This window comes from Proteus sp. FZP2095 (genome assembly GCF_023701425.1).
Classification (GTDB): Bacteria; Pseudomonadota; Gammaproteobacteria; order Enterobacterales; family Enterobacteriaceae; genus Proteus; species Proteus cibarius.
In genome coordinates, this window is record NZ_JAMQBJ010000005.1 from 57,672 (window position 1) to 115,342 (window position 57,671).

Here is a 57,671-nt window from a genome sequence, read left to right on the forward strand (position 1 = left end):
TCGTGATTATATGACACAAGTAAATACCCTCTCTGTTGATGAAAATCCCCACTCCCCTTTAATTGGCAACTCACAAAATATGCTTCAATTAAAAAGCATGTTAAGTAAAGTCGCCGTTAGCCACGCCAGCGTACTTATCACCGGAGAAAGCGGTTCAGGTAAAGAAGTGGTTGCTTACACTATTCACCAACAAAGCCTACGCACAAAACAACCTTTTATTACCATTAACTGTGCAGCTATCCCAGAACAACTACTGGAAAGTGAGCTCTTTGGTTATGTACGTGGTGCATTTAGTGGCGCTGATCCTAAAGGGCGTATTGGTAAATTTGAATTAGCGCATGGTGGAAGCCTATTCCTAGATGAAATTGGGGATATGCCTTTGCATTTACAAGCCAAGCTTTTACGCGTACTTCAAGAAAAAAGTATTACTCGTGTTGGCTCTAATAATATGATCAATATTGATGTGAGGATCATTGCCGCCACCAATAAAGATCTGCGTGAAATGGTAAATAAAGGACAATTTCGTGAAGATCTGTTTTATCGTCTGAATGTTGTTCCGATCCACACTCCCGCATTACGTGATCATCGGGAAGACATTGCAGAGCTTGCACAATTTTTTGCTGACAATTTAGCATTAACCTATCAGCGACCTGCAGCGAAGATCCCCAATTCTATTATTAACTACTTATATTCCTATGATTGGCCCGGCAATATCAGAGAGCTACGCAATGTGATTGAGTATATGTATGTTATGCAAGGCGATACCGTTGATTTAAACCTCAGTCACCTTCCTCCTTATTTGCTAGAACCTCCTCATTCTGATCCTTTAGAAAAAGAAAAAGCCAGTGGTATCTATACAGAAGCTAAAACAGACAATAAAACTCAACCATTAAACACACAAGAGCTTCTCAAAACTCAAAGTCTGACATCAGAATATCAAACTATTATGAACGTGTTAGATAAAACAGGAATAACATTAGAAGGAAAGAAAAAAGCTGCTGAAATTTTAGGAATAAGCATTGCGACTTTATATAGAAAAATGAAAGCTCAATAAAATTGCATTTAATATGGGGGTTTTCATATTTAAGACACCCAATATGAAAGTTAAATAAAAAAACAGACAAAGAAAGTTATAATAATAATTATTCCTACTAATACTGTTTACATTATTATTAGGAACTCTTCTTTTAATGACTACTTTTTATAAAGAATTGTCATCCTGATAATTTAATATTAATGCTATTTGTAACTAAATATATTTTCCATAAAGTAAATTTAAACTATCCCCTCTGATCCTCATTCTCTCTCAAAAACATAATCCAATGAAAAATAACATAAAAAAAATTATATTTTATTATCTTGTTAATGATTTTCATCTATTACATAAGAGAATTTTGTAACACTGTGCATGAGACAGAACTAAATAAACTACATAGAATCCGCTTATACAAAAATTGAAGCGAATTTCTATATCCAAATTTAATGTTAATTATAAAAATTAAAACAATGAAAGTTGATTACGATTTTTATGATTAATAGTAAAAGCTATTTTATTTAAGATTATATTTTTTATTGGATTTATCTGTTTAAAGTGCTGATATCTCCTGGTGCCTTTAGTTGATCTATGAGCAGTAATAATAAACTAATCTTAGAATAAATAGCACTTGATATGCTTCATTAAATACTATTTATATCAATCACTAGGGGTTAACATGCCTATTTTAACAAAAAAATTACTTCCAATGGTTTTCGTTATTTCCGCAATAACGGCAAGTGCTACAGTTTCTGCTGAAGAGCAAACTGGTCAGATTTCTTTTACTGGTTTAATTTATTCATCAACGTGTACTATTGATATTAATGGCACAGGTTCTGATGGTAACGTTAATATGGGACGTTACGCGACCAGTGAATTTAATGACGCAGGTAGCGAAGTAGGTGGAACAGCGGGTAATGGTAAATTAGATATCTCTTTAATTAATTGTCCACCACAAGGTAAAGTTAAATTAAAATTATCAGGTAAAACTGATGATAGTTCTGATAGAATTTTAGCATTAGATAATCCTAATGATCCTAATACCGCAAAAAATGTCGGCATCCATATTTATGATGATTATGATCTAGTTAATCCTTACCATATCAATTTTACTGAAGAGTATGATATTAAAGATACTGGCGATCTTAAATCTAAAACACTCTCTTTTATTGCCAAATATGTCAGCACTGATGATGACGTAGAAGCAGGACGTGCTGATGCAACATTAAATTATACTCTGACTTATCAATAATAAATAGAAGCAGGTTAATTATTATATTAACCTGCTTCTATTCAAGAGGTATTTACCAATGATATTAAAAAACACACTCTTAGGATTAGGCTTAATATTTAGTTCAATCACATCTTGTTTTGCTGGATTTGGATTAGAAACAACACGTGTTGTTTATAATGAAACAAATAACAATGAAGGTTTTGTTGCCTTTAATGACGATAAAAATACTAATTATTTATTACAGTCTTGGGTCGAAGATCTTAATGGTAAACTCACTCAAGATTTTGTTATTACTCCACCATTAATTAAGTTAATGGCACAGCAAAAAAATACATTACAAGTGACTAAAAATACTATTTTGTCTAATGATGTTGAATCTATGTATTGGATCAATGTTAAATTTGTCGCACCAAGTAATGAAAATTTAGAGAATGTCCTTCGCTATTCTCTAACCAATAGGATCAAGCTAATTTACAGACCTCAATCTCTTAAAAATGTTAATATTGAAAAGGAAATCAAAGAGTTAAATTGGAATGTAAAAAATAATAGCCTTGTGGTATCAAACAATTCACCTTATTTTGTCAATATTGGAAAACTTATTGTTGATGGAAAAGAAATTGAAAAAACACCTAGTTTTCTATCACCAAAATCAGAAACAGCCATTAATGTAAATAAAACACTTTCTGGTAAAGAAAAAATAAAATTATTTTATATCGATGATTTTGGAAAAAGTCTGCCAATGGAATTCTCATTATAATAAGAGATATTATTCAATATGAAAAAGACAATGGCTAATTATTTTAATAAGTCGTCACTTCATTTATTTGTTGTGGGTGCTTTATTTGCTTCTTTTAATATATCAGCAAACGATTATTATCCTGCTAATCTATTAAATATTGAAGGAAGCACTCAACAAGTCACTAATGAAGACCTCAATGTATTTAGAGAGAATAGTATCGCTCCAGGACTCTATACAGTAACACTTTTTGTAAATAACAATCGTATATCAACCCGTGAATTTGATTTTATTCTAATGGAAGATGAAGGTAATAATAAAATATTAGCCCCTCGTCTTTCAGCTGAAGAATGGTATAACGCGGGTATTGATCTCCCTCATGATGTAATTAATAAAAATAATGGTTTTATTAATCTCAACGATATCAACAATGCAAGTGGTTATTTAGATTTAAATAGAAAACAATATGTTTTAACACTGCCACAGTTATATGTTAACGAAGATAGATTAAAAGAGAATGAAATAAAAAATTGGAATTCAGGTATTCCTGCATTATTAGTGAATTATGCATTATCTTCATTTAATAGCCGTAGTCATGGCAATACGACAGATAGTTATTATGGCAATATTCAAACCCAAGTTAATTTAGGTCCTTGGCGTTTTAATAATTATTCAACATGGACAAAGAATGAAAATGGCGATAAAAAATGGAATACATTAAGTAATGTTCTTTCTAGAGCAATTACCAGCATTAATAGTGAGTTAATGATTGGTGATCTCTATTCCTCTTCACAGCTATTTGATTCAGTAAAATTTAGAGGTATTAAACTCGTCACTGATAGATTAATGACACCAACACAAAACAGAACCTATGCGCCTAGTGTTTCTGGCATTGCCAATACAGAATCTGTTGTCACTATCACCCAAAACGGCCAAGTGATTTATAAGCGTAGCGTACCTGCTGGGCCTTTTAATATCACCGATTATTATCCAATGAACAGTGGAGGTGATTTATATGTCAGCGTGACTGAAGCCGATGGATCTGAAAAGAATTTTATTGTGCCTTTTTCTTCTATTGCCAATCTTGAAAGAAAAGGTGAAATAAAATATAGCTTTTCAACCGGTAAATATGACGGCAATAACAGCGGCGATGGTGCTTATGTTGTTCAAACCGAAGCTTTCTATGGTTTAACTGATTACGTCACTCTTTATGGTGGTGTACTGCTCGGTGAAAAATATCAATCTGTTGGTGTTGGTACAGGGGTAAATTTAGGGAGCTATGGTGCGATCACTACCGATTTGCTATACGCCAAGTCTTCCACTAACAATGGCAATGATCCATTACATGGAAATGCATTTAGAGTAAATTATTCTAAAAATATATCAGTAACAGATACAACGCTTTCGTTAGTCGGTTATCGCCATTTTGATGCCAACTTTCTTAACTTTACGCAAGCGATGGAGCACAAGGATACAAAATACAATCCACGCGATGGATTGAAAAATGAGTATACACTATCCATTAATCAGCCTTTATTTTCTAATAATGCTTCAATTAATTTAAATTCTGTCATTTATAAATATGTGAGTGGTAAAACTGTTCATTCTTATAATGCCGGCTTTAACAGCGCGATTAATAAAATTAACTATAGCGTTTATTACACTTATTACGATGGCAGTCGTTATAACGACAATAATAAAAGTAGCCATGATTTAAGTATGAATATCAGCATTCCTTTTTCATTGCATGATAACTACATTTGGGCAAATTATGGTATATCGACCAATAATGATAACCAAGTATTACAAACTGCACGTTTAAGCGGAACCTATGGTGATAAAAACCAAGCAAATTGGGATGTTTATCAAGGATATGGCAATAAAGGTGTTAATTATAGTGGCGGTTTAAATGGCTCTTATAAAGCCCAAAGCGCTGTTGTTAATGCTGGTTATTCATATACGCAAGATAAGCAAAATATCAACTATGGTATTAGTGGTGCATTAGTTGCAACACAATATGGCACAGTGTTTGCTCCGTCATTACAACAAACGAATGCATTAATTTTAATCAAAGATACTTCAGGTGTTGAAGTGATCAATGGTCAATCCATTAAAACCAATAATAGTGGATTAGCCGTTGTTTCTGGTATGTCTCCTTACCAAAAAAATAGCATTAGCGTTAATACTAATTCAATCCCAAGTAACACTGAAATCTCGAACAATATTATTAGTAATATTATTCCGACCAAAGGGGCATTAGTGTTAGCGGATTTTGATGCTAAAAAAGGATTTAAATTCCTACTAACATTACAGACACCGGATAAGAGTACTATCCCAATGGGGGCTAAAGCCGAAATTGATAACGATAATACGCAATTAGTCGCAAGCTTCCATCAACTCTATTTTGTTGCCAATAAACCGCAAGGCAATATTCAAGTTTCATGGACAATTAATGGCGAGCAAAAAAGCTGCCATGCAACCTATGATATTGATAATAAAACTCCTGTTAATGGCTTATATATTTTAGATACTGAGTGTAAATAAGGAAATAAAATGACTAACTTAAAAAATAAGATGAATAAATTATTATTTCTAATTTTTACTCTTAGTTTATCCTCTCTCTCATTTTACAGCCATGCCGCTCCTGATTGTGTCAATAACGGGGGGATTAAACATGGCACGATGGATGCTAGAGGTGGCACTATTGAACTAAAAGGGATGATTAAAAAGAATCAAGAAGTAGCTCGTTTTACATTTAAGCGTGATGGCTCTGATGTTGCAGTCGCAAATTGCCCAGATGGTGCTGAATTCTATGCTTATGCAACATATAGCGAAGCTAGTGGGGTTATACCAAGTTACTATATGGATATTGACGGCAGACCTGCATATTATGTTGTACGCAAACCTAATACCGGTTTAGATGATTATGCTTATGTTCTTATTGAGAATGAATCTGGTCTTTCATTTAGAAGCCAACCAGGACAAGAAGTCCCTGTTAATGCGCCCAAACTTAATACCAGAGACGCTACAGTCATTGTTTACGCGACTAAAGATAATCCTAAATCACAGCGTTTTACGACTCAATATATTGGCTCGATATTAATTAATCGCTTTAATTCTGGTGGTGGAACAACGGCGGTTGGTTTTAGTTATCGTTTATCTGTAAATATTATTAGTGCGCCAACATCTTGCAGTGCTGAAAATACAGATCTTGAGATGAACTTACCTAAGATGCCTATTACTGCATTTTCTGATATCGGATTTCCACGCGATAATCAATATGCTGAAGATCATCTCAGAATAAATTGCACAGGTGATGCCTCCGCTAAAATAAAATTAATGGCTCACAACACCACAAGTTATGAGGGGCAAAAGACAATTATCAAACCCGATAATGAAGGTAATAGTGATAATGCCAAAGGTGTCGGTTTTGTGGTTTCATCTCCTTCCAGTGGCGATACCGTTTTAATTAATAATCAGTTTGTAAAACTTGCTGATTTAACCAGTGGTATTAATAACGTTCCATTAAAAGCTGAATATTATCGTTATGGCGATGAGGTAAAACCCGGCAAGCTCAGTGCTTCCGCAAACTTTGTGTTGGAGTTTGATTAATAAAATACACAATAGGCAAACCAAGTTAAAAATTAAACTCACAGATTAATAACGCCATTAAATTAGATTTAATGGCGTTTTTTATTAGTAGCACAGTAAATAAGTTATTAATTAGATATAATTATTTAAACTGCCCTTATATTTATAAAAACAAAATCAATCAAAAAATAATTTTATGATTTAAAAGGAAATTTACTGATATGAAAAAATTTATTCTATTTTTTAGTCTTTTTTTCTCTGGATATTTAAGCGCCTCTTCTGCCGATAATAGCTCTATAATAAATTTTGTAGAAAAAACCCAAAAATCAGTTAGTGCTAATTTTCATAATTCAGCAAACTATAAAGGTAAAGAGTGCATGATTAAGGTGACACTATCTGATGATGGAGAATTAATTTCAGCTGTTGTAGATGATAGAAACGAAAAAAATGATAAAGCGCTTTGTGATACTGGTATTGAAATTATTAAAGAAACAACATTTACTGCACCTTCAGAAGGTAAGAGGATCAGCAATAAAAATACATTTTATATAGATTTTAGGCCGTAACTTATGAGTAAAAATGATTGACGCAGTGACGATAATATTACAGCCTATAAAAAGGTGTTATTACGATCTCTGTATTTCACTCATCCTTAGAGACTATGTATTTAGGTAAAAAATCGACAATGTTTATAAAGTCACGATAAACCAATCAATAATTTACTCATTTTTCTTTATTACTATGATTATTAAACGATTATTTTTTATATTAATTTTTCCTTTTCTGACTTCATGCAGTTTCTCAGGCAATAAAATAACTTATCTTCCTGATAACGAGATATTAAATGACGCCATGGTTGGAGTACCTTATTTTCAAAAGATTACTATATTAGGAGGACCTGTTATTGGTGGTGTGTACAGAAAAATTGGTTTTATCTCCCCCAATAATTCAGGCCTATTCCTTCGTAATTGTGAACGCCCGAGATCTTCTACCGCAGATAATACTGACACTATAACTCATGATTATAATTGCGTGGAAATATATGGAGCCCCGACAAATATTGGGACGATAAAAATAACTATTGGTGGTGCTACATATCCAAGTATGATTGTTGCCTCAAAAGAATTTAGTAGGGATTATATTGTTAATGTGGGTTTAGTTGAGACACACTAACATAGAGTTTTCTAACTATTTACCATAGGCCTCCGATGGGGGCTGATTTAAACTTTTGTGAGTTCAATTTTGGTTATAACCTTGTAGCCCAAACCACGCTAATTCTCGAACTTGGCTTTACGATCCAAATAAATACCACATTAAAAATCCACGACGAAGCAAACCATTAAAACGCTCAACAACCTCATTTTGTTGCGGTTTTCCCGGTTGAATACGACACGGTGAAATTTGGTTATTTTCACAATAATTCAATAAGTTAAATGAAATGAGTTCAGGGCCATTATCGACTCAGATCTGTTTCGGCAACCCTCTTTCGCTTCTTTGCGTTTTTCGCTTGGATCAAATCCATTAGCAATTAACTTTCTGGCTGTATCTCTTTTCTCTCTGGCTTCTGCGAATGAGATTTCAGGATAGATACCCAGAGCTAACATTTTTTGCTTACCGCCAAAGCGATACTGCAAACGCCAATATTTTGAGCCGTTGGTACAAACTATTATCAAATCGAGAGATACCAAAACGCTTATAGCAACAACAGATACTTAATGTAATGTGAATTGAGTTGAGTTGAGTTGAGTTGAGTTGAGTTGAGTTGAGTTGAGTTGATTTTAGTATAGCGAGGAAGACTAAGTGGAAGGAAAACACCCCACAAACCCTAAATTTCAGGCATAAAAAAAGACGCTCTTAGCGTCTGATTTTTGGTGCGAAGGCCGGACTCGATTTTTGTATACAATACATTGTTTTTGTTTTATATAAGTTTAAAGATAAATTTTTGTATACTTAAATGTATACTCATCGAATTAAACTTTGATAAGTGGCTTTATCTCGCGTGGTTGATATATTCGTATCGATACCAGATATATTTAAATTACAATGCTTTTAGGGTTATTGAAATATTTACTAATTTATAGTAATTAATATTTAAATAATACCTCACTTTAACATTAAATAGGAAACATAGTGTCTATACCTAAAGCCTTTATTTCTTACTCTCATGATTCCCAAGAACACAAAAAATGGGTGTTAGATTTAGCTACTCGTTTACGAAATAACGGTGTTGATGCAATACTCGATCAGTGGGACCTACAGGCAGGAGATGATCTGCCTAGTTTTATGGAAAAAGGCTTAACCTCTTCAGATCGAGTTCTCATGATTTGTACAGATAAATATGTTCAAAAAGCCAACTCAGGGGCTGGTGGTGTGGGATATGAAAAAATGATCGTGACTGCTGACCTATTAAAAACAATCGATTCTAATAAAGTTATACCAATAATTCATCAAAATGGGAGTCATGATGTACCAAACTTTCTTCGTACTAAGATGTACCTAGATTTTTCGCGCCAAGATCAATATGAATTTTCATTTGATGAACTAATTAGGACTTTACACAACTCTCCTCTCTACGAGAAACCTCCTATCGCAAACAACCCGTTCGTACCAGTTTCAGAAACACCACCTAATCGTACAGGGGATGGTGTTTTAACTGTTATGAGCATCATCACAGCACTATTTGAATCTGATTATAAACGTCGAATTAGTTATAAGACATTAGTTTTACGAGCTTCTATGTCAAGAGTAATATTGGACTTATATATTGATGAAGCAATATCATTAGAACTCATCCAGCAAGATCCTCTTGGAGATATCATTCTGACAACTAAAGGAAAACATTATATAGTTAAACATAAGCTTATTAACGATTAAATGAATAGTATAAAATACTCAAATTTCAGACATGATCAAATAATTCATACAAATAAACCTCTTAAACAAGAAAGTAAACTTGTACTTATAGACAAAAACAAGTTTACTTTAATTAAATAGATTTAATTTTAATTAGTTACTATTATCCAAAACACTCATACATCTTTTCTGCCATCACCCACAGCGCCTTATTCAATTTAATATCCCCGTCAATACCATTCACTGAACGAGTACGAGCGCGTTTACCTTTGGCATTTCTGCCTGATAATCCACCTTTGATTAAATTCTCCTGCAAACGTTGGTATACCGTCCAAAGGTCATCTTTCTTATCCTCCCAGCGGTGCGGTTGTAATACTTGCTCTTCAGTAATCGGTTGGTGTTCCGCCCCAAAGCGATAGGTCAAAGCCGCTTGTGCCAAGGTCTGTTGTGCTGGTGGTGGTAACAGAAGAGATTGCATTTGTTCACGTTTTTCAGCGACCGCATCAAAGGTCTCTAGTACTTCATAAGCACCTTCAATCACTTTACCGACGACATCGCCTTTATGAGGTACACGCACCTCACCAAAGGTATCTCCGCACACTAGCCCATTTTGACACACTGCTCTAAATAAGCCTGGTAACATTTGATAACTGCTTGAGCCATCATGACTGTTAAGTAAGATGATTTCAGGCACTTGTATTCCTGTAATTTGGTCATGACGACGTAGGCGTAACATATGCTTGGTATGCTCTCGACGACTCACATCACGCACGCGAGTTTGACAAGCAAAGAACGGATAGAATCCTTCTTTTTGTAAACTGTCCAGTAAAGTAATGGTGGGGATATAGGTATAACGGTCACTTCTCGACTCATGTTTTTCTTCAGAGAAAACACTCGGTACAGTACGGAATAATTCTTCAATGGTTAACGGGCGGTCACGACGGATCACATTCGCCGCACCAAAGCGAGAGGCTAAACGAGTCATGGTTAATTTCCTTTAAAATAAATAAGATAGATATGACTAGAAGTGAGATTTAAAAAGGAAGAAAAGTTAATCGATTAAATGAAAAATAGTTGAGCTTTCAGGATGTTGAATGGCGTAGTCACGAAGTTGGTAGAAACGTTCAACTAGAATTTCGCTCTCTGTTTTAAATGACCAAAGACTAAAGACAATTAAGCAGATTGCTATTCCTACTGCTTCAGGGCTCAGGATAGCTTCATTGCCGTTATGAGGATTAAATAAGGTTACTTCTTTTTCCACCAGCGCTGGATAAATAAATGCACCTTGATTTGACAGAACACAGTACTCCCAAAATGCCCCGTAGTACTCATCACAAAAGCTATCCATCAAATGAAATATCTGGCTTTCAAGCTTAATCCACAAAGGAACTGCTCGGAAATACTGAAACCAAAAATTATCTCTTTGTTGTGAAGAAATCACATTTTTCGTAATAGGATATAATTCATCTAAAGTCATCTTCTTACTCCTAATAGTAGAAACAAAAAACGCGAGCTAAAGCTCGCGTCATTAAAGTGTTTATCAGTATTTAAAATAACCATCGCCAAAATGAAACAGCCACCGAGACAAGCCTTTCTTTAACATGATTCATAACCTGCTTAACGGGCTTTGGGACAGGTAAAATCTCAATGAGCTCTTCCACTAAGTCGCCAACGGCATGACCAAAATCGTGTTTAGCGGATGAAATCACCGTATCTGAGCAATAGTCCGTTTTCAATTGTCTTGCAATGGCACTACTTGCTTTGGTTGGTAACGCTTGTATTAAGGTTTCAGCTAGTTTATCAAGTTGATAATTTTCGTTAGCCGAAATAGCAATAACTGGATTAATGGGGTTAAATGCCTGCTGTACCTGACATATTTTTTCCAATAAATGTTTTTGCTGTTGCTTAGATGGTTGTTGCTGGTGGATATCCCATTCACGGCAAGGTTCTATTTTATCGGCTTGATTGAGTATGAATAAAAATCGTTCAGGTGCGTAATGACAATGTTCCACTAAGTATTGATAGAAGGCTTCATCAGCTGACCATGCCCTTTCATCAGCTTTTAATATCCATAAAATGAAGTCTAACTCAGGTAATAGAGATTGATAAAGCTGTTGATATTCTTTGTCATAATCACGTGATTCTCCCACACCAGGAAAATCGATAAAGGTAATATCACGTCCAGATAAGGATAGTGTTAATCGCTGGGCTGAACGAGTACAACCACTAACGGCACTGACAGGCGATACTGTTGATTGAAATAAAGCATTGCACAAACTAGATTTACCAACACCCGTTTTACCCATTAAACCAATTGTAGGTGAATAATTAATAAGCTTGGTTAATTTATGCTTTATTTGATACTTAATTGAGTGAGGTAATGGAGAAAGAACAGATTCAAATGGCGAAATCTCTTTAAATATATCTTTATTTTTCATATATAATTCCTAATATCTGAATAAATTATTTACAATTTCCACATCAGTAATATATATTTCAGATTTATTAGAAATAGAATTTTCTATTACTTTTTATTTAAATCACCTTGGTATATTATTTTTCCTTTTGTGAAGTTATTTAATCCTGGTATCTTGACATATTGCTTTGATATACATAGTAGATAATCTTTGTGATAAGCTTTATTTATCTTTATCTTCTCTATTTTTTTTATTAATTCATTAAGCCTAAAATCATTCATTCCTTTCTTACTCCTCACAATCTCTTTTCTTATTTTTTTTATTAATTCATCATGACTTAGTTCATTATCTTCGCAGAATGGTCTTATCGAATTACAGATTTTTAATGTAAATCGATATTCTTTCTTATTTCTATAAACAATGTTTTTATTCCAATCTTCATCTTCTTCGTCATTTTCATCAATACTTTCTTGGAGTGGATTATTAAAATAGACATAATCTATCCTAGCAACATCATCAATAATAGAACACCACTCACGAGTAATATTTTTTATATAGTAGTTATTAATATCAAGCTCATTTAAATAAAAATTAACATGTAAATATGGAACTAATTTTTTATCAATCAAAATAACACGATCATAAGCAATGAAACATCTATAAGCAACGCGTTTTTGTATTCTTTTTATTAAAGAATGGAAAGCATCATTTAAATATTTTATTAATTCCTTCATGTCAATATAATTAATTACTTTTTCATTATTAAGATTCTCTGATAAATCGTTATAGATAAGACTTAACCTCATTGGTAATAAAAATATATTTTTATTTTGTTTTTTAACTTCATCATAATGAAATAATAATTTATTATAAATATTTTCTTTTTCCTTTAATGCTTGTAAAAATTCTTTTTTAATACTTCCTTTAATTGGCTTTTGAAAAACATGCATATTTATATATAGTTTATTTCTTTCAAATTGATTAGTTAATCTATTAATATAATCTTTTTTTCTAGCCTCATTGGAATCATTATAGAAATGTTTTTGTCTATCACCGCCCGTTCTTTTTTTAATATACTCTTTTGATGAAACTCTAGCATCTTCTAATAAAGCATTTCTTAATAAATCTATCGGAATATAATTTTCCTCGTTTTTTTCAAATTTAATAAACTGATAACTATTATATATTTCACCATACGTTATTGGATAGCTTGTTCTATAGTCGTCAACTTTTCTCACCTTCAGTGCTCGCAGTTCTTCAAATAAATCACTCAAAATTTTCACCCCTCATATACCATAAATCAAATTTATAACACAAAAATCAATAGAGAGAAACCCAATATAAAAAGGGATCAATACTATAATTTAATAGGTTTATTGTTCATTTTTCATGGGTATAAACCAATCAAAAAAAAACAAAAAACTACTGTAATAAAGCCGGAAAACCTCATTTTTATGACATATAGCTCATTTAATTTTATACTGGGTAAGTGATAGTATAATTAAACACTCTTAAAATGATAATTTGAGTTCTTAAGAAATCATACTCATTACTTTATCTATCAATTTTAGTAAGAACATTTTTCACTCATCATTATTTGCTGAAATCTAGTACTAAAAGTTATATTACTCCACTCTAGAAAATAGAAATGAGCGATGAATAATTTATGTAAAACGTTATCCATAGGTAATAGGAAAATAAGAAATAATTAGATGAAAAACATCATCTAGTTATGTTCTGTAAATATAATTTAGGTATATAGTATTATATGTTTTAATATTTAAATAAAAAATAAAACACAATACCTATCTCATGAGAAAATTAACTTTAGAGGTAATCATGAGATCTATACATAATTCTAACTACCACACTATTCCAGCATTACAAAAGAAACTCCAATATCACCAAGCTCAATTATTTAAATATTACTCAAAACTATTAATTCTGAGAATTGATTTTTCATATAGAAAAGGAACCATTAGTTCTATTATTCAGGATAAATATCAATTAACACAAGACATGGTAGACTTAATGATCCAATGTGAGCATTACCCTGGAATTGTAGGAGAAGCATGGGTAATGGAAAAAGGAATTACTCACGGAATACATACTCATGCCATTTTTTATATTAATGGACAGAAGCATAAATCTATTTGGAATTTCTGGAATGAAATTAATTATATTTGGAAAAAAATCACTTTAAATGAAGGTTATGCTCATCATTGTAAGAATAAAGAATATTATAAAGTAAAGGGAGAAAAAGTAATTTCTTCTGATGATATTAATGGTCGGTATAATTGTGCTTATATTTTAGATTATTTAGCAAAGAAAGATCAGAAAGAAGATATGAATATTCATAAACTAAGCAAACTCCCTCTTAATAATTATAAGCGTAGAGGGCGTCCTAGAAAAAACACGCCAGTAATATTGAAAGAATACAACCAAGGGTTATTTTTAACTTATGATGATAATTAATGTTCTTCGATAAGAATATTTTACAGTCTGTAGTTATTGTTTGAAGGAGTGACTTAAAATAACAGCTTATTTCCTCCTTCTCCTTTTATTACTTACAGGAGAATAAACAATGACACAATATTCACTACTTAACGATCAATTTGTTAGTATGAAGTTTATTACTCATTTAACTGGATTAACAGATAAATGGTTTTATAAATTGATACAAGAAGGAAAATTCCCTACACCAATTAAGTTTGGTCGCAGTTCTCGCTGGTTAAAGAGTGAGGTCGAAAAATGGCTTGATTCTCGTATTATAGAATCAAGAGACTAAAAAATAGGAATTATACTTTTTATTCAATAATAGCAATTACCTTTACTTTGATTATACCCCAAAATTAAATCATGATTGTTCTATCAACCATTCGATTCCTTTACGTCTTAGCAAATGAAGTAATATAGCTTGTTCATCTGTTGATAAAGAACGAAATAATGTTAACCATTCTAACTCTTGTGATGTTAATTCTTTTTCATTTGAAAGAAACTCTCCTCTTGCAATAATTAATTTAATTTCATCAGGAAAATTATCAATATGATACTCAAAAGAACGGCCTCTGACACCAGGAATGGCAACAGGACGTTTCTTCCAATTCTTTAATCGAGCCCTCTTATTCACACCTTGTGAAGTTTTTGGAAAACCCGGTAGATGAATCAACTCTTTTGCTAAAAACCACTCTTTACCCGTTTTTATCATAAATTAATACCTTATATACAGGATTGGTTCCTTCGCCTTATGAATGATTTACTGAAGTTAAATATCATTTGATTGAAACAAAGTTTCGATCTAATCTATTCATTAACATCAATAGCTAATCTATATGGTTACACCATGGTGTAACCATATAGATTCTCATAGTTCAATAAAAAGGAAAAGCCATCGATGAAAGAAACTGATTGGCATCGTGCAGATATAGTAGCGGCATTGCATAAAAAAGGGCTTTCGTTATCTCAACTCTCTGTCGAAGCAGGACTCTCTCCTTCTACTTTACGCAATGCACTTAGAGCACCTTATCCTCGAGCAGAGCAAATTATTGCAAAAGCGATTGGTATTCCAGCTGAAGAAATTTGGCCTTCTCGATATCAAAAAGGTTAAAACACACACTAATTTTTGAGATAAATTGGATAATAAGGTGATGAATAAATGAAGAAGATAATTGTATTAACTAGTATTGTTTTACTATCTGGATGCGGTGATAGCAATGAAATTCAGCAAGTTAAAGATATGGTTACATATAGTGATAATACGATTACCATTGGTAATGCGTTTGAACATCGATCTATGTGTTTAGAAGTAAAATGGGAAAAAATAAAAGATACAAGAGAGCGTAATATTGTACGTTATACTTGCATGATTAACCCGATTGATGTTAACCAATATATCACGAAAAAAATTGATCCTATTGAAAAAAACATTATTCAATTTATTGACAACCAAGCTCTTTCTTTTAATGAAAAAAATCGAGAAAATCAAATTACTCTTTTTTATCTTTCAAATGGAGAAAAGGCTTTAAAAGCGCTATCAGAAAGCGAGTTATTAGGGAAGTATAATACGCTAAAAAAAGAGCTATCCGATTATCTTAATGCAAATTATCAAACTGAAAATATAAGACAATTTAAATTTTATGATGATTTTGGTTTAAAAAAATCAACGTTATTTGTCATTGAACCACAGAATGAAGGTGGCTATCGAGTAAGTGATTTATCCATTAATGATTTATTACAAGATCCTTACATCTCAGAAAAAATAAATCAAATTACCATTGTTCAGCAAGAGGTCATTCACTTATTTTCTGCCAATAATTCTGAAATTGATATCAATGATGATAAAGGCTTTGAGTGTGGATATCGTGATACATTCCCCTGCTTACCGAAAAAAATAATTCGCTCAGCATTTGACAATATATTGTTAAAGCAAATGCCTTATTCTTTAGCAACAGCTGAATTCAAAGAGAAAATGATTGAATATCAACAAACTCGTGTACCAATGGACAAAAGAGATAAAAATTTTGAAAATTTAAAAGGAAGCATCCATCAACGTATAGAACAAACAATACATCCATTCCAAGTACAACAAGTCAAGCAATTTGTCGATTTCTCTCTAATAAAAAATCAATCTCCTGCATTATCTGATTGTCATTTTATATTAATACACAATGATGGTAGTGAAACAGAAATAACTAATTCAAATTGTTTTGATATGGCTTACAGCTCAGAGTGGAATAACCAATATAGTAAAATGATAAATGATTTTTATAGCAAGTATATTCATCCTGAAATGAAGAAGCTAGCCAAAGATATTGATAGAGAAGAAATATCAATTAGAACATTAGATTAGTTATATTTAATATTAGGATTTAATAAAAATATTTTTATTAAATCCTAATATTTGATAATAAAAAACAAAAGTCTTAAATTTAATAACATAGAATAGATAAAAACATACTGTATCTAAAGTCAAAAAAATCTTTTTGCTTCTTTCTTAATTATATTAATCTTGTATTATTATAATTATGAGTCAATTATTTTAAATATAATTTATTATGGAAAAAGTAGAAATTTTCACAGAAAATATTTGGGTTGAAACTAGTATTGGGGATTTTTCTAGAAGGATTAAAGGTCTTTCACGAGAAAACTATCCTCCATTACGATGTCTTTTCTGTAAGCAACCTACATATGATAGTGGAATAATAACACCTAACAAAAAATTCACACCCAGATTTTCTCATTTAGTTCAACCAGAAAATAAAGAATCATGTCCTTTAAGCTCTAAATCTAAGCGTTTTAAAGGTCTCATTGGAAATGAAAAAAACGTATCCACAGAAATTGCAACACATCGTAGAAACCAATTTATTCAATTCAGTACACTTCGTGAAGCTTGGCTAATCTGTAGAGCTCTACTCGGTGGTAAAGGAAGGCTTGATCAAACATCGTTTATTCGTTGGATAAAAATTGCAGATAGTTTTGGTATTTGGAGATATAGTTATCTCCCCACTTGGGGGATCCCTCTTCTTTTAATGTTGATGGATAATCATCTTACACTTAAGGGTAACTCTTCTTTTTACTATGTTCTGAAAAGAAATAAAGCTAGCAATAATATTAAATGGCAAAATCTAGAGATAAAATTAGAAGCACATTGGGTTAACAGTAATAATCTCATAGTACAAAATAATGATAAGAAGACATCATTTCAACTCACTATTCCTTTTAATCAAGATCTTGTGAATAATATCTTAGATAATGAAAATTTCTCGTGGTGTACTGAAGATAACCTTAAAATCTTACATGCGTACAGCCTTAAAGAATTAGGTGATACCGGAAATTAATAATTAATTTTTTTATTTAAAGCTCCTCTAAAGAGTTATTTTTTACTTATATACCCAATACAAACTAATTATTATTAGCTATTAAAGTGCTCTTATTTTTTAACACATGTATAATCATAATAATTCTGTATCTTGGGGGTAGTAGAGCACAATGGCTGGTATGAATAAAACTCATCTGACTGAAACAGACATCATTACTAAATTTATTCTCCCTGCAATTAAAGATGCAGGCTGGGACCTGATGTCGCAGATCCGCCAAGAAGTCAAACTTCGAGATGGAAAAGTGGTGGTCCGTGGTAAGCTTGCTGCACGGTTAACAGTGAAATCAGCCGATATAGTACTCTATCATAAACCAGGTCTACCCCTTGCCGTCATAGAAGCTAAAGCAAATAAATACGAAATAGGAAAAGGGATGCAGCAAGGGTTAGATTACGCACGCCTGCTCGATGTTCCTTTTATCTTCGCTTCTAATGGTGATGGTTTTATCTTCCACGATAAAACCAATTCTGTGCAGATTGAATCCGAAATCACGCTCGATGATTTTCCGACACCAGAACAGCTTTGGACTAAATACTGCTCTTGGAAAGGTTTTACCGCCGAGCAGCTACCCATAATTAGTCAAGATTACTACGATGACAGTAGTGGGAAATCCCCTCGTTATTATCAACTACAAGCTATTAATAAAACCGTAGAAGCTGTTTCTGCTGGGCAAAAACGTGTATTACTCGTGATGGCTACAGGTACTGGTAAAACCTATACCGCATTTCAGATTATCTGGCGATTATGGAAAGCTAAAAATAAAAAACGCATTCTGTTTCTTGCGGATCGCAATATCCTTGTCGACCAAACTAAAAATAACGATTTCCAGCCTTTTGGTAGCGCAATGGCAAAGGTAACAGGTAGAACAATTGATCCTGCCTATGAAATTCAATTGGCACTCTACCAGGCAATTACAGGTCCAGAAGAACACCAAAAAGCCTTTAAACAGGTGGCCCCCGATTTTTTTGATCTGATTGTTATCGACGAGTGTCACCGTGGTAGTGCATCTGAAAACAGCGCATGGCGAGAGATCCTTGAGTATTTCAGCAGTGCGACCCAAATTGGCTTAACTGCTACACCAAAAGAAACTGATGATGTTTCCAGCACTGATTACTTTGGCGATCCCGTTTACACTTATTCACTTAAAGAAGGCATCGAAGACGGCTTCCTAGCACCTTATAAGGTAGTACGAGTCGATATCGATGTTGACTTACAAGGTTGGCGCCCCACAAAAGGCCAAGTTGATAAACAAGGCCAGCTAATTGATGACCGAATTTATAACCAAAAAGACTTTGACCGCACTATGGTGATTGATGAGCGTACCCAGCTCGTGGCTCAAACCATTACTGATTACCTAAGGCGCACCAATCCAATGGATAAAACCATCGTTTTTTGTAACGATGTTGACCATGCTGAGCGTATGCGTCGTGCATTAATAAACCTAAATCCAGAACAAGTGCGAAAAAATGAAAAATACGTGATGAAAATCACTGGCGATGACGATATCGGCAAGGCACAACTCGATAATTTCATCAACCCGAAGAAGCCTTACCCAGTGATTGCAACCACCTCAGAACTGATGAGTACGGGTGTGGATGCACAAACCTGCAAACTGGTCGTGCTAGACCAAAACATCCAATCCATGACCAAATTTAAGCAGATCATCGGGCGTGGAACACGGATTAACGAGAAGTTCGATAAACTCTGGTTCACCATTCTCGATTTCAAAAAAGCCACCGAACTGTTTGCAGATGAGCGCTTTGATGGTGTCCCTGAAAAAGTGATCCGCACAACACCTAAAGATATTTCTGATCCCGAGTCTGATTTCAATGATGTACTAGAAGATGAGGTTCCAGAAAACGAAGCGTTAGATAACGATGGATTTACCGGCGCAGAAGAACCGTCCGCTCACTATGGCACCACATCAGAAAGTGCCAACGGTGCTTTCGAAGAGTGCGATGAAAACAGAATTCGCAAATATCATGTCAACGGCGTCAGCGTAAAAGTACTAGCGAAGCGCGTCCAATATTATGATGCTGATGGTAAACTAGTCACCGAATCCTTTCAGGACTATACCCGTAAAACACTTTTAAAAGATAAAGACTTTGCCTCTCTTGATAACTTCATTCGAAAATGGCACTCTGCCGAACGCAAACAGGTCATCATAGATGAACTTCAGCAACTTGGTGTGCTTTGGGAAGTGTTAAAAGAAGAAGTAGGCAAAGACCTTGACCCATTCGATCTCCTTTGTCATGTGGTTTATGGTCAACCTCCACTGACACGTAAAGAACGGGCTGATAACGTGCGTAAACGCAACTATTTCACCAAATATTCAGAACCTGCTCAGCATGTACTCAATACCTTACTGGATAAATACGCGGATGAAGGCGTGCAGGAAATCGAAGATATCCAGGTACTAAAACTGAAGCCGTTCGACAGCCTAGGCCGCCCACTAGAAATCATCAAAAGTAGCTTTGGAAATAAACAAGCCTACGAGCAGGCCATCAATGAATTGGAAGATCAGATTTATCAATTACCACCTCGCCAGGCCTAATAACCCTTATTATTTTACCACCGTGAGTCATAATCTCTCGGTGGCTTCATTTTTACCAATGGAATACAAACATGTCGATCAGCTCAGTAATTAAATCCTTACAAGACATCATGCGCAAAGATGCGGGTGTAGACGGTGATGCTCAACGCCTTGGGCAACTGTCTTGGCTATTGTTTCTGAAAATATTTGATACTCAAGAAGAAGAGCTTGAACTCGAGCAAGATGACTATCAACTCCCCATTAATAAGCGTTATTTATGGCGTACTTGGGCGGCAGACAGTGAGGGAATTACAGGAGATGAACTGCTCGAATTCGTCAATGACGATTTATTCCCAGCATTAAAAAACCTGACTGCGCCTATCGATAAAAATCCTCGTGGCTTTGTGGTAAAACAAGCGTTTAGCGATGCCTATAACTACATGAAAAATGGTACGCTCTTACGTCAAGTCATCAATAAGCTGAATGAAATCGATTTCAGTAGTAGCTCCGAGCGCCACTTATTTGGTGACATCTATGAACAAATTCTACGTGATTTACAAAGTGCTGGTAATGCAGGTGAGTTCTATACTCCACGTGCCGTCACTCGCTTTATGGTCAATCGTATTGACCCCAAATTGGGTGAGTCTATTATGGACCCAGCATGCGGTACAGGTGGTTTCCTTGCCTGTGCATTCGACCATGTGAAAGAACATTATGTTAATATCACTGAAGACCATAAAACGCTACAACATCAAATCTTTGGTGTTGAAAAAAAACAGCTCCCACATTTGCTGTGCACCACTAATATGCTATTGCATGGTATTGAAGTTCCCGTACAAATTCGTCATGACAATACATTGAACAAGCCACTGTCCGCTTGGGATGAACAACTCGACGTCATTATCACCAACCCACCGTTTGGTGGCACTGAAGAAGACGGGATCGAGAAAAATTTTCCAGCGGAAATGCAAACCCGCGAAACCGCTGACTTGTTCCTGCAATTGATCATTGAAGTGCTCGCCGATAAAGGCCGTGCAGCCGTAGTCCTACCAGATGGCACATTGTTTGGTGAAGGTGTCAAAACCAAAATCAAAAAACTGCTGACTGAAGAGTGCAATCTGCACACCATCGTGCGGTTACCGAACGGCGTGTTTAACCCGTACACCAGTATCAAAACCAATATTCTTTTCTTCACCAAAGGCCAACCAACCAAAGAAATCTGGTTCTACGAACACCCCTACCCTGAGGGGATTAAAAACTACAGCAAAACCAAACCGATGAAGTTTGAAGAATTTCAGAGTGAAATTAAATGGTGGGGTAACGAATCCGATGGTTTTGCAAGCCGAAAAGAAAACCATCAAGCATGGAAAGTCAGCATTGATGAAATCATTGCCCGTAACTTTAACCTCGATATCAAAAATCCGTATCAAGGTGAAACCATCAGCCACAATCCGGATGAACTACTGGCGCAGTACCAAGCACAACAAACGGAAATTAGTAAGCTACGTCATCAGTTACGCGATATCCTCGATGCTGCATTGACTGGCAATAAGGAAACAAATTGATGACCGTTGAGAAACTAATTACTGACCATATCGATATCTGGTCTTCCGCGCTGCAAACTCGCTCCACCGCAGGACGTGGCAGCAACGGTAAAATTGATCTTTATGGTATTAAAAAACTGCGGGAGCTGATTCTAGAACTGGCTATGCGTGGTAAATTAGTACCGCAAGACCCAAACGATGAACCGGCCTCAGAGCTGTTAAAGCGTATTGCTGCGGAAAAAGCAGAACTGATGAAACAAGGTAAAATTAAAAAACAGAAACCGCTGCCAGAAATTAGTGAGGATGAGAAGCCGTTTAAATTGCCGGAAGGGTGGGAGTGGGTGAGGTTTGGTAACATTTATGAAATGGAATATGGCAACAATTTACCCCAAGAAAAAAGAACTAATACCGGTGAATATAATGTTTATGGCTCCAATGGGGTTGTTGGAACGCATGACGTAGCTTGCGTTAATTCACCATGCATCGTTATTGGAAGGAAAGGTTCTGCTGGTGCATTGAACTTATCTCTTAATATTGGATGTTGGGTAACAGATGTTGCATATAGCTCAATCCCTCCTATAGCAATGAATCTTGATTTTGTATTTATGCAGTTTCATACACTTGGTCTTGATTCATTGGGTAAAGGAATAAAGCCAGGATTGAATCGAAACGATGCATATGGATTGACAATTGCAATTCCGCCCCAAAATGAGCAAGAAAATATTGCTTTAAAAGTTAAAGAATTAATGGCCCTCTGCGATCAACTGGAACAGCAATCTCTAACCAGTCTGGACGCGCATCAACAATTAATTGAAACCCTATTAGCAACACTTACAGATAGCCAAAGCTCAAAAGAACTCTCTAAAAACTGGTCAAGAATCAGTCATAATTTCGATACGCTGTTTACCACCGAAGCAAGCATCGATGCGCTAAAGCAAACCATTTTGCAATTAGCCGTGATGGGTAAACTGGTTCCACAAGATCCTAACGACGAGCCAGCTTCTGAACTGCTAAAACGTATTAAACAAGAAAAAGCGCAATTAGTGAAAGAAGGGAAAATTAAAAAACAAAAACCATTGCCGCCGATTAGTGATGAAGAAAAACCATTTGAATTACCTATGGGATGGGAGTGTATTCGACTTGGGGATTTAACCAGCAAAATGGGTTCTGGTAGCACACCTCGGGGTGGGCAAAGTGCATATGTTACCTCAGGGATCCCATTTCTTCGCTCCCAAAACGTGTGGAATGATGGTCTTCATTTAGATGATGTAGTGTATATTGATGAAAATACACATTCAAAAATGAATGGAACAAAAGTTTTCCCTGGTGATGTGCTATTAAATATTACGGGAGCTTCTTTAGGCCGCACTCTTATATTTCCTAAAAATATCAAAGAAGCAAACGTTAACCAGCATGTAACAATTGTTCGCTTATTGCTAAAAGAATTGGCACCATTTGTCCATCTGGCTATTAGATCCCCTATTATTCAGAACTTGGTATGGGGCAGGCAAGTTGGGATGGCAATTGAAGGACTTAGTAAAAAAACATTGGAGTTATTTGAATTTCCAATTCCTCCGTTATCAGAACAACATCGCATTGTTGCCAAAGTCAATGGGCTATTTATTATCTGCGAACAGCTCAAATCTCGCCTACAATCCGCCCAACAAACTCAGCTCAACCTAGCGGATACGCTCACTGATGCAGCATTAAACTAATGAAAAGTGATACCTGAGACTAAGAAAACTAAAAGAGGCAATTCATGTATAAAGTCGATAAGCAGGAAAATACCCTACACTCTTAAGAAAAGGTGACTAAAATACGCTAACGAATGTTCACACAAGCAAGACAGAGAACCATGACGTTCTAATTTAAAGCAAATCATCAAAGTGGATAGATTGAATCAGCTATCAATGTCCTCATTAACCTTAGGTATTAGAAGTGTTTAGCTAAAGCTCCAGTGGACAGATTAAATGTATGTTTAAATACCATACATTCGGAATAGCATTGGTCCCAACCAGAATAATTATCCTAACTGGAGCAATGTATCCTCTGAACTACCGGCAAAAAACGATTACAACTATCATTGTGGAAAATCCAGTGTGTTGCATAAAGCTTTTACCAAGTTATAGATGTTTTTTTATCTTGGTAGAAAACTGTTTAGTGTAGTACTTCATAAAACTAGAAGATGCAAACATTAGCAATAATGATGATTCGCAAACTCAATTGTCAGTTGTAATGGAAGTGCAGATTGTGAATTAAATGCTCAAAATAAAAACCGTACTCAAGAAAAACTGAAAGCGAAAATTAGCCGAAGACAAATAGAAAAATTAGTAATAACTGTGGTTATATTAATAAATATTTAGTATAACCACAGTCTGAAAGAATTAATGTTTATAAATTACATCATCAATTAATCCAACTGGTAATCCATTTTCTCGATTAGCGCTGAAATGTGCGACTGTTATAGCTTTTAGCCTTTCAGAGAGCTTATCTGGTACATCATTATCAACCACAATTATTTGGCATGGTGATTTTTTTCTCTGTGCATAATGGGATATCTCAATTAATTGATTGTAAATGTTTTCATATTTTTCAGGATCTGAAATTCCTTCATCAATGTCTTCTTTTATATCTGTTTGTGCTGCATACTTGGGCTTTAGATTTTTACCAAGATACTTACCTATTGTATCAAGTAATAAAAGACGCGGATGATTAATATCAGCATCAATTGAACTTTTTAGTATCGCAGCCATATACCCTATGGTAATAATAGTTCTTAATCCACCAGATGTAATATTGAAATAATCTCTTTCTCTTACGACTGGTGAAAAATGTTTATGACTAACACTTATCCCTGTTCTATTTTTTATTTTAACTCCAGTTAAGAAAGCCATTAAATCATCTCCTAATGAGGATAGTACCCCTGCAATATCAGGAGCTTTTACTTTAAGGCCATCGAGTTTTTCAATTAAATTTTCAATATTATCGGAAATAGTTTTTTGCTTAGTTAAAAGCTCGTCTTGATGGTTTCTTACTCTTAAGCTTGAGATAAGACTTTCTCTCTTTTTGCCAGCAGACGTCATTTCCTTTAATAAGGCATCACGTTGAGTGAGAAATGGTGTAATAAATTGCTTCGCTTCAGTATCTATCATTTCACTAACTTTGTTTAAATCGCTCTCAATTTGCACCTTATCATACAAAAGACTTCTTTGTTCGTTGGTAAGAGTGATTATGAGTTCTTCAATTGATTTCTCTCTCTTGAGTAAAGAAAATAATTCTTCATCCAAAGCTTCAGGCTTGGATTTAATAAAACTACCATCATTATTTTCTATGGTTATTATATTATCGCAAATCGGGCAGTTACATTGTAAATTCTGGAACACTCCAATTTTCTTGTTAGCCAAATGTATTGCTTTTATTTTTTTTATATCATTTGAATAATCATTTTTTAGCCTAATATACTGTTCTTTCTTAGATGTAATTTCATCAATTTTTTTAATAATTACTTTTATTTTAAGACTAAACTCAGAGTGATAAGTTTTGAGTTGATTATAATTATCTGAATTTGCCATCATATTAGCATTTAGTGCAGTAAGTTCATCACTGATTGATTCATAAGCCAGTTCACATTCATCTATAGCGTCATCAATTGATGGTATACTTTCATATCCAGTTTCTCTAAGAAATTCGGAGACATGCTCGTATTTCTTTCTTAAATTATTAAGTTCAGAACGCTTATCAGATATTTGTTGCTCCATATCTAATATATCAGTATCAAGAACATTGTATATATATTTGAATACCTCTTTAGTATAAGTATATTTAGCCCAATCGGTGAGCCCCAAGAGAGACTTACTTCCCATATCATCTTGATTTACATATACATATTTAATAATATTCCTAAAACTTAATCTTTTAAATTGACTGGTTGGTTGCGTTGGAGATACCTTTAATTTAAGTTTAGGGAAATTTAATGCATCCATTAAGAAATCAGAATAAAACCCATCAGGGGCATTACTTTTTGAAAAATTCGGAGCATACTTTCTGGGGATGAAATTATCCCTTTTTTCGAAAGAACAAAGATAAACCTCAATAAAATCCTGTGGCTTATAAATATCTCTAACTACTGTGTAGGGCATGTCATTAATGATTATTTCTAAGGCTGCATAACTAATTGAAGTAATTATTTCATCTGCCAATTCAATTTTGCTCGCCCCTAGTAAGTAATTAATAAACTCAAGAATACTAGATTTCCCTGTATCCGAATCACCATGTATTATATTTAATCCTTCATCAAATCTAATTATGTAATTTTTACGAACACCTACAAGTATTAACCTTTCAATCCTAAGGTAAGATTTCATTTTGAGACCTTAAATATTTCGTTGAGTATAGAATTTAACTTGCTTGAAGATAATGATTTTATCTTCCCTAAAGATTTAGTATGGTTCTTTATTGATTGAAAGTATTCACCATCAAGTTCATTATAAATTTCCTCACCATAATCGGTAAGGCTAAAAAAAGTTGTTCCCTCAATTTTTTTTACGTTGAGACACCCCATTAAAGCTATTTTTTTTAATAATGTATTTATCTTAGAATTTTCAAATAAAATATCAACATTTAATGAAAGGCTCTTTATTGTATATGTCTCAGATATATCTATGGATATACTTCCCTTACCCATAAGAGTCATTACATCCTCAAGTCTGGATGGATTCTTAATCAAATACATAAATATTTGAGCTTTGTTTTTATTTAAAATCCAAACATTATTTTTATTCTTACTTAAATTACGCAGTAAAATAATGAATAAAGAAACATTTAAATTTAATTCTTCATCAAGTGGTATATAAGGCAATACATTCATTTCTGACCTCTTAAATCATGTAAAGAGTCCAGAGATGTTTCAGGAGACCAAATTACATCCCTATCTAATTTATTAGCTAGCTGATGCAGCATCCCTTTTTTATGTACGCTATCAAGAGAATTAAAAAGAGACAAAAGCTTTACTTTATCTTCATCCTCTATCTTTTTGTGTATCGATGCTAAAAGTTGATTTGATGTATGATGATTTGCTATAGCATCATGGTATTGAGTCTGATATATTTCTCTGATTTTTCTGTATAAACCACTTAAAACTTTTCTATCATGATCGCTAGTAAAAACATTTCTAGCTAATTCTGCATTGTAATAATACTCTTTAGCATGTTTAGCTATATCACTATGAACATCTGCTATTATCATTTTCAAAAAGAAAAATTCTTTGTCATATTGACTATCATCTTTAAATTCTGCTGGCAATGAAATAAGAGCCTGCTTCTTATTTAATTCAAGTGAAAATCTTTTAACAGTTAAATATACATTAGACTCTCTATCTTTAGGTTTGCAAATAGTTATATGGTCTTCATGAACTGCAATTGCTTCCTTTGCTGGAACTTGAATAGGAATTGCACTTTGTTTAACAACAAAATTATCATAACTACCATACAAAAATTTTAATTCTGGGAGTCTAGGCAGGTTTATCCACTTGCGGTTTAAGTAATCTGTTTCTTTACTAAATACGCTTAAGTCACTCAATTGAACATTTGAGGAAACCATACTGCCCCATGACGCTGTTTCAGAACCTGAATGAGGAACTGCAAGAGAAATGAATCCAGCAATGTTATGCGAAATGTTCCTTTCGCTCATTTTTATTATGCAAGATTTTGCAATCAATCCTCCCATACTGTGAGCAACAAAAATTATATTGTCATAATTAGAAAGATTTATTTGGCATTCTCCAACCAATAGTTCAGAAAGCTCATCAATTGGGAGGTTAACTTCTTTTTTAGTAAGCGAGGTAAATAATCTTGCAAATAAATTTTTAGCTTTACCGTAACTATTTGTAAAATTAGTGAAGTACTCAAAACAGGCTATATCAAAACAATCATCAAAGTCTCCATCTTCAGATATCAATTGGGGAAAAGATATACTTTCATCAAAAGACCATGTAGAAGAACCACCTTTTAACCCGTGAATAAATAATATTATATTTTTAGCGCTATTTCTCTTATTCCAAATTAACATGCTCATTATTGTCTCTCTCAATAAGATTATTCTACATATGTTACATTCTCTAACCAATTGTCCATCTAATCAATCAAAAAATTTATTAATGAATCAATGCATAACAATAAATTAATTAGCTTATTTCCTTGGCGATTTATATCGAAATATTTATTTTTCGGATTTTAAAACTAATAAAATCACCATATTCACGTATGTAAGCTATGCTGTATTTCAATAAATATAGATATTTTGATGAATGGATTGGACTCGTTCGGCTAGCTACACTGCCTACACTATGCACATTTTCAGTCACCTGTTTTACGGCTTCAATTTTGAATTCTTCTGGATATCACTTACAGCTCATAAACACCTCTCTTTTCACTATTTTGTCTAGCAAAAAGAAAAGGTGTCTATCAAGTTAGTAGCTGTTCACTATTTCCCAAACCCAAACGCCCCTACATGCCTTTCCCTATTTGCATCCAAATAATTCGCCCACCATTGCACCATCAGTCGCCTTTCCTCAATATGTTCAGCCTTATGAATATAAGCAGCCCTCACTGAGTTGCGCTCTTGGTGGCTCATTTGCCTTTCTACTGCATCCTTCGACCATAGGCCCGACTCAATCAACGAACTACACGCCATCGTTCTGAAACCATGACCACATACTTCTGTCTTAGTATCATAACCCATCACACGTAATGCGTTGTTTACCGTGTTTTCACTCATTGGTTTTCTAGGATTGTGATCGCCGATAAAGATCAACTCATGATTACCGCTGAATTGATAGATCTGCTTTAAGATCTCAATAGCTTGTCGGCTTAAAGGCACTAAATGAGTAGTACGCATTTTTGATCCGCGATGAGAGTGTTTAACCCCTTCTATCGCTTCTCGTTCAGCGGGGATCGTCCACATGGCATTCTCAAAATCGATTTCATCCCAACGCGCGAAACGCAGTTCACTAGAACGAATAAAGACTAATAAGGTAAGTTTGACGGCAAGTTTAGTTAAAGGTCTTCCCTTATAATCATCGATGCGTTGTAAGAACTCGGGTAGGCGTTTAAGTTCTAATGCCGCTCTATGGACTCGTTTACCAGTGGCAACTGCGCCCGCCATATCTTGTGCCGGGTTATAATCGATTAAACCGCTTTGTACGGCATAACGCATTATTGCCGTCACACGCTGTTGTAAACGCGCCGCCACCTCAAGACGTCCAGACATCTCTACGGCTTTAATCGGTTCAAGGAGATCACGAGTTTTTAATTCGGCAATATTGCGTTTACCAATAGCAGCGAAGATATTGTCCTCAAGGCTTTTGAGGACTCGATGGCTATGCCCTTCAGACCATTTCTTATTAGTTGCATGCCAATCACGAGCAACCTTCTCAAAGGTGTTAAATTCTTTTTGCTGCTCTTCCTTTAATTCTTTCTTGAGTTCACGGGGGTCGATACCTAAAGCAACTTGCTTTCTGGCAGCATCCCTTCTTTCTCTTGCATCCGCTAAGGATATTTCAGGGTATACACCAAAAGCCATTAAATGTTGTTTACCGCCAAAGCGAAAACGGAAGCGCCAATATTTAGAACCATTGGGGTGAATATAAAGAAACAAGCCATTACTATCGGCCAGTGTATAAGCTTTCTCGTCTGGTTTAGCAGCTCGAACTTTCGCATCGGTTAATGCCATATTCTTTATCCTCTCACCTTTGAGCAAGCATATACTCTAAATAATTCGGATTACATGTAGGCGGCAAGTGAAGATAGCCGAGGAGCATAGATGGCTATGTGACTCGGATAGCTGAATGAAGCCAACGACCATGTAATTCGAAGTATGACGAGTATACATTCATTATCGAAGCGACGTATATACTCAGTTATATACTCACTCAGAGGTTGATGTGGGTTGAGTTAGATTGACATGCATTGACTGAAAACGCGGGGAAAGCCTTGCAAACACTGGATTTTAGATACAAAAAAAGACGTCGGTTGACGTCCATCGATGTTCTTATGGTGCCGAAGGCCGGACTCGAACCGGCACACCCGAAGGCGGTTGATTTTGAATCAACTGCGTCTACCAATTTCGCCACTCCGGCACTGAAGTGTATCTGGAAAACCTGCCCATTATACTTGCGTGAACAACCCTCGCAACAATTATTGTTAGTTTTCAGTTTGATTGGCGAAAAAAAGTGCATTTGGGGTCTATTGTTATCATAAACCACGATTTATAGGTCACATCAAGGTATCTATCGTTAACGCTTTAATCGTGTTGTATCGATCAATCAATTATCTTGTATCTAAATTTATTTATTATCTTATTTCTATTTTTTATTGCTTATTTTTTATTGGTTCTTCTTTTTAAGATCACACCATCATTATATAAATTCATTAAAACTAATTTAACCAAACAATATATTTTAAAATATATAACGATAAATAAAAAAAGGATCAAAACTTGGGTTAGTGTTTTGATCCGACAGTACTGCTAATAGAGGGCTTAATTTTATTTTAATGACTATAAGTTATTTTTGTAGCGTCATTGCCCTTTTCTTCCCTGGTGTGAGGAAGAAGGTAGTTATGTTTTATTAATATAATGTACTTCTTTATCTATACTACATATTATTGATATAAGGATTTACTTCTTTAACAAAGCACTTCTTACTACTACATAGAAAATTACTACTTAACATAAAGATACTTATTTACTGCTTTAACGTAGGCACAACTATCTAATATAAAGGTACTTATTTACTACTTTAACGAAGGTACTGCTATCTAATATAAAGGTACTTATTTACTGCTATAACAAAGGTGCAATTATTTAATATAATGGTGTTGGAATATTACTACTAATATATAACTTATTTATTATTGAAGAGGCTATTTGATAATATGCCTTCTTATTACTTCACTCTATTATTGCTGTGTTATCTTTGCTCTGTAACTCTTATATTCTCAGTCTCTCGACTTGATGAAGCTATAATAAATTTAATTTCACAATCCCACAATCAGTAAATTATTACAAAATATGACACACTCTTATATTACCTTTATAAAATTTCAATAAAAAATCAAAAAACAATAAATACAAGAATAAAAAACCAAAAAAGCAACAAATACAAGACCATGACACCATTCGTTAACATTTTCTTGATATACATATCCTAACTTAATAATAAAGAAAAGCTAATAATAGGATTAAAAACTAAGGTAAACCAAGAGAAATTGTAACTTAACGGTAATACTTACCTCATTTTTAGAGGAGAAATCTGAGGGGAATGTCTTTTTATGATGCAATTTTTCTTCACTATCTTTTTCTTAGAGACAATTTGACACATTTAATGCCAACTTTTTGATAACTGACTCTTGCACTGATAGACATTCTTATTTCTGATAATATAATCAAAATTTGGTTTAAAACTGATTAGAAGGCGGTGTTATGGGCATTGTTGGCTGGATTATAACGGGCATATTTGTTGGTATTATCTTAGGTGCCGTATTAAAAATGATAAAGAAAAAATAGCGCGATAAGAAAGGCACCAAATTAAAACATAAATAATCTTATGTTGATCGCATTCCTTTCACCTCACTGACTTCTGTTGAAAGTAAAAATGAAAAAACATTTTCTAAAGTATCTTATGATCCCCGTCGCTTTACTGACCTTAAATGCGTGTAGCCAACGTTCGTCATTATCACCAGCGACACAACCGTCTATGTTAAATCAACAGAACAATGTGCCTGAACTGACGCAATGGCCTACAGCATTAAGCCCTAATGTACGTAATGCAAGTGCGTTGTTTGATAAATACGCTTCACAGATTTATCAAAAGAGTAATCCTCAAGGCATAGTTATTGTCATGATCAATAACTCTCAAACCTTGAACCGCTCTTTTGGGACGACAACACCTGAAAGTCGCAATGCACCATCAATGAACTCACTGATCCGTATCGCTTCTATCACAAAGCTGATGACCAGTGAAGTGATGTTAAAGTTACAAGATGATGGAAAATTATTAGTCACCGATCCACTGCAAAAATACAGCTACTACGGCGTAAATATCCCATTAGTTAACGCTCAATCCCCTATCCGTCTTTATCATTTAGCAAGCCATACTAGTGGCTTTCCACGAGAACAACCTGGCGGAAAATGGGGAAGACCTGTTTTTATATGGCCAACACATGGCGACCGCTGGAACTGGTTGAAAAAAGCAACGCTAACATCAACCGCAGGGGATCAAGCCGCTTATTCAAATCTCGCTTACGATCTATTAGCGGATGCCTTAGTGAAAGCATCTGGTAAAAGTTATCCTCAACTTTTACAACAATATGTCACTCAACCTGCGGGTATGACTAGCACCACGTTGACACCAACGCCAAAACAATGCCAACGGCTATTAGTAGGATATAAACCAAGTCCATGCTCAGACACCATTGCTGCAGCCGGAAGTGGCGGTGTGTACTCAACACCCGCCGATATGCAACGTTGGATGCAAGGCTTTTTGACTTCTCATAATGCCATGCGAAAAGCAACCGCAAGTAAAGAGCAATCTGTCTACTTTCCTCGTAATCGACTCTCTTCAATAGAAGGTATGGACGTTGCAGGTCGTGCTGATGGTGTAGGTTTAGGCTGGGTTTATATGGCTCCAACCAATGGCGTTCCAGCGATTTACCAAAAAACTGGCGGTGGCGGTGGCTTTAATACTTATATGGCAACCATTCCTGAATTAAATATCGGTGTATTTGTGGTGATCACCCGTAAACCTAGTGGCACTAAATTTAGTGAAGTCACTCAGGGGACTAATGCACTTGTTCGTGCTCTAGCAAAAGATTTTTATCAGTGATCGCATATTCAATAACGATAAAAAAAGCGCCTTACAAGGCGCTTTTTGTTTTTCTTGGCTGATATTACTTAGCGGTTACGCTTCATCAATAACCATAAACTTAATGTTAAGAAGAGTATTCCCGGTACTAATGCTGCAATCACTGCAGGTATGCCATAAACCAGACTTAATCGTCCTGAAACCTCATTGACGATATAGAATAAGAAGCCGAAAGAGATACCCGTTAAGACTCTTAATCCCATTGGTACTGTACGTAATGGGCCAAAAATAAATGACAATGCCATCAACATCATTACTGCAACAGAGACTGGAGCAAAGATTTTTTTCCAGAAATTCAGCTCATAGTTTGCTGATTCTTGCCCACTCTGTTTTAGATATTTAACGTACTGATAGAGCCCACTGATTGATAATGCATCCGGATCTAACGCCACAACACTTAATTTTTCAGGCGTTAGTCGTGTTGGCCACTCAAGTGATACCTGTTTTTTACCTGTGATTTTTTGTGGGTTCGTTAAATCTGACATGTCGACTTGCTTCAACATCCACGTTTTATTATTCACATCGTAGGTTGCACTTGATGCATAGCGTACTGTTTCTAGTTTTCTATCATTATTAAAATCATAGAGTGTGATGCCTTGCATCTCATTTTGGCTCTTTATTCGGTTGATATGAATAAATTGATTGCCATCTTTAGCCCACATACCGCGGTTAGTAGAAACTAAAGAGTTACCCATGATTTTTTCAGCGCGATAGTTACGTGCGTATTGTTCACCTTGTGGTGCGCCCCATTCACCAATAAGTACTGTTAACAGCACTAATGGAATAGCAGTTTTCATCACAGAGCCTGCAATTTGCAAACGGGTGAATCCCGATGCTTGCATCACCACCAGCTCACTACGCGTTGCTAATGCACCTAATCCTAATAACGCACCCAATAAGGCAGCCATAGGGAAGAAAATCTGCACATCTTTAAGGATATTTAAAATGGCATAAATACCCGCATCCAGCGTGGTGAAATCCCCTTGTCCTACTTTACGGAGTTGATCGACAAATTTGATAATGCCGGATAGTGAAACCAGCAAAAATAACGTCATCAAAATTGACTGTAAAATAGTACGCCCGATATATTTATCTAATACACCAAACATCAGGCAACTCCTTTCTTAAAGCGAGCACGGAATTTACGCATAGGCAAGGTATCCCAAATATTTAATAAGATAGCCAAGGCAAGATAAACGCCATTAACACTCCACATTGCAATTAGCGGATCCAGTTTTCCTTTTTCACCATTAGAGTGCAATGAACTTTGTAATAAGAAGAACACCAAATAAAGCAACATGGCAGGTAGCATACTTAATACGCGGCCTTGGCGTGGGTTTACCTCACTTAAAGGTACGACCATCACAGCCATAATGACAACAGAGAAAATTAAGGTTAAACGCCAATGGAATTCAGCGATAGACTCTGTTTCATTAGAATGCCAAAGCTCAGTCATCGTTTTTTGTTCTACACGGTTACTGCTAATAGTAGATTCACGGTGCCCAATAACAGCTTGGTAGTCATTAAAATCAGTAATACGAAAATCACGTAATACAGCCGTACCTTCATAGCGAGTTCCCTCACTCAGTACGACTATCTGATTACCGTTGGGCAATTCTTTGGTATAGCCTTTATCTGCTACCACGACAGAAGGACGCTGATCTTGCGTTGGACGTAACTGTGCAAGGAACACATCTTGGAATTGATTCCCTTTCACGCTACCAAGATAGAGCACCATATTGCGGTCACTGGACATCTTAAATTGTCCTTCCATCAGTGCAGCTAAACTTGGGTTAGCTTTAGCATCCTCAAGGACTTGCTCTTGATGCACCGAAGACCAAGGAATAAGCCAAATGACATTTCCTGCAGCTAATGCGCTTGTCAGTAATGAGAGCAATAGTGCAGCTTGCACTAATGCTTTCTTACCAATTCCGCACGCATTCATGACGGTTATCTCACTTTCAACATAAAGTTTGCTGTAAGTCATCAGAAGCCCAAGAAAAAGGCTTAATGGAAGAATAAGCTGTGCCATCTCAGGAATGCCCAGCCACAGCAGAGAAACCACAAGGTTTGTAGGTATATTACCTTCTACAGCAGCCCCTAAAATTTCAACCAGTTTTTGGCTAAAGAAGATAAGCATCAAAATAAATAAGATGGCTATCTGACTTTTAAGGGTTTCCCGAGCTAAATATCGAATTATAATCACGCTAGTTATGCCTGTGAAAACTTGTCTTTTTGCAGGAAAATCGCTAACTTCGTTGTATATCTATCATTTGTGCATCTCAGTTAGACATTCTTGCAGCCCAAATGATATCAAAACATGCTATAAACAGGTTCCCAATAAGAACAAGCTTATAAGTTAGCTAAATTAGTTGTGTTCAATTAATGCATTTAGCTTAACATAAAAAGTAAACTTTCTATGGGGTAGATTAATGCGGATCACTATTCTAAACGATACTTTCCGTTTTTGTCTTTAATATTCAGGAGAACGCATGGAGTTTAATGTAAAAAGCGGCAGCCCAGAGAAACAACGCAGCGCTTGTATTATCGTGGGGGTGTTTGAGCCTCGTCGTTTATCTCCGATCGCGGAGCAACTTGATAAAATCAGTGATGGCTATATCAGCGCCCTGTTACGCAGAGGTGAACTGGAAGGCAAAGTCGGGCAATCATTGCTGTTACATCATGTACCAAATGTTCTCTCTGAGCGCGTTTTACTGATTGGTTGCGGTAAAGAGCGTGAATTGGATGAACGCCAGTATAAACAGATCATTCAAAAAACTATTAACACTCTCAACGAAACTGGCTCTATGGAAGCCGTATGCTTTCTGACTGAGTTGCATGTTAAAGGTCGTAATAATTACTGGAAAGTGCGTCAAGCGGTTGAGACTGCAAAAGACTGCCTCTATACCTTTGATCAACTGAAAAGCAATAAGACAGAATTACGTCGTCCATTGCGTAAAATGGTCTTTAATGTACCTACTCGTCGTGAACTACCAAGTGGTGAACGCGCAATTGCACACGGTTTAGCTATCGCATCAGGTATTAAAGCATGTAAAGATTTAGCTAACATGCCACCTAATATTTGTAATGCCGCTTATTTAGCGTCTCAAGCTCGTCAATTAGCAGACTCATCTTCAAATGTTTCTACGCGTGTTATTGGCGAAGAACAAATGAAAGAGCTAAGTATGAATGCTTACCTTGCGGTAGGACAAGGCTCTCAAAATGAATCTTTAATGTCGATTATCGAATATAAAGGCAATAAAGATCCTGAAGCTCGCCCAATCGTATTAGTAGGTAAAGGACTGACATTCGACTCAGGTGGTATTTCTATCAAACCTGCTGATGGCATGGATGAGATGAAATACGACATGTGTGGTGCAGCAACGGTTTACGGTGTGATGCGTGTTGTGGCTGAACTCCAGTTACCAATCAACGTTATTGGCGTACTTGCAGGCTGTGAAAACATGCCGGGTGGAAAAGCGTATCGCCCTGGTGATATTTTAACAACCATGTCAGGTCAAACCGTTGAAGTATTAAATACTGATGCTGAAGGTCGTTTAGTACTGTGTGATACGTTAACTTATGTTGAGCGCTTCGAGCCTGAATTAGTTGTCGATATCGCAACATTAACAGGTGCTTGTATGGTGGCTTTAGGGCATCACTACAGCGGATTAATGTCTAATCATAATCCATTAGCACATGAGTTAATGAATGCATCAGAGCAAGCAGGTGATCGCGCTTGGCGTTTACCATTAGGCGATGAGTTCTATGAACAAATCGAATCTAATTTTGCTGACTTAGCAAATACAGGTGGCCGTTTAGGTGGCGCAATTACAGCCGGTTGTTTCTTAGCACGTTTTGCGACTAAATATAACTGGGCTCACTTGGATATTGCAGGTACCGCATGGCGTTCTGGCAAAGCAAAAGGCGCAACAGGCCGTCCTGTTTCTTTATTGTCTCAGTTCTTACTTAATCGCGCGGGTTTGAATAGCGACGATTAATACCGCATAATTATCAGGGTTAAGGTATTACCCTATTATTATGGTAAATAGAGCAGACTCCAAGAAGGGTATTGCAACGCAATACCCTTCTGTTATCGGGATATCATGAAAAACGCCACGTTTTATTTAATGGAACACCCATCAATACACGATGATTTACAGGCTCATGAGTGGCTTGCCTGTCAACTTACCGCTGAACATTGGCGATTAGGCAAACGTATTTTGTTGGTTTGTGAGTCTCAGGCTCAAGCTGAATTGCTTGATGAGGCATTATGGGCAAGAGAACCTCATCAGTTTGTTCCTCATAATCTTGCCGGTGAAGGCCCTCGTTATGGCTCGCCTGTTGAATTATGTTGGCCTGGAAAACGTGGTAATGCACCTCGTGATCTCTTGATTAATTTGCAATCGCAATTCGTAGACTTTGCCACAGCTTTCCATGAAGTGATAGACTTCGTACCTATTGATGAACAATTGAAACAGTTGGCGCGTGAGCGATATAAAATTTATCGTAGCGTCGGCTTTACTTTGACAATGGCTACGCCGCCAACCTATTGAATACGTAAAGAATATGGAAAATAAATCCGCACCAAAAGAGCCATCGCTCGACACAACATATAATCCAGCAGAGATTGAACAACCTCTGTATCAGCATTGGGAAAAAAACGGCTACTTTAAAGCCAATGGCGATACAACGAAAGAAAGCTTCTGTATCGTGATCCCACCACCAAACGTGACGGGTAGCTTACATATGGGTCATGCTTTCCAGCAGACCATTATGGATACCATGATCCGTTATCAGCGCATGCAAGGTAAAAACACCTTATGGCAGTCAGGTACTGACCATGCGGGCATCGCGACTCAAATGGTCGTTGAGCGTAAAATTGCTGCTGAAGAAGGTAAAAATCGTCATGACTATGGTCGTGATGCATTTATTGACAAAATTTGGGAATGGAAAGCGGAATCAGGCGGTAATATTTCTAACCAAATGCGTCGTTTAGGTAACTCGGTTGATTGGGAACGTGAACGTTTCACAATGGATGAAGGGTTATCTAAAGCGGTTAAAGAAGCTTTTGTTCGCTTACATAAAGAAGATCTCATCTACCGCGGTAAACGCCTTGTAAACTGGGACCCTAAATTACACACGGCGATTTCTGATCTTGAAGTTGAAAACCGTGAAGTTAAAGGATCTATGTGGCATTTGCGTTACCCTTTAGCGGATGGAGCAAAAACAGCTGAAGGTAAAGATTACCTGATTGTTGCAACAACACGTCCTGAAACCATGTTAGGTGATACTGGTGTTGCTGTTAACCCTGAAGATCCTCGCTATAAAGATTTAATTGGTAAAGAAATTATTCTACCAATCGTGAACCGTCGTATTCCTATTTTAGCGGACGAACACGCTGATATGGAAAAAGGGACTGGTTGCGTAAAAATCACCCCTGCTCACGACTTTAATGACTATGAAGTTGGACGCCGTCATCAATTACCAATGATTAATATCATGGATTTTGATGGCAATATCCGTGTCAGCGCAGAAGTATTAGACACCAACGGTGTTGAATCTGACGTTTACAGCACTGAAATTCCAGAAGCCTACCAAGGTATGGAACGCTTTGCTGCACGTAAAGCAATCGTCGCTGAATTTGAACGCCTAGGTTTATTAGAAGAGATCAAACCTCACGATTTAACCGTACCTTACGGCGACCGTGGTGGCGTGGTTATCGAACCTTTATTAACAGACCAATGGTATGTTCGCGCAGCACCTTTAGCGAAACCTGCCGTTGAAGCGGTTAAAAATGGTGATATCCAATTTGTACCAAAACAGTACGAAAACATGTACTTCTCATGGATGAATGATATCCAAGATTGGTGTATCTCTCGTCAACTGTGGTGGGGTCACCGTATCCCTGCTTGGTATGACAACCAAGGCAACGTTTATGTTGGTCGTGACGAAGAAGAAGTTCGTCGTGAAAACAATATCGCTGCTGATGTGGCATTACGCCAAGATGAAGACGTACTCGATACGTGGTTCTCATCCGCACTGTGGACATTCTCAACATTAGGCTGGCCTGAAAATACCGAAGCACTAAAAACATTCCATCCAACGAATGTATTAGTCAGTGGATTCGATATCATTTTCTTCTGGATCGCCCGCATGATCATGATGACCATGCACTTTATTAAAGATGAAGACGGTAAACCGCAAATTCCATTTAATACGGTTTATATGACAGGTCTTATTCGTGATGAAGAAGGCCAGAAGATGTCAAAATCCAAAGGTAACGTACTTGATCCTCTGGATATGATTGACGGTATTTCATTAGAGAACCTGTTAGAAAAACGTACTGGCAATATGATGCAGCCACAAATGGCTGAAAAAATTGCTAAACGTACTAGCAAGGAGTTCCCAGAAGGTATTGAAGCACACGGTACAGATGCTCTGCGCTTTACCCTAGCGGCATTAGCTTCAACAGGTCGCGATATTAACTGGGATATGAAACGTCTATCAGGCTACCGTAACTTCTGTAACAAGCTGTGGAATGCAAGCCGCTTTGTTCTGATGAATACAGAAGATCAAGATTGTGGCTACCAAGGTGGTGAGATGGCATTCTCACTGGCTGACCGTTGGATCTTAGCTGAATTTAATAATACCGTTAAAGCCTATCGCGAAGCATTAGATAACTATCGTTTCGATATCGCTGCCGGTATTTTATATGAGTTCACTTGGAACCAATTCTGTGACTGGTATCTTGAGCTATCAAAACCTGCGGTACACAAAGGTAATGATGCACAAAAACGCGCAGCACGTCATACACTGATTGAAGTGTTAGAAGGCTTACTGCGTCTTGCTCATCCAATTATTCCATTTATCACAGAAACCATCTGGCAACGTGTGAAGGAAGTTAAAGGCATTGAAGGCGAAACCATCATGCTACAGGCTTTCCCTGAGTTCGATGCTTCACTAGTGGATGAACAAGCACTGAACGACCTGGAGTGGATCAAAGAAGTTATCGTTGCAGTTCGTAATATCCGTGCTGAAATGAATATTGCTCCGGGTAAACCACTTGAAGTTATCCTACGTGGTGCCGATGACAATGCGAAACGTCGCGTTAGTGACAATATTGGTTTCTTAAAAGCAATGGGTCGTTTAGCTGATATCCGTCCATTAGCAGAAGGCGAAGAAGCGCCATTATCGGTTAATAAACTGGTTAACGGTGCAGAATTGCTGATCCCAATGGCGGGCTTTATCGATAAAGATGCAGAGCTTGCACGTTTAGATAAAGAGCTTGAAAAAGTAGAAAAAGATATCTCAACTTTAGACAGCAAATTATCTAACGATGGCTTTGTTAGCCGTGCGCCAGAAGCGGTTGTTGCTAAAGAGCGTGAACGCTTAGCGACATGCTTAAATGCAAAAGAGAAGCTAATCGCACAGAAAGTCTCTATCGCCTCTTTATAAGCACTATCGCGTTAAAGACACTGAGATTAATAATAAAAACCCGCGTTTACCGCGGGTTTTTACTTAGTCTCTTTCAGTCAGAAAATAAAACCTTTTTTCACTTCATTTCTTACTATTCACGGTTCTATTCTCGTTAATACGTCTTTTCGTCCTCTATTTCCACTTAAATTTAATCACTCACTAAAATATAACGCTAGAAATAAAGGAAGAAGTTAAGCAAAGAAGAGGGGTTAACGGTTTACAAACACGCTTAATCAATTAAGATAGTTTTTGTAGCCATCCGTGCTACTTTCAATGAAGAAGTTCCTTTCCGGTGCTCTCTCAATTAATAATCAAAAAATATTCTACTAATAAGTGAAACGATGAGTGCAACTATGACTGCAACCCAAGCTATAACCTCAAATATTGTTATTCGAGCGATTGAAAAAAAAGATAACGCAGGTATTGCACGCGTTATTCGTGAAGTCTCGGCAGAGCATGGTTTAACTGCCGATAAAGGCTTTGCGGTTGCCGATCCAATTTTAGATACCCTCTATGAAGTTTATCATCAGCCACGCAGTGCTTACTGGGTTGTTGAAATGGATGGAGAAGTTGTTGGTGGAGGTGGTGTCGCACCACTTGCTGGTGGCGATGGCAATACTTGTGAACTACAAAAAATGTACCTTTCATCCAAATTACGTGGCAAAGGTATTGCGAAAAAAATCGTTCTGCAATCTCTTGAGTTTGGTAAAGAGCAAGGCTTTAGCCGTTGCTATTTAGAAACCACAGATATCTTAAAAGCGGCTGTCGGTTTATATGAAAAACTAGGATTCGAATTTATTGATGAAGCATTAGGCAACACTGGACATAGTGATTGTGAGATCCGTATGGTGAAGCCACTTTAAGCGTTCTTGCTGTTCCCTATGTAATACAATAAATAAAATAAGCTCTACTTTACCCGCATTTTTTATGCGGGTTTTTATTAGCAAAAAATAGCATCTATTAACACAAATCCTGTTTATCAAAATGATATAAATAGAGCATATTTCTATGCTTATCTTCACAATTAATTTATTAATTAATTATTATCAAAATATTATTAATAAATTTCTTATCTTAAATTTTATTAAAACTTACAAGTTTAAATCGTTTTTCATTTCACTCTGTCTGATTATATTTCCCTTCTTAAATAAAATATTATTTATCTTATTTTATATTTAAAAAAAGAGATTTTTTTATATTGCTATTTATAGCTAATTTAATATCTTTATGCAGATAAAGCCATGCAATGGCTTTTATAACTCTAAAATTTAAAAGGAATTTTTTCATGAAAAACTTTGTTAAAATTGCACTTATTGCTTCTGTAATTACTGTAATGACCGGTTGTACTGGTAGCGTATACAATAAAGAAAAAGACTGTAACTACGACTACTTACTGCACCCAGCAGTTTCTATTTCTAAAATCATTGGCGGTTGTGGCGACACAAGCAAATAAGATTTAAGAAATAAATATATTAATAAACTACATTCTGACTTATTGTTGCTAAGAAAGGATGTAGTTTTTTGTTTTCAGTTTTAAAAACAGAATCAAATAAAGGCCTATTACACTAAGAGCTATTTCATCAATTATTTAAATATAGCCTCTTTATTACATTCTTTTTCTTTCTTTTTCACCATCCAAAATCATTCATTTTTTTTGAACACCATCAACAAATTCCCCCTATTTTGTTCATCACGCGAACACTTTATGATCAGTCTCATTAAGAAATCGCAATAATCTGTATTACCTCCTTCTGTGTCTTGGTTATTGCGGTTTCTTTCCTTAACTCGGAGAACAATCATGACTATCAGACAGGTTAATCATATTTATTCGGCGCCAAATTCACACTGGGTAGGTAATGGCTTTCCAGTCAGCACCTTATTTTCCTATCAGGAAAATGGTGAGAAACATAGCCCGTTTCTGCTGATGGATTATGCCGAGCCAACACTGTTTAAACCTGTTACCAATTCCCGTGGTGTAGGAGCGCATCCTCATCGTGGATTTGAAACCGTAACAATCGCCTATCAAGGCGAAGTTTCTCATCATGACTCTAAAGGTCATGCTGGAACGATTACCGCAGGTGATGTGCAATGGATGACCGCAGCTTCTGGCATTTTGCATAAAGAGTATCACTCTGAAAAAATGACCAAAGAAGGTGGTGTATTGGAAATGGTGCAACTTTGGGTGAATCTGCCAACAGCGTTCAAAATGACACAGCCTCGTTATCAGGCGCTGAAAGCAGAGGATATTCCTCATGTTGAATTACCTAATGATCAAGGCTATGTCCGAGTGATCGCTGGTAATTATACTAATACCCAAGGTATCGCAATGACCTACTCACCATTGAATGTGTGGGATCTGCGTTTAAATCGTGCAGGTGTTTCTCATTACAGTATTCCTGAAGGTCATAATGCAATGTTGTTTGTAGTAAAAGGTGCCGTTCATATCAATGACAGTGAAATTGCACGTCAACACGATATGGTGATGTTAGATAATCATGGCGATACACTGACATTAGAGTCAATGGGTGACACCATTGTTTTAATTCTAACAGGTGAGCCGATTAACGAGCCTATCGCAGGGCAAGGGCCTTTTGTGATGAACACGCAAGAAGAGCTACTACAAGCTTTTGATGATTATGACAATGGTAAGTTTGGTGTAATGGATTAATAAGATTACCTTAAAAACAATAACACCAGTCACAAAGCAACAATTTTGTGGCTGGTGCTATATTGCACTGATAAATCAGGTACAAAAGGACAACATTTAGCAAAAATTAATGTAAACGTGATGACTTATCAGACTCTTCTTCGTCGTCTTCGCCTTCACCGTCTTCATCATCATACTCAGCGTCAGGATCTTCAAAATAAGTACCCCAACCATCGTAATAGACACCCATTTTTTCAGCTAAATTCATTAGTTGCTCAACTTGAGCATCAATAAGTTCAGCATTTAAACCACTTTCGCTTACTGCATCAAAGCAAACTAAAATCTCACCTGATTCGACTTCAATTTCCTCAGGCTCTGTCACTTCGTAACCTAATTTAAAAACTTCAACGGCTGCTTTTTCTAGTGTTTCAAAATTTTCACAAGAAATATGGTGCTCAATGGCATACAGTGCATCTGGATCACTGCCATCTTCCAGTAATTCTTCAATAATAAGACGTGTTTCTTCACGTTGTTCTGCTAACTCTTTGCTGTCCGCCATAATCATGCTCCGCAATAGTCTGAAAAGGTATCTTGCTCATTCTCCCACAGGCAGGATCAACACTCCATACTTAATATGATGCCCTTATCGCATACTGTTTAAATTAAAAGTTTTCCTTTAGGGGTTGATGATGAATATTTATTGATATAAATTGAATATAAATTCAATAACAGGATATCACCCTATGAACCCTTTTTATCAAAAATCATTCTTACGTTTACTTGATTTTTCACCTGCAGAAATTCAACAACTGCTTACATTGTCAGCTCAATTGAAAACAGCCAAAAAATCAGGTCAAGAAACTCAATATCTTACAGGAAAAAATATCGCACTGATTTTTGAAAAAGACTCAACACGTACCCGTTGCGCGTTTGAAGTCGCTGCATTTGATCAAGGCGCAAGAGTGACTTATTTAGGGGGTGGAAGCCAAATTGGACATAAAGAATCGATAAAAGATACCGCGCGTGTATTAGGCCGTATGTATGATGGTATTCAGTATCGGGGTTACGGGCAAAAAACAGTGGATGCACTTGCACAATATTCAGGTGTACCTGTTTGGAATGGTTTAACCAATGAATTTCACCCAACACAGCTGTTAGCCGACTTACTGACTATCACAGAACATCAAACTAAACCGTTATCAGAAACAGTATTTGCTTACCTTGGTGATGCTCGTAACAACATGGGTAATACCATGCTGGAAGCATCCGCATTAACAGGTATGGATTTACGTTTAGTTGCACCTAAAGCATGTTGGCCTGAAGCAAGTTTAGTTGCTCAATGCCAAGAGATTGCCAAGAAAAATGGCGGAAATATCACGCTAACTGAAAATGTAGCGGAAGGCGTTAAAAATGCTGATTTTCTTTACACTGATGTGTGGGTTTCTATGGGCGAACCCAAAGAGGTTTGGAAAGAGCGTATCGCTTTACTTAAGCCTTATCAGGTCAATATGGATGTTATAAAATTAACCGGAAATCCAGACGTCAAATTCCTTCACTGTTTACCCGCTTTTCATGACGAAGAAACAACAATGGGTAAAGCATTAGCTGAAGAATTTAATCTCTATGGTGGCTTTGAAGTTACTGATGAGGTTTTTGAATCAAAACACAGCATTGTGTTTGATGAAGCAGAGAATCGTCTTCACACCATAAAAGCGGTGATGGTCGCGACCCTTGCAAATCCTTTCTAAAATACATAATCATGCAAAACACCTATTTTTTATTTATAAAAAAATAGGTGTTTTCTTCGTTTTATCTCAAGCTTATTGATTTTTAAATTAAAAAAAATTTTTTAATAAAAAATAAAAGCAAACGCTTGCGTGTAACTCTAAGATGCGTATAATGCGCCACAATTTGTCAGGAGGAAAGATGAAACAGCGCCTATTCCAATTCGTAACAAAAACAAGCACCTTAACTGGTCGCAAGCGCATTCTCTTTTTTCCAGTAGCCCAATTTTTTAAAACCCCTCTTATTGAGGGGTTTTTTTTGGCCTATAAAAAACCATCTATCGCACAATTCATCGCTAAAGGAGAACTCTAATGACTAATCCGCTCTACCAAAAGCATATTATCTCCATCAATGATCTGGACAGGGAAGATTTGGAGTCTGTTCTTCACGTTGCTAATAAACTCAAACAGCAACCTAATAACGAATTGTTGAAAGACAAAGTGATTGCGAGCTGTTTTTTTGAAGCATCAACACGTACTCGCTTATCATTTGAGACAGCTATTCACCGCCTAGGTGCATCAGTTGTCGGTTTTTCTGATGGAAGCAACACTTCACTGGGTAAAAAAGGTGAAACATTAGCGGATACCATTTCGGTTCTTCGTACTTATGCTGATGCCATTGTTATTCGCCATCCTCAAGAAGGTGCAGCGCGTTTAGCCTCTGAGTTTGCTGGCGATATTCCAGTACTCAATGCAGGTGATGGTGCAAATCAGCATCCAACTCAGACTTTACTGGACTTGTTTACCATCCAAGAGACGCAAGGCCGTTTAGATAATCTCAATATCGCGATGGTCGGTGACTTAAAATATGGCAGAACAGTGCATTCACTGGCACAAGCATTGGCGAAATTTAAAGGTAATCATCTCTATTTTATTGCCCCTAAAGTGCTCGCCATGCCAGAGCATATTCTTCACTTGCTGGAAGAAAATGGTGTTGAATACAGCCAGCATGAAACAGTAGATGAAGTGATGCCAGAGCTAGATATTCTGTATATGACTCGCGTACAAAAAGAGCGTTTAGACCCATCTGAATACGCAAATGTTAAAGCTCAATTTGTTTTAACTAGCGCTGATTTAGTAAATGTGAAAGATAACCTCAAAATCCTACATCCATTGCCACGTATCGATGAAATCACGACAGATGTAGATAAAACACCTTACGCTTACTATTTCCAACAAGCAGGCAACGGTATCTACGCACGTCAGGCATTACTTGCCTTAGTCCTGAATAAAAACTTAGTTCTTTAATAAGGAGCACACCATGACACATGATCACAAACTAAAAGTTGAAGCTATCAAACGTGGGACTGTTATTGATCATATTCCAGCGCAGGTGGGCTTTAAAATTCTTTCACTGTTCCGCCTAACAGAAACTGATGAAAGAATAACCGTAGGTTTTAATTTACCTTCAGAAAATTTAGGTAAAAAAGACTTAATTAAAATCGAAAATGTCTTTTTAACCTCTGAGCAAGCAAACCGTTTAGCGATGTATGCGCCTCAAGCAACTGTAAATATCATCGATGATTATCAAGTCGTTAATAAGATGGCATTAAGCTTGCCGGAATTGCTTGAAGATGTGGTGCCTTGTCCTAATAGCAACTGTATTAGCCATAATGAGCCAGTACAAAGTAGTTTCCGTGTCAAAAAACTGGCCTCAGATGTTGTATTAACCTGCAAGTACTGTGAAAAAGAGTTCGAACGCCACGCAGTTATTCGTTAATTCTTTTAACTATCTGCTCGCAAGGGCAGATAGTTTTTTAATAAGAATAGAATAATTTCCTCTCAATACACATAATATCCTCTCTCTATACAAGATAAAAACCCATCATCTTTTTTATAAAAAATTTGCTATAAATTAGTCATTTTCATGGATTAAAAACCATCAAAAAATAGAAAAGAACGCTACGATTATTTTCTTTTTATACTTACAGACTTTATGATAAAGCCTGATATCTGTCATATTGCTAACCTACAGCACTGGCTATAATAGCGCCGTGCTAATCAAGCGTTAGCCTTAATCTTATAAAAACAGGAGTTCTACATGTCTTACGAAATTAATACCGATAAAGCCCCTGCAGCAATTGGCCCTTATGTACAAGGCGTTGATTTAGGTAATTTAGTGATCACTTCAGGTCAATTACCTGTTGATCCTGCAACGGGTGAATTTGTTTCTGATAATGCAGCAGAACAAGCTCGTCAATCTTTAGAAAACGTAAAAGCAATCATTGAAAAAGCGGGTTTAACTGTTGCTAATATCATCAAAACCACTGTTTTCGTAAAAGATTTAAATGATTTCGGTACGATCAATGCTGCTTATGAAGCATTCTTCAAAGAGCATAACGCTGCATTCCCTGCTCGCTCTTGTGTTGAAGTTGCACGTTTACCAAAAGATGCAAAAGTAGAAATCGAAGTTATCGCTATCCGTTAATTTCGTCTCAATAGCAAGCCATAAAAAAGCAAAGGTCTCTTTATGAGCACTTTGCTTTTTTTATGTTCTCACTTTTCGATGAATAATTTATCACTTCTGTTTTTGGCACATATTTACAATTCTACCAATCCCTCTTGAGGCCTGATGTAGCAAAAATACCTTGATGTAGATCAGTTTTAATGAAGATTATTTTCCTTTCAATTACTATATATTGTGCTTTAATACATATCGACCTACAACATATAGTAATTATACACATCTTATCCACAATAAGCCTGAATGCTGTGCCATCACCTGTTTTTATGGGATTTGAGCCTGTGGATAAATAGTTAAGGAGCAAGATTGTGAAAACCATAGTGATAAAACGAGACGGATGTAAAGTCTCTTTTGACCAAACCCGCATCAGTGATGCTATCAAAAGAGCGGCCGTAGCTTGTGAGATCACTGATGATGATTATTGCGTATCCGTCGCTGAATCTGTTTCACAGTCTCTCGCAGGACGTTCGAATGTCGATATCCGTGAGATCCAAGACGCCGTAGAAAATCAGCTGATGGCTGGTGAACATAAAGATGTCGCCAGAGCCTATATTGAATACCGTCATGACCGAGATGTTGCTCGTGAGCAACGTGGAAGACTAACTCAGGAAATTCGAGGTCTTATCGAACAAAGTGATGTCTCTATTCTTCATGAAAATGCGAATAAAGACAGTAAGGTTATCCCTACCCAGCGTGATTTACTTGCGGGTATTGTGGCTAAACATTACGCAAAATTGCATATCCTGCCAAGAGATGTGGTACTCGCTCATGAGCGTGGTGAAATTCATTATCATGATCTCGATTATTCACCGTTTTTCCCTATGTTTAACTGTATGCTAATTGACCTTAAAGGCATGTTAAACAATGGATTTAAAATGGGAAATGCGGAAATAGAACCCCCTAAATCTATTTCAACAGCAACAGCAGTAACTGCACAAATTATCGCACAAGTGGCAAGTCATATTTATGGCGGTACAACGATAAATCGTATCGATGAAGTATTAGCGCCGTTTGTAAAATCAAGTTATGACAAACACTATAAAGTAGCGCAAGAGTGGCAAATTGCTGATAAAGAAGCCTATGCAAATGCGCGCACTGAAAAAGAGTGTTATGACGCATTCCAATCTTTAGAGTATGAAGTTAATACACTGCATACAGCTAATGGGCAAACACCATTTGTCACTTTTGGTTTTGGCCTTGGTACGTCAAAAGAAGCGCGTTTAATTCAACGATCTATTCTTGAAAATCGTATGGCTGGTTTAGGCAAAAACCGTAAAACAGCTGTTTTCCCTAAACTCGTTTTTGCCATTAAAGATGGTTTAAACCATAAATTTGGTGATCCTAACTACGATATCAAACAACTTGCACTTGAATGTGCAAGTAAACGCATGTATCCCGATATCTTAAATTACGATCAAGTCGTTAAAGTAACAGGTTCATTTAAAACGCCAATGGGTTGTCGTAGCTTCTTAGGTGTTTACGAGGAAAATGGTGAGATGATCCATGAAGGTCGTAATAACCTCGGTGTTATCAGCCTGAACTTGCCACGTATTGCTATTGAAGCTCAAGGTGATGAAGCGACATTCTGGTCGCTACTTGATGATCGTCTCAAGTTAGCGAAAAAAGCACTGATGACTCGTATTGCTCGTTTAGAAAACGTCAAGGCGCGTGTTGCCCCAATCCTTTATATGGAAGGTGCTTGTGGTGTTCGCTTAAAAGCAGATGATAATGTAGCTGAAATCTTTAAACATGGCAGAGCATCAATCTCATTAGGTTATATCGGTGTTCATGAAACCATTAATGCACTGTTTGGTACCCAAAAACACGTTTTTGATGATGAGACCTTAAGGGAAAAAGCTGTCGCAATTATTAATCGTCTGCGTGAAGCAACAGATCAGTGGAAAGCAGAAACTGGCTATGGTTTTAGCCTTTACAGCACACCAAGTGAAAACTTATGTGATCGTTTCTGTCGCTTAGATGCAGCTGAATTCGGTATTTTACCGGGTGTAACGGATAAAGGTTATTACACCAATAGCTTCCACTTAGATGTTGAGAAGAAAGTAAATCCATACGACAAACTGGATTTTGAAGCGCCTTATCCTCCATTAGCCAATGGCGGTTTCATTTGTTACGGCGAATATCCAAACTTACAGCATAACCTTAAAGCGTTAGAGGATGTGTGGGATTACAGCTATACCCGTGTTCCTTACTACGGCACAAACACACCTATTGATGAATGTTATGACTGTGGTTATACCGGTGAATTCTCTTGTACTAGCAAAGGCTTTACTTGCCCACGTTGTGGTAATCACAATCCAGCGAGAGTTTCCGTTATTCGCCGTGTATGTGGATATTTAGGTAGCCCAGATTCACGTCCATTTAATGCGGGTAAACAAGAAGAAGTTAAACGTCGTGTAAAACATCTGGCAAATGGTCAGTTAGGTTAAGAATGTGAATTACCATCAATATTACCCTGTTGATGTGGTAAATGGCCCCGGTACTCGTTGCACCCTGTTTGTTGCAGGGTGCATACACCAATGCCGAGGATGCTATAACAAATCAACCTGGTCCTTAACTTCAGGTAAGCCGTTTACACAAGAAGTGGAAGATCAGATCATTGCTGATCTCCAAGACGACCGTATTAAACGACAAGGATTATCACTTTCAGGTGGCGATCCGCTACACCCTCAAAATCTTTCTGCTATATTAAAATTGGTAAAACGCGTTAAAACGGAATGCCCTGAGAAAGATATTTGGGTTTGGACTGGCTACTTACTGGCTGACTTAACCCCAGAGCAGCAAGAAGTCGTTAACTTTATTAACGTACTGATTGATGGGAAGTTCGTACAAGAACTTTATGATCCCGCATTACTGTGGCGTGGTAGTAGTAATCAGGTGATCCATAAATTGAAGTAATACACATTGAATTAACTGGAGGATGTATGCCTTTAAGTGATAATAAATATGTAAGCTTTTCTGAAGATCATGAACTAAACTACCATTTAAAAAAATGGGGTAAAAAGCAATCTAAAGCAAATCGAGAACAACTCGTGAAGCTAGGTGCCGAATTAAAAAAGAAACTCGGTGCTAAACATCTCCAACATACTGAAATAGATGCTGAGATAGAAAAAAATCTTTCATCATTTGAATAATACCTAAAAGCCCATTTTTATAATGGGCTTTTTTCTTTCATCATTCTTATTTAATCACCTCCGTTATCAAATGCGAATCATTTTCAAAAAAGATAGTCAAAGTGATTAGTTTTGTTTTATTATTAACGCTCTTAACTATTCTTTTTATGATGATATTTGATATGAAATTCGCACTTTTCCCTTTATTTTCAATAATCTTACTTTCTGGTTGTAGCAGTACTTGGGAACCTAAAGGTGCATCAGATTACACATTACAAGAAGCGAAAATGCTTTGTGAACTTGATGCGAATACTCGCTATCCTATTCGCAAAGAAGTGCTACAACGTACTGTTTATCGTGATGTACAAAAAACGTGTCGTAAAGATGATAAAGACCACTGCGGTGATAAAAAAACCTACACTGAACGTGTACCAATGACTGAAAGCTATGTTGAAGACATTAACCAAGAAGACAGAAAAACCTTCTACACCTCTTGTATGTCTTTAAAAGGATGGGAACAAAAAAATCATTATTTTTGGGAATAGTTAAAAGTTAAGAAAAAATAAGTTTAATCACGTTGCCAATAGAGCTTAGTACCAAAACCTAATTGATTATTCACCATCTTAACTTCTTGCAATTGTAGCTCCCATAAAGGCACATGGATGGCGGCTAATGCGACAGGAAAACGTAAACAATAATGTTTTCTTGCGTTGATGTCGTCCTTACCAGTCAGTAAAGAAACAGACCCCGTGAATTGAATACCCTGTAAATCTGATACAGCAATTTCTTGTGTACTGATACTTCCGGCAACTAATAAATTTTCCTGCATCATTTGAGCATGACGTGTTTTCTTTTCAGAAAGAAAAATAAGCTTCATCTGACTTTCATCAAACCAATAAAAACAATTAGCACACCAAACATCACCCAATGAACTTGTTGTACATAAGGTAAATACATGGTTGCCACGTATATATTGTTTAATTATTTTGATCGAATCTAGAGAAAACATAATATACCTGTATAGATACAAAAAGAGACGCTGTTTAGTTGATAATTATATCACCAAAACGAGCGTCTTACCGCGTGTCTCTTATTACAGGTTATTTATCGGGAATAGTTAAAATTAACGATAAATTTCAGCATTTACAGTGAGGTAATCATCACCTGTAGCGCCAACAACTTTAAAGCCTTTTGCACCTTCATCTTTTGCAATTTGGGCAATCTTAGTTGTTAAACCATCTAAAGTATCGCTACCAGTGATTGTGATATACTCACCATTCACCGAAGGACTTTTTGATACGCTATCAGATGCGATTGAACCGAATGAAATAGCACTTAAAGCTAATGTAGCAGCGATTAATGTAGATTTTTTCATAATAAACTCCAAATAAATTCTAATTTTGCTAGGTATCGCGGAGTGTCTCTCTGTGATGTGGATCATATTATGCGCTTTAGTTTAACTTTAAAATTAGCAATAATTGCTGTTCATTTTCAAAAAAATTGAATTTTATTTTTTAAATGATAGAAATTACTGTCACAAATATTTCACAACATATTGATATATCTAATAGATTTTATTTTTGTAAAACGATAAATTACTCACTTGAAAAATTAAGAAATATTATTTATCAAAAGAGAAAATAGCACGAAAAGGAAAAAATGATGACGGAGACAATGTGGTCACTCTATATTGTTAGAAATCGTCTCGGTTCTCTTTATACTGGGATCACGACAAATGTTGAGAGACGTTTTCAACAACATCAGAATGGAACGGGTGCTAAAGCACTAAAAGGTAAAGGCCCTTTATTACTGGAATTTTATTGTCAGGTAGGGAATAGGCAACGAGCTTCTCAACTTGAATACCAATTAAAGCAGCTAAAAAAGACACAAAAAGAAAAGCTGATCATTGACCAGCCTTCAGACATTGCACTGTATTTAATACAGGATAAATAAATTTAGCTAAATTGGTCAAACAATGGTGAATAGTTAACTAAGCCATGGATGTCATCAACATTGCCATTTTCTAACGCATAAAGCTGAAAAGCCTCTTCTGTATCAGGCCATTTGCAATGTAAGCCCTGTGACTTAGCTGGGATAAAACCGGATTTTTGATAATACTCAGGCTCCCCCAACACAACAACTGCACCGTAACCAAATTCATTTAGGCTATCTAGCCCTTCATTAATCAGTTGACGTCCAATACCTTGGTTTTGGAAATCAGGTGCAACAGCAAGTGGTGCAAGTCCTACCCACTGGCAATCTTTTCCGTCAATATCAACAGGTGTAAAACCGATATAGCCAATCAATTGGCCTTCATCGCTAATTGCTACCATGCCTAATGTTAATAACCCTTCTTCACGTAAATGTCCGACTAAATCAGCTTCACTACCTGTCGGAAACGCTTGGCGTAAAAGGTTATCAATTGCAGGAATATCAACGGGAATTTCAACACGTATTAGCATGAAGTTGAGCTCAGTTCATGGCTGTGCAGAGTGTCTTCTTTTTCTTCTTGAAGCCCACTTTTTACAAACTCAGCCAGTTGTAATAAACCAAAACGCAACACAGATGGCATTGAGTCTAATTCAATTGCATCCATCAGGTTCTTAACATATAACCCGAGTTCTGTATCACCCTCAATTTGTAGACGACGTTGGAAAAATAAGGTGTCAGGATCTTCTTTGCGAGCAGCAATTAAAATAAGATCATTAGCATTTCCACTAAAGCTGACATCTTCTTTTTCTAAGCGACTAACCACTAATTTATCATCACGAACACTGATAAACCACTGTAAATGTAAGTCTCTTATCTCAACTTTTAGCCATTTATCTTCTAAAAAGTGTAAATCACCTTCAGCTAACGACTCACGAAACTGCCAACTTAAAAACTGTTCTAAGATGTCGCGCTGCAGAGCAAATGGGGTAACTTGTAAAGGGTAACGTAAAAAACGAGGCCCTTCTTTAACCAAATGGGTACGAATTTTGTTAAACACGTTCGGACTCCTATAAATAAAATTACGGGCTATTGTGCCAGATATAGACAGATATTCTGCGATCCTATATCAATATTCGGTTAATCCGTTGTTCACATTTTGAGTTCTTTGATTTTACTTAAGCAAAAAACAGAGTTCTCTGCCCTAAATCAAAACCTTTTTTTATCTTGCTCATTACAATTTCTGATCATTCTTAATTTCTAAAGGGAAGTGAAGATGGAATTGCTGTGCCCAGCGGGTAATTTACCAGCCTTAAAAGCGGCCATAGATAATGGTGCGGATGCCGTTTATATCGGTTTAAAAGATGATACTAATGCAAGACATTTTGCGGGTTTGAATTTCACAGAAAAGAAGTTACAAGAAGCGGTTAATTATGTTCACCGCCACCAGCGAAAATTGCATATTGCAATAAACACTTTTGCTCACCCTGATGGATTTGAACGCTGGCAAAAAGCGGTTGATATGGCAGCATCTTTAGGTGCTGATGCGCTTATTTTGGCGGATATCGCCATGTTAGAGTACGCCGCAGAGCGTTATCCTCATATTGAGCGCCATGTTTCAGTGCAAGCTTCTGCAACCAATACACAAGCGATTGAATTTTATCAACGTAACTTTGATGTGGCTCGTATTGTTCTTCCTCGAGTTTTATCTATTCATCAAGTAAAACAATTAGCACAAACTAGTCCAGTACCTTTAGAAGTTTTTGCTTTTGGTAGTTTATGTATTATGGCTGAAGGTCGATGCTATCTCTCTTCTTATTTAACTGGTGAATCCCCTAATACCGTGGGTGCTTGCTCCCCTGCCCGTTTTGTACGTTGGCAACAGACACCGCAAGGCATGGAGTCTCGCCTTAATGACGTACTTATCGACCGCTATTCACCTAATGAGAATGCAGGTTATCCAACATTGTGCAAAGGACGCTATTTTGTTGATGATCACTGTTATCACGCATTAGAAGAGCCTACGAGCCTCAATACTCTTTCATTATTACCAGAGTTAATGGCGATGAATATCGCATCCGTCAAAATTGAAGGTCGTCAACGTAGTCCTGCTTATGTTACTGAAGTTGCAAGGGTTTGGCGTGCAGCTATCGATCAATGCAAAAAAGATCCTCAAGGCTTTAGTACTAACCCTCATTGGATGAATGCATTAGGAAAAATTTCAGAAGGAACACAAACAACATTGGGTGCTTATCACCGTAAATGGCAATAATAAGGATAAGAAAATGAAATATGCATTAGGCTCTGTACTTTATTATTGGCAAAAAGAAGCACTTGAAGCCTTCTATGAAAAAGCAAAACATAGTGATGCTGATATTATTTATCTAGGTGAAACAGTTTGTAGTAAACGCCGAGAAACCAAACCTCAAGATTGGATCAATCTCGCCAAAGAAGTCGCTAAAAGCGGTAAGCAAGTGGTTCTTTCTACCTTGGCGTTATTACAAGCACCCTCTGAATTAAAAGAAATTGCTAAGTTAGTTGATAATGGTGAGTTTTTAGTTGAAGCACATGATTTTGGTGTGATCAATATGCTTTACGAGCGCCATCTTCCTTTTGTGGCCGGCCACGGACTTAACTGCTATAACGCTTATGCACTGCGTTTGTTACATAAACAAGGAATGATGCGTTGGTGTATGCCTGTTGAGCTTTCTCGCGAATGGTTAAGCAACCTTCTAACCCAATGTGAAACATTAGGTATTAGAGATAAGTTTGAGGTTGAAGTTCTGGCTTATGGGCATCTTCCTTTAGCTTATTCAGCGCGCTGTTTTACAGCTCGTTCTGAAAATCGCTCTAAAGATGATTGTGAGACCTGCTGCCAAAAATACCCTCAAGGCCGTGAAGTACTCTCACAAGAAAATCAGCAAGTATTTGTTCTTAATGGTATTCAAACACAAAGTGGCTATTGTTATAACTTGGGTAATGATCAAACATCAATGGCAGGTTTAGTGGATATTATCCGCTTATCTCCTGAATCTGACGCTATTTTTGATACCTTGCAACAATTTCGCCAAAATGAACAAGGCCAACAACCACTGACCACAGTTCATCACCATGACTGTAATGGCTATTGGCGTAAGTTAGCCGGGTTGGAGTTAGTGGAATAAAAATATTTTAGCACATCATAATATGATTAAATAAAAAGCCCGTACGGGCTTTTTATTTTGGCTCACCGCGATGATGTAACCAATGTTTAAATTGGTGCGTAATATGTCTTAACTCACCATTACGTAACATACCCACCAGTACGCCTAACACGGTGTAAATCACGCCTAAAACCAGCATCATCACAATATCGCCCAATATGCTTTGGAATGATAATCCCATTTGATTTATACCTGCCATGGCGTTTACTGCCCATGTAGAAGGTAGTGCGGATGAGATTGCAAATACCCAGTCTGGCATCGCTTGTAATGGCCAAATCGTGCCCGAAATATAGAATACTGGTGTTGTCACAAATGCCAATGTCAGATAAATCATCTCAACACTGCGTAAGCACTCTGTAATTAACTTGCCAAGACCTAATACAGCCAATAGGAATGGGAAAGTGAGCATCCATACTTGGTAAAAGGGAGCTTCTTGGCGATAGCCTAATACCCAAGGCCATAATGCAAAGAATACGGCAGATAAAAATAACCAAATAGGAATAAGTGCAGATAACGCCCCTAAATAAACCGCTAATGGTGGCTTTCCTTTTGGCGTACTTCTCACAGCAATACTGACACGGACACAAGCAATTAAGAGCGAGTGTTGTAATAACATGACTAATAAGCCCGGGAAAATAATTGCAGCAAAACTGACACCAGGGTTATACATCGCTATGGTTTCACCCTGAATAGGCTTTAATAAAATCTTAGATTGTTCAACACTAAAACCCGCATTCTGTAAAATGCGCCCATTATAAGAATCTAATAACTGTTGATAAGCCAACATCAATTCTTGCTGAATTTGCCCACTGGCAAGGCGGTTTGTAGCATCACCAAAGACCGGAACAGTGACATCTTTACCATTCAATAATTTCTTCTCAAAATCAGTTGGGATGATAATGATGGCAAAGAGTTCACGCATAATCATATCGTGACGAGCTTCATCTAAATTATCGTAGTTATTAATACTTAATTTAGGTGTCGAGTTTAATGCCCGAATAAGTGAATAACTTGCAGGGCTATGATCTTGATTAATCACTGCCACAGGTAAATCCCATAGAACTGGTTTGGCATACACCAAACTCATAATACATAGAGAAACGATAAGTAGCATCCACATCGGTTTTTCTAACATACCCAGTAGAACGCGCTTAAAAGTTTGGAAATACATCTGCATCATGCAACACCTACCTGTAATTCCAATCGTTTAAAAATGCGTTTACGAACTAAGAAGGCGATAGCAAAAGGATAAATCAGCAAGAGCGAACAAACATATAAAATACCTTGGAGTGATACTTCTCTTAAAAAGATATCAAACATGGCATTTAAGGCGTGAGTTAATGGCTCTAAATTAGAAATAATCTGTGCAGGTAAGATCATCGAAAGCTCAGGTACAGCCATACCTGAAAATGCCAATGCAATACTCACCAACATACCTATCATACTGTATGCTGTTATTGCACTATTGGTAAATGCAAAGAGCAGTAACCCCACACTTTGAGCTGCAATAATATAGAAGAACCCCACCAACACCATATATAGCGGATTACCGTTCACCTTCGCCCCCGAAAAATGTACTAATGCCGCCAATTCAACAATTAACAAGGTTAAGAAAAACAAGGTATAAGGGCTGAGTTTACCAATAAGGGCAAATGTGAAAGGCTTAATATTCAATAGCATATTACCGCGTGATAACGAATAAATCGTACAAGTCACGACAAATAATTGGAGCATATGAATAGTAGCTGCAAATTGCTGATAATAAATATAGCTACCACTGGCATTAAACAAGCTGTCATAAGAGAGCGTCACTTTTGCCAATGGAGGAACAGGTTTATTCATCTCTTGAGCTAAAACAGTACGGTATTGCGCATTAAGCTCTGCAATTAATCCACTAAAATCCTGTATTGCATAACTCCCTGCTGCATAATACAACCCGTTGTAATACATACGTGTGGTAGGTTGCTTTCCTGCTAATACCTTGCTTTCAAAGTGTCGAGGAATAGTGAGTATCGCATAATCTTTTGCACTACCAAGCCGTTCCATTGCTGTTCGAGGATTACCATCTAACGTATTTAATTGCGCATGAGAGCCTGCATTTAAGTCTCTGATCAGTGTTCTTGATAACGGGCTATTATCGTTATTGATCACCGAAACGGGTAAATTCAGCAGTGTACCTTCAGAAAAGTTAGCACTAATTAACGTGAACAACATCAATGGAAATAGCCAGCTTAGCCAGTGAAAAACGGGGCTACGAACTGCCATATGAGTTTCTCGTGAAAATGCGCTACTAAAGCCA

The 57,671-nt window shown here is 36.5% G+C and carries 53 protein-coding genes, 1 tRNA gene and 2 pseudogenes (2 of these 56 cut by a window edge); 35 read left to right on the plus strand and 21 right to left on the minus strand.

Going from position 1 to position 57,671, the window contains the following annotated elements:
- From NBG71_RS16180 to NBG71_RS16210, 7 genes are all read left to right on the plus strand, one after another.
- On the plus strand, positions 1 to 1,054 hold the 3' portion of the coding sequence (locus NBG71_RS16180) for a sigma-54 interaction domain-containing protein (protein ID WP_099660260.1). Its footprint begins 743 nt before the window's first position; the window shows 1,054 of its 1,797 coding nt (coding positions 744-1,797); its start codon lies off the left edge, out of view; its stop codon occupies positions 1,052 to 1,054.
- 658 nt (positions 1,055 to 1,712) lie between these two features.
- Complete coding sequence (locus NBG71_RS16185; protein WP_075672226.1) at positions 1,713 to 2,285, plus strand: fimbrial protein; 573 nt, start codon at positions 1,713 to 1,715, stop codon at positions 2,283 to 2,285.
- Between the two features lie 58 nt (positions 2,286 to 2,343).
- A complete protein-coding gene (locus NBG71_RS16190) occupies positions 2,344 to 3,024 on the plus strand; it encodes a fimbrial biogenesis chaperone (RefSeq protein WP_196563848.1) in 681 nt (226 codons plus the stop codon).
- Between the two features lie 18 nt (positions 3,025 to 3,042).
- On the plus strand, positions 3,043 to 5,547 hold the full coding sequence (locus NBG71_RS16195; RefSeq protein WP_223672704.1) for a fimbria/pilus outer membrane usher protein: 2,505 nt from the start codon (positions 3,043 to 3,045) through the stop codon (positions 5,545 to 5,547).
- A gap of 9 nt (positions 5,548 to 5,556) precedes the next feature.
- On the plus strand, positions 5,557 to 6,615 hold the full coding sequence (locus NBG71_RS16200; RefSeq protein ID WP_250917021.1) for a fimbrial protein: 1,059 nt from the start codon (positions 5,557 to 5,559) through the stop codon (positions 6,613 to 6,615).
- A 200-nt stretch (positions 6,616 to 6,815) separates the two neighbouring features.
- Positions 6,816 to 7,160, plus strand: a complete 345-nt coding sequence (locus NBG71_RS16205; RefSeq protein ID WP_075672218.1) for a cell envelope integrity TolA C-terminal domain-containing protein — start codon at positions 6,816 to 6,818, stop codon at positions 7,158 to 7,160.
- A gap of 286 nt (positions 7,161 to 7,446) precedes the next feature.
- Complete coding sequence (locus NBG71_RS16210) at positions 7,447 to 7,767, plus strand: hypothetical protein (protein ID WP_250917022.1); 321 nt, start codon at positions 7,447 to 7,449, stop codon at positions 7,765 to 7,767.
- Positions 7,768 to 7,782: 15 nt separating this feature from the next.
- Here the strand turns inward: NBG71_RS16210 and NBG71_RS16215 are convergent.
- Positions 7,783 to 8,088 (minus strand): annotated as a pseudogene (locus tag NBG71_RS16215) (integrase core domain-containing protein); the annotation flags it as partial.
- Positions 8,079 to 8,264, minus strand: a pseudogene (locus NBG71_RS16220) (Arm DNA-binding domain-containing protein); the annotation flags it as partial. The pseudogenes NBG71_RS16220 and NBG71_RS16215, both read right to left, overlap by 10 nt.
- Positions 8,265 to 8,724: 460 nt before the next feature.
- On the opposite strand from NBG71_RS16220, the gene NBG71_RS16225 reads away from it, so the two are divergent.
- Positions 8,725 to 9,468, plus strand: coding sequence for a toll/interleukin-1 receptor domain-containing protein (locus NBG71_RS16225; protein ID WP_036905941.1), 744 nt, complete (start codon positions 8,725 to 8,727; stop codon positions 9,466 to 9,468).
- 142 nt (positions 9,469 to 9,610) lie between these two features.
- Here NBG71_RS16225 and NBG71_RS16230 read toward each other — a convergent pair whose 3' ends face one another.
- The 4 genes from NBG71_RS16230 to NBG71_RS16245 form a co-directional block, all read right to left on the minus strand.
- Positions 9,611 to 10,432 carry a DUF932 domain-containing protein gene (locus NBG71_RS16230; protein ID WP_197269619.1) on the minus strand — a complete coding sequence of 274 codons (822 nt, stop codon included), beginning with the start codon at positions 10,430 to 10,432 and terminating at the stop codon, positions 9,611 to 9,613.
- A 66-nt stretch (positions 10,433 to 10,498) separates the two neighbouring features.
- Positions 10,499 to 10,924: an antirestriction protein gene (locus NBG71_RS16235; protein WP_197269620.1), complete on the minus strand. Its 426-nt coding sequence runs from the start codon at positions 10,922 to 10,924 to the stop codon at positions 10,499 to 10,501.
- Between the two features lie 70 nt (positions 10,925 to 10,994).
- Positions 10,995 to 11,885, minus strand: a complete 891-nt coding sequence (locus NBG71_RS16240) for a GTPase family protein (protein WP_197269621.1) — start codon at positions 11,883 to 11,885, stop codon at positions 10,995 to 10,997.
- A gap of 86 nt (positions 11,886 to 11,971) precedes the next feature.
- On the minus strand, positions 11,972 to 13,138 hold the full coding sequence (locus tag NBG71_RS16245; protein ID WP_197269622.1) for a hypothetical protein: 1,167 nt from the start codon (positions 13,136 to 13,138) through the stop codon (positions 11,972 to 11,974).
- Positions 13,139 to 13,703: 565 nt separating this feature from the next.
- Between NBG71_RS16245 and NBG71_RS16250 the strand changes: the two genes are divergently transcribed.
- Positions 13,704 to 14,339: a YagK/YfjJ domain-containing protein gene (locus NBG71_RS16250; RefSeq protein WP_197269623.1), complete on the plus strand. Its 636-nt coding sequence runs from the start codon at positions 13,704 to 13,706 to the stop codon at positions 14,337 to 14,339.
- A gap of 109 nt (positions 14,340 to 14,448) precedes the next feature.
- Positions 14,449 to 14,652: a helix-turn-helix transcriptional regulator gene (locus NBG71_RS16255; RefSeq protein WP_197269624.1), complete on the plus strand. Its 204-nt coding sequence runs from the start codon at positions 14,449 to 14,451 to the stop codon at positions 14,650 to 14,652.
- Between the two features lie 69 nt (positions 14,653 to 14,721).
- On the opposite strand, the gene NBG71_RS16260 is transcribed toward NBG71_RS16255, so the two are convergent.
- A complete protein-coding gene (locus NBG71_RS16260; protein WP_197269625.1) occupies positions 14,722 to 15,072 on the minus strand; it encodes a DNA-binding protein in 351 nt (116 codons plus the stop codon).
- 186 nt (positions 15,073 to 15,258) lie between these two features.
- Here NBG71_RS16260 and NBG71_RS16265 point away from each other — a divergent pair, with 186 nt between their 5' ends.
- The 6 genes from NBG71_RS16265 to NBG71_RS16290 all read left to right on the plus strand — a co-directional run bounded on the left by NBG71_RS16265 (position 15,259) and on the right by NBG71_RS16290 (position 23,532).
- Positions 15,259 to 15,471, plus strand: a complete 213-nt coding sequence (locus NBG71_RS16265; protein ID WP_197269626.1) for a helix-turn-helix domain-containing protein — start codon at positions 15,259 to 15,261, stop codon at positions 15,469 to 15,471.
- Positions 15,472 to 15,519: 48 nt separating this feature from the next.
- Positions 15,520 to 16,713 (plus strand): hypothetical protein, encoded by a 1,194-nt coding sequence (locus tag NBG71_RS16270; protein WP_197269627.1) that lies wholly within the window; start codon positions 15,520 to 15,522, stop codon positions 16,711 to 16,713.
- Positions 16,714 to 16,918: 205 nt separating this feature from the next.
- A complete protein-coding gene (locus NBG71_RS16275) occupies positions 16,919 to 17,701 on the plus strand; it encodes a hypothetical protein (protein WP_197269628.1) in 783 nt (260 codons plus the stop codon).
- A gap of 151 nt (positions 17,702 to 17,852) precedes the next feature.
- Positions 17,853 to 20,294 carry an EcoAI/FtnUII family type I restriction enzme subunit R gene (gene hsdR, locus NBG71_RS16280; RefSeq protein WP_197269629.1) on the plus strand — a complete coding sequence of 814 codons (2,442 nt, stop codon included), beginning with the start codon at positions 17,853 to 17,855 and terminating at the stop codon, positions 20,292 to 20,294.
- A gap of 71 nt (positions 20,295 to 20,365) precedes the next feature.
- Positions 20,366 to 21,838 (plus strand): N-6 DNA methylase, encoded by a 1,473-nt coding sequence (locus tag NBG71_RS16285; protein WP_197269630.1) that lies wholly within the window; start codon positions 20,366 to 20,368, stop codon positions 21,836 to 21,838.
- Complete coding sequence (locus NBG71_RS16290) at positions 21,838 to 23,532, plus strand: restriction endonuclease subunit S (protein ID WP_197269631.1); 1,695 nt, start codon at positions 21,838 to 21,840, stop codon at positions 23,530 to 23,532. The genes NBG71_RS16285 and NBG71_RS16290 overlap by 1 nt, the downstream gene beginning before the upstream one ends.
- Positions 23,533 to 24,201: 669 nt before the next feature.
- On the opposite strand, the gene NBG71_RS16295 is transcribed toward NBG71_RS16290, so the two are convergent.
- The 5 genes from NBG71_RS16295 to NBG71_RS16320 form a co-directional block, all read right to left on the minus strand.
- A complete protein-coding gene (locus tag NBG71_RS16295) occupies positions 24,202 to 26,181 on the minus strand; it encodes an AAA family ATPase (RefSeq protein ID WP_197269632.1) in 1,980 nt (659 codons plus the stop codon).
- Positions 26,178 to 26,684, minus strand: a complete 507-nt coding sequence (locus NBG71_RS16300) for an ABC-three component system middle component 4 (protein WP_197269633.1) — start codon at positions 26,682 to 26,684, stop codon at positions 26,178 to 26,180. Before NBG71_RS16300 ends, NBG71_RS16295 begins: the two co-directional genes overlap by 4 nt.
- A complete protein-coding gene (locus NBG71_RS16305) occupies positions 26,681 to 27,889 on the minus strand; it encodes an ABC-three component system protein (RefSeq protein WP_197269634.1) in 1,209 nt (402 codons plus the stop codon). Before NBG71_RS16305 ends, NBG71_RS16300 begins: the two co-directional genes overlap by 4 nt.
- 408 nt (positions 27,890 to 28,297) lie before the next feature.
- Positions 28,298 to 29,545, minus strand: coding sequence for a tyrosine-type recombinase/integrase (locus tag NBG71_RS16315; RefSeq protein WP_197269635.1), 1,248 nt, complete (start codon positions 29,543 to 29,545; stop codon positions 28,298 to 28,300).
- A gap of 321 nt (positions 29,546 to 29,866) precedes the next feature.
- Positions 29,867 to 29,951: transfer RNA gene (locus NBG71_RS16320), tRNA-Leu, on the minus strand.
- 1,515 nt (positions 29,952 to 31,466) lie between these two features.
- On the opposite strand from NBG71_RS16320, the gene ampH reads away from it, so the two are divergent.
- Entirely contained in the window at positions 31,467 to 32,696 is a 1,230-nt protein-coding gene (gene ampH, locus NBG71_RS16325) for a D-alanyl-D-alanine-carboxypeptidase/endopeptidase AmpH (protein ID WP_250917023.1), read from the plus strand.
- 68 nt (positions 32,697 to 32,764) lie between these two features.
- On the opposite strand, the gene lptG is transcribed toward ampH, so the two are convergent.
- Positions 32,765 to 33,844, minus strand: coding sequence for an LPS export ABC transporter permease LptG (lptG, locus tag NBG71_RS16330; protein ID WP_075672202.1), 1,080 nt, complete (start codon positions 33,842 to 33,844; stop codon positions 32,765 to 32,767).
- Positions 33,844 to 34,941 (minus strand): LPS export ABC transporter permease LptF, encoded by a 1,098-nt coding sequence (gene lptF / locus NBG71_RS16335; protein ID WP_075672200.1) that lies wholly within the window; start codon positions 34,939 to 34,941, stop codon positions 33,844 to 33,846. Before lptF ends, lptG begins: the two co-directional genes overlap by 1 nt.
- Positions 34,942 to 35,227: 286 nt before the next feature.
- Between lptF and pepA the strand changes: the two genes are divergently transcribed.
- The 6 genes from pepA to NBG71_RS16365 all read left to right on the plus strand — a co-directional run bounded on the left by pepA (position 35,228) and on the right by NBG71_RS16365 (position 42,882).
- On the plus strand, positions 35,228 to 36,736 hold the full coding sequence (pepA, locus tag NBG71_RS16340) for a leucyl aminopeptidase (RefSeq protein ID WP_075672198.1): 1,509 nt from the start codon (positions 35,228 to 35,230) through the stop codon (positions 36,734 to 36,736).
- A 105-nt stretch (positions 36,737 to 36,841) separates the two neighbouring features.
- Positions 36,842 to 37,291, plus strand: a complete 450-nt coding sequence (locus NBG71_RS16345; protein WP_023583544.1) for a DNA polymerase III subunit chi — start codon at positions 36,842 to 36,844, stop codon at positions 37,289 to 37,291.
- A 13-nt stretch (positions 37,292 to 37,304) separates the two neighbouring features.
- Entirely contained in the window at positions 37,305 to 40,193 is a 2,889-nt protein-coding gene (locus NBG71_RS16350; RefSeq protein ID WP_156732996.1) for a valine--tRNA ligase, read from the plus strand.
- Positions 40,194 to 40,567: 374 nt separating this feature from the next.
- Positions 40,568 to 41,077, plus strand: a complete 510-nt coding sequence (locus NBG71_RS16355) for a GNAT family N-acetyltransferase (protein ID WP_075672317.1) — start codon at positions 40,568 to 40,570, stop codon at positions 41,075 to 41,077.
- Between the two features lie 422 nt (positions 41,078 to 41,499).
- The gene (locus NBG71_RS16360; RefSeq protein WP_036914671.1) at positions 41,500 to 41,667 is read left to right on the plus strand and encodes a YhfL family protein; all 168 of its coding nucleotides are present in this window, start codon (positions 41,500 to 41,502) and stop codon (positions 41,665 to 41,667) included.
- 345 nt (positions 41,668 to 42,012) lie between these two features.
- Complete coding sequence (locus tag NBG71_RS16365; RefSeq protein ID WP_250917024.1) at positions 42,013 to 42,882, plus strand: pirin family protein; 870 nt, start codon at positions 42,013 to 42,015, stop codon at positions 42,880 to 42,882.
- 106 nt (positions 42,883 to 42,988) lie between these two features.
- On the opposite strand, the gene rraB is transcribed toward NBG71_RS16365, so the two are convergent.
- Positions 42,989 to 43,420, minus strand: coding sequence for a ribonuclease E inhibitor RraB (rraB, locus tag NBG71_RS16370; protein ID WP_099660265.1), 432 nt, complete (start codon positions 43,418 to 43,420; stop codon positions 42,989 to 42,991).
- A 184-nt stretch (positions 43,421 to 43,604) separates the two neighbouring features.
- On the opposite strand from rraB, the gene argF reads away from it, so the two are divergent.
- From argF to NBG71_RS16415, 9 genes are all read left to right on the plus strand, one after another.
- Positions 43,605 to 44,609, plus strand: a complete 1,005-nt coding sequence (gene argF / locus NBG71_RS16375; RefSeq protein ID WP_109419178.1) for an ornithine carbamoyltransferase — start codon at positions 43,605 to 43,607, stop codon at positions 44,607 to 44,609.
- Between the two features lie 178 nt (positions 44,610 to 44,787).
- Positions 44,788 to 44,958 (plus strand): hypothetical protein, encoded by a 171-nt coding sequence (locus NBG71_RS16380; RefSeq protein ID WP_164530178.1) that lies wholly within the window; start codon positions 44,788 to 44,790, stop codon positions 44,956 to 44,958.
- Positions 44,958 to 45,893, plus strand: coding sequence for an aspartate carbamoyltransferase (gene pyrB, locus NBG71_RS16385; RefSeq protein ID WP_075673603.1), 936 nt, complete (start codon positions 44,958 to 44,960; stop codon positions 45,891 to 45,893). Before NBG71_RS16380 ends, pyrB begins: the two co-directional genes overlap by 1 nt.
- Before the next feature lie 13 nt (positions 45,894 to 45,906).
- A complete protein-coding gene (pyrI, locus tag NBG71_RS16390) occupies positions 45,907 to 46,365 on the plus strand; it encodes an aspartate carbamoyltransferase regulatory subunit (RefSeq protein ID WP_006535648.1) in 459 nt (152 codons plus the stop codon).
- Positions 46,366 to 46,686: 321 nt separating this feature from the next.
- The gene (locus NBG71_RS16395; RefSeq protein ID WP_006535650.1) at positions 46,687 to 47,073 is read left to right on the plus strand and encodes a RidA family protein; all 387 of its coding nucleotides are present in this window, start codon (positions 46,687 to 46,689) and stop codon (positions 47,071 to 47,073) included.
- 344 nt (positions 47,074 to 47,417) lie between these two features.
- Positions 47,418 to 49,556, plus strand: a complete 2,139-nt coding sequence (gene nrdD / locus NBG71_RS16400; protein ID WP_250917025.1) for an anaerobic ribonucleoside-triphosphate reductase — start codon at positions 47,418 to 47,420, stop codon at positions 49,554 to 49,556.
- A gap of 4 nt (positions 49,557 to 49,560) precedes the next feature.
- On the plus strand, positions 49,561 to 50,025 hold the full coding sequence (gene nrdG / locus NBG71_RS16405; protein WP_075673605.1) for an anaerobic ribonucleoside-triphosphate reductase-activating protein: 465 nt from the start codon (positions 49,561 to 49,563) through the stop codon (positions 50,023 to 50,025).
- 26 nt (positions 50,026 to 50,051) lie between these two features.
- Positions 50,052 to 50,261 carry a hypothetical protein gene (locus NBG71_RS16410; RefSeq protein WP_075673606.1) on the plus strand — a complete coding sequence of 70 codons (210 nt, stop codon included), beginning with the start codon at positions 50,052 to 50,054 and terminating at the stop codon, positions 50,259 to 50,261.
- A 161-nt stretch (positions 50,262 to 50,422) separates the two neighbouring features.
- Positions 50,423 to 50,785 (plus strand): hypothetical protein, encoded by a 363-nt coding sequence (locus NBG71_RS16415; protein ID WP_098944020.1) that lies wholly within the window; start codon positions 50,423 to 50,425, stop codon positions 50,783 to 50,785.
- A gap of 23 nt (positions 50,786 to 50,808) precedes the next feature.
- Here NBG71_RS16415 and NBG71_RS16420 read toward each other — a convergent pair whose 3' ends face one another.
- The gene (locus NBG71_RS16420) at positions 50,809 to 51,249 is read right to left on the minus strand and encodes a YhbP family protein (protein ID WP_075673607.1); all 441 of its coding nucleotides are present in this window, start codon (positions 51,247 to 51,249) and stop codon (positions 50,809 to 50,811) included.
- A 114-nt stretch (positions 51,250 to 51,363) separates the two neighbouring features.
- A complete protein-coding gene (locus tag NBG71_RS16425; protein WP_075673608.1) occupies positions 51,364 to 51,615 on the minus strand; it encodes a YdgH/BhsA/McbA-like domain containing protein in 252 nt (83 codons plus the stop codon).
- A gap of 287 nt (positions 51,616 to 51,902) precedes the next feature.
- On the opposite strand from NBG71_RS16425, the gene NBG71_RS16430 reads away from it, so the two are divergent.
- Positions 51,903 to 52,193: a GIY-YIG nuclease family protein gene (locus NBG71_RS16430; protein ID WP_098941343.1), complete on the plus strand. Its 291-nt coding sequence runs from the start codon at positions 51,903 to 51,905 to the stop codon at positions 52,191 to 52,193.
- Positions 52,194 to 52,195: 2 nt separating this feature from the next.
- On the opposite strand, the gene NBG71_RS16435 is transcribed toward NBG71_RS16430, so the two are convergent.
- Entirely contained in the window at positions 52,196 to 52,702 is a 507-nt protein-coding gene (locus tag NBG71_RS16435; protein WP_075673610.1) for a GNAT family N-acetyltransferase, read from the minus strand.
- A complete protein-coding gene (gene ubiT / locus NBG71_RS16440) occupies positions 52,696 to 53,229 on the minus strand; it encodes a ubiquinone anaerobic biosynthesis accessory factor UbiT (protein WP_006535669.1) in 534 nt (177 codons plus the stop codon). The genes NBG71_RS16435 and ubiT overlap by 7 nt, the downstream gene beginning before the upstream one ends.
- A 216-nt stretch (positions 53,230 to 53,445) precedes the next feature.
- Here ubiT and ubiU point away from each other — a divergent pair, with 216 nt between their 5' ends.
- Both ubiU and NBG71_RS16450 read left to right on the plus strand, forming a co-directional pair.
- Positions 53,446 to 54,441, plus strand: a complete 996-nt coding sequence (gene ubiU / locus NBG71_RS16445; protein WP_099660267.1) for a ubiquinone anaerobic biosynthesis protein UbiU — start codon at positions 53,446 to 53,448, stop codon at positions 54,439 to 54,441.
- Between the two features lie 13 nt (positions 54,442 to 54,454).
- Entirely contained in the window at positions 54,455 to 55,333 is an 879-nt protein-coding gene (locus tag NBG71_RS16450) for a U32 family peptidase (RefSeq protein ID WP_075673612.1), read from the plus strand.
- 52 nt (positions 55,334 to 55,385) lie between these two features.
- On the opposite strand, the gene NBG71_RS16455 is transcribed toward NBG71_RS16450, so the two are convergent.
- Positions 55,386 to 56,549, minus strand: coding sequence for an ABC transporter permease (locus NBG71_RS16455; RefSeq protein WP_156734402.1), 1,164 nt, complete (start codon positions 56,547 to 56,549; stop codon positions 55,386 to 55,388).
- Positions 56,549 to 57,671, minus strand: partial view of an ABC transporter permease gene (locus NBG71_RS16460; protein WP_075673614.1) — the 3' portion only. The gene runs 23 nt beyond the window's last position; the window shows 1,123 of its 1,146 coding nt (coding positions 24-1,146); its start codon lies beyond the right edge, outside the window — the gene reads right to left on this strand; it ends in the stop codon at positions 56,549 to 56,551. Before NBG71_RS16460 ends, NBG71_RS16455 begins: the two co-directional genes overlap by 1 nt.

Bases quoted from the DNA above. Each gene is read 5' to 3' on its own strand.
- NBG71_RS16185 (WP_075672226.1), top strand. From the start codon at position 1,713: ATGCCTATTTTAACAAAAAAATTACTTCCAATGGTTTTCGTTATTTCC.
- NBG71_RS16190 (WP_196563848.1), top strand. From the start codon at position 2,344: ATGATATTAAAAAACACACTCTTAGGATTAGGCTTAATATTTAGTTCA.
- NBG71_RS16195 (WP_223672704.1), top strand. From the start codon at position 3,043: ATGAAAAAGACAATGGCTAATTATTTTAATAAGTCGTCACTTCATTTA.
- NBG71_RS16200 (WP_250917021.1), top strand. From the start codon at position 5,557: ATGACTAACTTAAAAAATAAGATGAATAAATTATTATTTCTAATTTTT.
- NBG71_RS16205 (WP_075672218.1), top strand. From the start codon at position 6,816: ATGAAAAAATTTATTCTATTTTTTAGTCTTTTTTTCTCTGGATATTTA.
- NBG71_RS16210 (WP_250917022.1), top strand. From the start codon at position 7,447: ATGGTTGGAGTACCTTATTTTCAAAAGATTACTATATTAGGAGGACCT.
- NBG71_RS16230 (WP_197269619.1), bottom strand. From the start codon at position 10,432: ATGACTCGTTTAGCCTCTCGCTTTGGTGCGGCGAATGTGATCCGTCGT.
- NBG71_RS16235 (WP_197269620.1), bottom strand. From the start codon at position 10,924: ATGACTTTAGATGAATTATATCCTATTACGAAAAATGTGATTTCTTCA.
- NBG71_RS16240 (WP_197269621.1), bottom strand. From the start codon at position 11,885: ATGAAAAATAAAGATATATTTAAAGAGATTTCGCCATTTGAATCTGTT.
- NBG71_RS16250 (WP_197269623.1), top strand. From the start codon at position 13,704: ATGAGATCTATACATAATTCTAACTACCACACTATTCCAGCATTACAA.
- NBG71_RS16255 (WP_197269624.1), top strand. From the start codon at position 14,449: ATGACACAATATTCACTACTTAACGATCAATTTGTTAGTATGAAGTTT.
- NBG71_RS16260 (WP_197269625.1), bottom strand. From the start codon at position 15,072: ATGATAAAAACGGGTAAAGAGTGGTTTTTAGCAAAAGAGTTGATTCAT.
- NBG71_RS16265 (WP_197269626.1), top strand. From the start codon at position 15,259: ATGAAAGAAACTGATTGGCATCGTGCAGATATAGTAGCGGCATTGCAT.
- NBG71_RS16270 (WP_197269627.1), top strand. From the start codon at position 15,520: ATGAAGAAGATAATTGTATTAACTAGTATTGTTTTACTATCTGGATGC.
- NBG71_RS16275 (WP_197269628.1), top strand. From the start codon at position 16,919: ATGGAAAAAGTAGAAATTTTCACAGAAAATATTTGGGTTGAAACTAGT.
- hsdR (WP_197269629.1), top strand. From the start codon at position 17,853: ATGGCTGGTATGAATAAAACTCATCTGACTGAAACAGACATCATTACT.
- NBG71_RS16285 (WP_197269630.1), top strand. From the start codon at position 20,366: ATGTCGATCAGCTCAGTAATTAAATCCTTACAAGACATCATGCGCAAA.
- NBG71_RS16290 (WP_197269631.1), top strand. From the start codon at position 21,838: ATGACCGTTGAGAAACTAATTACTGACCATATCGATATCTGGTCTTCC.
- NBG71_RS16295 (WP_197269632.1), bottom strand. From the start codon at position 26,181: ATGAAATCTTACCTTAGGATTGAAAGGTTAATACTTGTAGGTGTTCGT.
- NBG71_RS16300 (WP_197269633.1), bottom strand. From the start codon at position 26,684: ATGAATGTATTGCCTTATATACCACTTGATGAAGAATTAAATTTAAAT.
- NBG71_RS16305 (WP_197269634.1), bottom strand. From the start codon at position 27,889: ATGAGCATGTTAATTTGGAATAAGAGAAATAGCGCTAAAAATATAATA.
- NBG71_RS16315 (WP_197269635.1), bottom strand. From the start codon at position 29,545: ATGGCATTAACCGATGCGAAAGTTCGAGCTGCTAAACCAGACGAGAAA.
- ampH (WP_250917023.1), top strand. From the start codon at position 31,467: ATGAAAAAACATTTTCTAAAGTATCTTATGATCCCCGTCGCTTTACTG.
- lptG (WP_075672202.1), bottom strand. From the start codon at position 33,844: ATGTTTGGTGTATTAGATAAATATATCGGGCGTACTATTTTACAGTCA.
- pepA (WP_075672198.1), top strand. From the start codon at position 35,228: ATGGAGTTTAATGTAAAAAGCGGCAGCCCAGAGAAACAACGCAGCGCT.
- NBG71_RS16345 (WP_023583544.1), top strand. From the start codon at position 36,842: ATGAAAAACGCCACGTTTTATTTAATGGAACACCCATCAATACACGAT.
- NBG71_RS16350 (WP_156732996.1), top strand. From the start codon at position 37,305: ATGGAAAATAAATCCGCACCAAAAGAGCCATCGCTCGACACAACATAT.
- NBG71_RS16355 (WP_075672317.1), top strand. From the start codon at position 40,568: ATGACTGCAACCCAAGCTATAACCTCAAATATTGTTATTCGAGCGATT.
- NBG71_RS16360 (WP_036914671.1), top strand. From the start codon at position 41,500: ATGAAAAACTTTGTTAAAATTGCACTTATTGCTTCTGTAATTACTGTA.
- NBG71_RS16365 (WP_250917024.1), top strand. From the start codon at position 42,013: ATGACTATCAGACAGGTTAATCATATTTATTCGGCGCCAAATTCACAC.
- rraB (WP_099660265.1), bottom strand. From the start codon at position 43,420: ATGGCGGACAGCAAAGAGTTAGCAGAACAACGTGAAGAAACACGTCTT.
- argF (WP_109419178.1), top strand. From the start codon at position 43,605: ATGAACCCTTTTTATCAAAAATCATTCTTACGTTTACTTGATTTTTCA.
- NBG71_RS16380 (WP_164530178.1), top strand. From the start codon at position 44,788: ATGAAACAGCGCCTATTCCAATTCGTAACAAAAACAAGCACCTTAACT.
- pyrB (WP_075673603.1), top strand. From the start codon at position 44,958: ATGACTAATCCGCTCTACCAAAAGCATATTATCTCCATCAATGATCTG.
- pyrI (WP_006535648.1), top strand. From the start codon at position 45,907: ATGACACATGATCACAAACTAAAAGTTGAAGCTATCAAACGTGGGACT.
- NBG71_RS16395 (WP_006535650.1), top strand. From the start codon at position 46,687: ATGTCTTACGAAATTAATACCGATAAAGCCCCTGCAGCAATTGGCCCT.
- NBG71_RS16410 (WP_075673606.1), top strand. From the start codon at position 50,052: ATGCCTTTAAGTGATAATAAATATGTAAGCTTTTCTGAAGATCATGAA.
- NBG71_RS16415 (WP_098944020.1), top strand. From the start codon at position 50,423: ATGAAATTCGCACTTTTCCCTTTATTTTCAATAATCTTACTTTCTGGT.
- NBG71_RS16420 (WP_075673607.1), bottom strand. From the start codon at position 51,249: ATGTTTTCTCTAGATTCGATCAAAATAATTAAACAATATATACGTGGC.
- NBG71_RS16425 (WP_075673608.1), bottom strand. From the start codon at position 51,615: ATGAAAAAATCTACATTAATCGCTGCTACATTAGCTTTAAGTGCTATT.
- NBG71_RS16430 (WP_098941343.1), top strand. From the start codon at position 51,903: ATGACGGAGACAATGTGGTCACTCTATATTGTTAGAAATCGTCTCGGT.
- NBG71_RS16435 (WP_075673610.1), bottom strand. From the start codon at position 52,702: ATGCTAATACGTGTTGAAATTCCCGTTGATATTCCTGCAATTGATAAC.
- ubiU (WP_099660267.1), top strand. From the start codon at position 53,446: ATGGAATTGCTGTGCCCAGCGGGTAATTTACCAGCCTTAAAAGCGGCC.
- NBG71_RS16450 (WP_075673612.1), top strand. From the start codon at position 54,455: ATGAAATATGCATTAGGCTCTGTACTTTATTATTGGCAAAAAGAAGCA.
- NBG71_RS16455 (WP_156734402.1), bottom strand. From the start codon at position 56,549: ATGCAGATGTATTTCCAAACTTTTAAGCGCGTTCTACTGGGTATGTTA.